The sequence below is a fragment of the Micromonospora sp. NBC_00821 genome (assembly GCF_036347035.1).
GTDB classification, from domain to species: domain Bacteria; phylum Actinomycetota; class Actinomycetes; order Mycobacteriales; family Micromonosporaceae; genus Micromonospora; species Micromonospora hortensis.
Genome location: NZ_CP108880.1, coordinates 5,200,018 through 5,256,988, shown reverse-complemented (window position 1 = coordinate 5,256,988; position 56,971 = coordinate 5,200,018). Strand labels below are relative to the sequence as shown.

Genomic DNA, 56,971 nt, shown 5'->3' with positions numbered 1-56,971 from the left:
TCGGTACCGGTGGCGGGGCGTCCGCGCCGGCGCGACGGTGGCGGGGCGGACCACCGTCGGCCGGCCCCGGGGTGCTCACCCGGCTGCCGGCCCGCTCCGGGCGCAAGGAGGCGCAGGGCCTGCTGCGTGCCGTCGCCGGCACCGCCATCCAGCCCGGCCGTGGTGATCTGGGCGCCCTGATCGAGATGCTCAACCGTCCGCCCCGTCGTCGTGGGGTGGCAGTGGTGGTCTCGGACTTCCTCGCGCCGGCCGAGCAGTGGGCGCGGCCGATGCGCAAGCTGCGCGTCCGCCACGACGTGCTGGCGATCGAGGTGGTCGATCCGCGTGAGCTGGAGCTGCCCGACGTGGGCGTGTTGCCGGTGGTCGACCCGGAGAGCGGTGAGCTGCACGAGGTGCAGACCGCCGACCCGCGGCTGCGGCAGCGCTACGCCGAGGCCGCCACCGCCCAACGGGCCGCTATCGCCGCCGCCCTGCGGGGCGCTGGCGCGGCCCACCTGCGTCTGCGTACCGACCGAGACTGGCTGCTGGACATGGTGCGATTCGTGGCCGCGCAGCGGCACGCGCGTACCAGGGGGACGACACGATGATCCGTTTTCTGCAACCGTGGTGGCTGCTGGCTGTGCTGCCGGTCTTCGCCCTCGCCGCGTTCTACGTCTGGCGGCAGTTGCACCGTCGGGCGTATGCGATGCGGTTCACCAATGTGGACCTGCTGCGTACTGTCGCGCCGAAGGGCCTGGGCTGGCGTCGGCACGTCCCGGCGACCGCGTTCCTGCTCTGCCTGCTGGTGCTGGCCACCGCGCTGGCCCGTCCCGCCGTGGACACCAAGGAGCCGCTGGAGCGGGCCACAGTGATGCTCGCCATCGACGTGTCGTTGTCGATGCAGGCCGACGATGTGGCGCCGAATCGGCTGGAGGCGGCCCAGGAGGCGGCCAAGCAGTTCGTCAGTGAGCTGCCGGAGAGCTACAACCTGGGTCTCGTGTCGTTCGCCAAGGCGGCCAACGTGCTGGTGCCGCCGGGCAAGGACCGGGACGCGGTGACCAGCGCCATCGACGGGCTGGTGCTGGCCGAGGCGACAGCGACCGGTGAGGCGGTGTTCACCTGCCTGGAGGCGATCCGGTCGGTGCCGACCGATGGCGCGGCGGGCATTCCGCCGGCACGGATCGTGCTGCTCTCCGACGGCTTCCGGACCTCCGGTCGGGCGGTGGAGGAGGCGGCGGCAGCCGCGCAGGCAGCGAACGTTCCGGTCTCCACCATCGCCTTTGGCACCGACACCGGCCAGGTCGACATCGGCGGGCAGTTGCAGCGGGTGCCGGTGGACCGGTTGGCCCTCGCCGAGCTGGCCGAGACCACCGAGGGTTACTTCTACGAGGCGGCCTCGGTGAGCGAGCTGAAGCAGGTCTACCAGGACATGGGCAGCTCGATCGGGTTCCGCACCGAGCCGCGGGAGGTGACCCAGTGGTACGCCGGGGTGGCGTTGCTGCTGGCGCTCTGCGCGGGCGCGTTCAGTCTGCTCTGGTCGTCCCGGATGTTGTGAACCGGTGCGCCGGCGGCGGGCGACGACCGCCGCCGGCACCAGCACGAGGCAGCGTCAGCCAGCGGTCGGCGACCGCGGACGGCCCGGAGCGGTCAGTGACCGCCACCGGCGAGCACGAAGACGATGGCCACCCAGACGGCGGCGAGGGTGAAGCCCAGCGGGGCGACGTAGCGGCTCATGACGGCTCCGGGTGGCGGCTGGACGGTCCGCGTGCGGGGGCGGACCGCAGGGGGTGGGGACGCGCACACGAAGTCGTGACCGGGCGGCTCCCGGCGACCGCCCGGGATCGGGCGGCGCGGCACACTCACCTCGGCAGGCGCCGAGGTGGTGGGGAGCGGAGCGGGGTCAGCTCACCAGACTGAGTCGTGGCTCAGCGGGACTGACCATCGGCCCGGCCACGACTGGGAGGATCGCTATCTCGCACAGCGATCACCTCCTGCAAGTCGGGCGGGCCGGAACGTCGATGATCGTACACCTGCGGTGCCGACGGAACGCACTCGGCCGACCGGCTGGCGACCCCTCCACCGCCCGGTTGGCGACGCCGCTCGCCACCAGCACGTACGCCTTCGGGTGACGAGCGCGGCTGCCCCACCCGCACCACACTGACCAGCACCACGGCGAGCAGCGGCAGCCAGCAGCAGCGCGCCAGCACCCACCCCGGGCCGTCCGGGGCGGTGTGCAGACCGGGCACTGCCAGCCCGCCGCGGGCGGTGAGCGCTGTCACCGCCACCAGTACCGGCTGGTGCCACAGGTAGATCCGGACGGCGGAGCGGTTCACATCGGTCACCGCCCGGCCCGGCAGCGGCCGGGTCAGCAGCCGGTGCAGTGCCGGCCGGGCGAGCAGTCCCAGCCCGACCTGGGTCACCGCCAGCGCCACGACCAGCAGCGACGGTGGATTCAGGTTGGACACCCCGGCCCCGGGCACGCCGACCGCGCTCACCGGGTAGCCCAGCGCCAGCAGCGCCGCCAGCGCGACCGCCCCACCGGCCGCCAACGTGCCGCCCGCCCGCCGGCCGTCCAGCCGCCCGTCGGCGTGCGCCACACCCAGCAGGTACGGCACCGACCAGGCCGCCAGTACGGTGACCGGGGGCAGGTCGGTGCCGGCCGGCAGCAGCCGGACGGCCAGGTCGACAGCGGCCACCACGACCACCGCCGGCGCCCCGCACCGCGCCACCCCCCACCGGCGTACGGCGACGCGCAGCGGGCCGGTCAGCGCGACCAGGACCACCAGCGGTAGCAGGAACCACAGCGGGCTGACCGCCAGCCGCAGCGCGACGGCGAGCGTGTCGTCCGAGGTGCCGACGACTGTGGCGGCGAGCAGCACCGCGGCACCGACACCGAGCAGCGCCACGGTGGGCAGCAGCAGCCGGCGCAGCCGCCCGGCCAGCCAACCGCCCGCGCCGCCGGGGTAGCGGGCCAGCGACCGGGTCGAGCCGAACCCGGCGGTGAAGAAGAACAACCCGAGCGTCTGCAACACCCAGGTCACCGGGGCCAGGTCGGGCAGAGCGGTCAGCGGACTCGCCTGGTGCAGCCCGCCGTCTCCGGCCAGCACCAACCCGGTGACCAGCCAGTGCCCCAGCACCACACCGCCGATGGCGTACGCCCGCAGCGCGTCGACGGCACGGTCCCGGCTCACCGGGCGTCCCCGATCCGGTCGGTGTCGACGCCGCCCAGCACGACCGCCGCCACCGCTACCAGCGCGGAGCTGCCCGGCGCGAGGTAGCCGTCGTGTCCCGCCACCCCACCCACCGGCAGCGCTCGGGCGCCGAACGCCGGATCGCCGGGTCGCCGGCCGAAACCCAGGCCGGGCAGCCGCACCGGCGGTACCCGACGGATCCAGTCGGTCGGCGCCTCGGCCGCCCAGAACCGGCGTCCGCCGGGCAGGTCGTCGGCGCGCTGCACCCCGGCGCCGACGCCGCCGAGGCTGACCACGTCGGTGACCTGGGTCGGGGCGTCCGCCGCCGCCAGCGACACCACCAGCGACCCGTAGCTGTGCCCGACCAGGGTGATCGTCGCCGCCGGACGCCGCCCGGCCAACTCCCTCAGCAGCGTGGCCAGCCCGGCCGCGCCACGCCGGGCGCTGACGCCGCCGGCGGCGGTGAACACCCCGTCGGGCGGGTCGTAGCCGAGCCAGGCCAGCACCGCGACCCGCGCCGCCGGGTCGGTCGCCAGCAGTTCCCGGTAGAGCTGCCCAGCCTGCACCGCCGGCGCCCGCCGGGCCACCCCGCCCAACCCCCTGTCGAAGTCGGCGAGGGTGCTGCCGACCCCCGGCACCAGCACCGCGATCCGGTCCGCGTCGGCGAGGTCGCCGAAAACCTCGACAGCGCGGCCGTCACCGCGCTCGTCGAACAGCAGGAACCGGCGTCCGTCGGCAGCCCAGTCCGCGTACGGGGGGCCGGCCGCGCGCATCGCCGCCGCCATCACCGGGTACGCCTCGACGAACCCGGCCGCCGTGGCCGGCTCGGGTCGGGTCGGCAGAACCAGGTTCACGCCGAGCAGCGCGGCCATCGCCACCCGGCTGGCACCTCGTCGTCGCATCACGGTCTCCCTCCGGAATGTCGTCCGGAGGGAGAGTGCGCCCAGGGGCGGGGCCCGGTCGTCAGCCCGCAGAGCCGTTGCCGGGCTGGCTCCACGGGGCTACTCGCCGGCGGCCACCAGACCCGTCTCGTACGCCAGCACCACTGCCTGGGCCCGGTCGCGCAGACTCAACTTGGCCAGGATCCGCCCGACGTGCGTCTTCACTGTCTGCTCGGCCACCACCAGGTCACCAGCGATCTCCGCGTTGTTGCGGCCCCGGGCGATCAACCGCAGCACCTCGGTCTCGCGCGGGGTGAGCCCGGCCAGGTCGGTGGGGCGCGGGCGGCGGCGGTCCGGACGGTTCGCGAACTCGGCGATCAGCCGGCGGGTGACCCCCGGGGCGAGCAGCGCGTCGCCGGCCGCCACCACCCGCACCGCCTGCACCAGGTCGGCCGCCGGGGCGTCCTTGAGCAGGAACCCGCTGGCCCCGGCGCGCAACGCCTCGTACACGTAGTCGTCCAGGTCGAAGGTGGTGAGGATGAGCACCCGGGGTCGCTGCGTCGACCGGTCACCGAGCAGCTTGCGGGTGGCCTCCAGCCCGTCCATGACCGGCATCCGCACGTCCATCAGCACCACGTCCGGGTCGAGGTGGCGGGCGGCGGCCACCGCCTGCGCGCCGTCGGCGGCGTCCCCCACCACCAGCAGATCCGGTTGGGCGGCGAGCAGCGCGCCGAAACCCTGCCGGACCATCGCCTGGTCGTCGGCGATCAGCACCCGGATCATCGGTCCCCGCCCTCCGCGTCGTACGGCAACTCGGCCGCCACCGCGTAACCCCCGTCGGGCAGCGGCCCGGCGGTGAACGTACCGCCCAGCGAGGTGGCCCGCTCCCGCATGCCGGTCAGCCCGTGCCCGGAGCCGCCGTCGGCGGTCGGTCGGACGTCGGCCGGGGAGTTTTCGACGCGTACCCCCAGACCGGACCGGCCGGCGCGGACGGTGACCCGCACCGCGGCGCCGGCCGCGTGGCGGGCCGCGTTGGCCAGGCCCTCCTGCACGATGCGGTACGCGGCCAGTCCGACCGGCGCGGGCACCCGGTCGTCGTCCACCGGCTCGGCGTCCACTGTGACCGGCAGCCCGGCCCGGCGTGCCGCGTCCACCATCGCGCCCAGGTCGGTCAGGTCCGGCTGCGGCGCGGTCTGCGGCCCGCTCGTCTCGCTGCGCAGCACCCCCAGTAGCCGCCGCATGTCGGTGAGCGCGTCGCGGGCCGACGCGGCGATGGCGACGAACTCCGCGGCTGCCGGGGCCGGCACGTCCGTCAGCCGGTACGGGGCGGTTTCCGCCTGCACCGCGATGAGCGACATGTGGTGGGCCACCACGTCGTGCAGCTCCCGGGCGATTCGGGTGCGTTCCTCCAGCACCGCGCGGCGCTCCTGCTCCCGTTCGCTCAGCTCGGCCTGCGCGTCGAGGGCGTGCCGGGACAGCCGGTTGCGCCGGATCAGGTCGCCGACGATCGCCAGCGCGCCGACCAGCAGCAGAACGGGGACCCGGTTGTCGGGGTGGACCAGGGTGAGCACCGGCACGGTGCTGATCGCCACCACCCAGACCAGCACCGGTCGATCGACCCGTGCGACGACCACCGCCAGCACCGCGACCGACCCGAGCGCCAGCGGCGGGGTCCACGGCCAGGCCTGGTCGTCCGGGGCGTTGAACGTGCAGACCAGCAGGGCCAGCACCGTCAGCCGCCAGGCCAGCAGTGGACGCCGGGGCAGCGCCAGCAGCGGCGCCACCGTCATCGCCGCGAACAGCAGCGCGATCGGTGGCGGCAGGCCCCAGTCGCTCTCCACCGTCAACGTGATCAGGAAGAGGCCGAGCGCGGCGAGCAGGCCGGCCGGCGCGGCGTAGCGGGCCGGCCCGGGCCAACGCGCCAGCAGCGGCCGTTCGGGCCGGACGTCGGGCCCGAGCACTGTCTGCCGCAGGGCCCGCACTGCCACCGCGATCGGATGCCGGTTCACCATCCGCAGGCTACGGGCCCACCCCGCCACGAGGCGTGCCACCAGGGGTTGATCCCGGTGTCGTACCCCAGTGTGACGCGACTCCCGTTAGCGCTTACCTGCCGGTAACGCCTAGGCTCCGACGCGTCCGTGCTGACCATTCGCAAGGGGGAACAGTGGCCCGTACCGTGCTGGTGACCGGGGGCAACCGGGGAATCGGCCTGGCCATCGCGCAGGCCTTCGCCAAGCAGGGCGACCGGGTGGCGGTCACCCACCGCAGCGGCGAGGCGCCCGACGGGCTGTTCGGCGTCCGCGCCGACGTCACCGACGCCGCCTCGATCGACGCCGCGTTCGCCGCCGTCGAGGCCGAGCTGGGTCCGGTCGAGGTGCTGGTCGCCAACGCCGGCATGACCGCCGACACGCTGCTGCTGCGCATGACCGAGGAGCAGTTCACCGACGTGGTGAACACCAACCTCACCGGCGCGTTCCGGGTCGCGAAGCGGGCGTCCGGCAAGATGCTCCGCGCCAAGTGGGGCCGGATGATCTTCATCTCCTCGGTGGTCGGCCTCGCCGGTGGCGCCGGGCAGGTCAACTACGCCGCCAGCAAGGCCGGCCTTGTCGGCGTCGCCCGCTCGATCACCCGGGAGCTGGGCAGCCGCAACATCACCGCGAACGTGGTGGCGCCCGGCTTCATCGACACCGACATGACCGCCGGCCTCACCGGCGACCGCAAGGCGGAGATCCTCAAGTCCATCCCGGCGGGCCGGATGGCCAGCCCGGACGAGGTCGCCGCCGTGGTCACCTGGCTGGCCTCGGACAGCGCCGGGTACGTCTCCGGCGCCGTCATCCCGGTCGACGGCGGCCTCGGCATGGGCCACTAACCCTTTTGACTACGGAGGAAATCAGCGATGTCCGGACTGCTCGCCGGTAAGCGACTGCTCGTCACCGGTGTCATCACCGACGCCTCGATCGCCTTCTCGGTGGCGAAGCTCGCTCAGGAAAATGGCGCGCAGGTCGTGCTCACCGGCTACGGCCGGCTCTCCCTGGTCGAGCGGATCGCCAAGCGGCTGCCCGAGCCGGCGCCGGTCATCGAGGTGGACGTCACCAACACCGAGCATCTGGCCGGCCTCGCCGACCGGGTACGCGAGCACGTCGACGGCCTCGACGGTGTCGTGCACTCGATCGGCTTCGCCCCGCAGAGCTGCCTCGGCGGCGGCTTCCTCGACGCGCCCTGGGAGGACGTGGCGACCGCCCTGCACGTCTCCACCTTCTCGTACAAGTCGCTGGCCATGGCGGCGCTGCCGCTGATGTCGCCCGGCGGCGCGGTGGTCGGCCTGACCTTCGACGGGACGAAGGCGTGGCCGGTCTACGACTGGATGGGCGTGGCCAAGGCCGGCCTGGAGTCCGCGTCCCGCTACCTCGCCATGCACCTGGGCAAGCAGGGCATCCGCAGCAACCTGGTCGCCGCCGGGCCGCTGCGCACCATCGCCGCGAAGTCGATCCCCGGCTTCGACCAGTTCGAGGAAGCCTGGGCCGAGCGTGCCCCGCTGGGCTGGAGCCTCACCGACCAGGAGCCCGCCGCGCGGGCCTGCCTGGCGCTGCTCTCCGACTGGTTCCCGGCCACCACCGGCGAGATCGTCCACGTCGACGGCGGCTACCACGCCATCGGCTCCTGACGCTGTGCCGTGACGCTCCCTGGTCACCGTCCGCGTGATCTACGCATCCGGACCAGGGGGCGTCGCCGGGACGTCCCGGCCGAGGGGCAAGAATGACCCCATGTCGTACGACGCGGTGGTGCTGGTGTCCTTCGGCGGTCCCGAGCGGCCCGAGGACGTGATGCCGTTTCTGCAGAACGTGACCCGGGGCCGGGGTGTGCCTCCCGAACGACTGGTCGAGGTCGCCGAGCACTACCAGCACTTCGGTGGGGTGTCCCCGATCAACCAGCAGTGCCGTGACCTGCTGGCCGCCGTCCGCGCCGACTTCGACGCGCACGGTGTCGACCTGCCCATCTACTGGGGCAACCGCAACTGGGACCCGATGCTCGCCGACACCGTGACCCAGATGCGCGACGACGGGATCACCCGGGCGTTGGCCTTCGTCACCAGCGCCTACGGCGGCTACTCGTCCTGCCGGCAGTACCAGGAGGACATCGCCGCAGCCCGTGCCGCGGTCGGCCCGGACGCCCCGGTGATCGAGAAGCTGCGTCAGTTCTGGGACCACCCCGGCTTCGTCGAGCCGCACGTCGACGCCGTCCGGGCGGCGCTGGGCCAGCTCGACCCGGCGAAGCGGGACACCACCAGGCTGGTCTTCACCGCCCACTCCATCCCCACCTCGATGGCGGCGAACGCCGGCCCGCACGGCGGCCGGTACGAGGCGCAGCTACACGAGACCGCCCGGCTCGTCGCCGCGGCCGCCGCACCCGACCTGGCGTACGACCTGGTCTGGCAGAGCCGCTCCGGCCCGCCGCAGGTGCCGTGGCTGGAACCGGACATCAACGACCACCTGACCGCCCTCGCGCAGGGCGGCACCACCGGTGTGGTGGTCAGCCCGATCGGGTTCGTCTCCGATCACCTGGAGGTCGTGTGGGACCTGGACACCGAAGCGCTGGAGACGGCGAAGCAGCTCGGCCTGGACTTCGTCCGGGCCGGCACGCCGGGCACCGACCCGCGCTTCGTGACCATGGTGCGTGAGCTGGTCACCGAGCGGACCGACCCGGACGGCGCGCAGCTGCGCCGCCGCCTGGGCGAGCTGCCCATGTGGGACACCTGCCCCACCGTCTGTTGCGTGCCGACCCGTCGCCCCTGACCTCTGAGGATCATCATGCATGACCGTAAGCCCGTACAGAGTTGGCTGACCGACATGGACGGCGTGCTGGTGCACGAGGGCCAGCCGGTGCCCGGCGCGCCGGAGTTCATCAACCGGATGCGCGCCTCCGGCAAGCCGTTCCTGGTGCTGACCAACAACTCGATCTACACACCTCGGGACCTGACGGCCCGGCTCAGCCGGATGGGGCTGGACGTGCCGGAGGAGTCGATCTGGTCCTCCGCCCTGGCCACCGGCCAGTTCCTCGCCGACCAGCGGCCGGGTGGCACCGCGTACGTCATCGGTGAGGCCGGGCTGACCACGGCGCTGCACGCCGTCGGTTACGTGCTGACCGACTTCGCCCCCGACTACGTGGTGCTCGGCGAGACCCGCACCTACAGCTTCGAGGCGATCACCAAGGCCGTCCGCCTGATCAACGACGGCGCCCGGTTCATCTGCACCAACCCCGACGTGACCGGCCCGTCCGTGGAGGGCGCGCTACCCGCCGCCGGCTCGGTAGCCGCCATGATCTCCAAGGCGACAGGGGTCGAACCGTACTTCGTCGGCAAGCCCAACCCGATGATGATGCGCTCGGCGCTGAACACCATCAACGCGCACTCGGAGAGCACCGCGATGATCGGTGACCGGATGGACACCGACATCCTGTGCGGCCTGGAGGCTGGGCTGGAGACGATCCTGGTGCTCACCGGGATCAGCAGCCGCACCGAGGCGGAGCGCTACCCGTACCGCCCGTCGCGGATCATCAACTCGGTGGCGGACCTGCTCGACGAGATCTGACCAGCCCCGGTCGCCCCTCGTCCCTCGGCCCGCCGCGCGGCCGTGTGGTGCCGGCGCTGGTCGGGGCGGCGCTGGTCGGGCGGCGCTTGCTTGATCGTGCCGCGCTGGCGCTGATGGTCGTGCCGCGCTGGCGATGATGATCGTGCTGTAACCAGGATGTAGTGGTCACCGTTCCGTAGGAGGCCACTACATCCTGGATCGAGCACGATCATGGGCGGCGGGGCGGTGCCGTGGCGCTCGTGGCGGTGCCGTGGCGCTTGTGGCGGTGCCGTGGCGCGGTCTGGTCAGGGGCGCAGGGGGGCGTTGCAGGCGGCCACCAGCGCCTGTCGGCAGGCTGCGGTGAGTGGCCGTAGTGCCGCGTCCCGTTGCTGCGCCTCGTAGTTGTTGATCGCGCCGCCCGGGGCGGCGTGCCCGGCCAACGCCAGCACCCGGTCGAGCACCGCGGCCCGGGCGAAGAGCCGGCGGGCCCGCGGGTCGAAGCCCGGTGGGAGGTCGGTGGTGCCGTCCGGGCGGCGGAGCGCGGCCAGCGCGCCGGCCAGCTCGGGCCGCCACTGGGCGACGTCGAGGCGGGTCAGCACGGCGGTCGTCTCGGCCAGCGCGGCGGCCAACTCGGCCTCCGCCTCGGCGGCGCCGGGCAACGAGAGTGACGCGGCGGCGGCGTTGGCCGGCAGCGGGTAGACCCGCCAGAGCACCGTCTCGAAACAGTCCCCGGAGCCGGAGGTGTGCAGCCGCACCTGGGGGATCAACCCGAGCCCGCCGGCGACCACCGCCTCGCCAGTGACCAGCGCCGCACCGGCGAAGTCGCCGGGGCCGGGCAAACCCCTCGGGTCGCCCGGCGCGGGCAGCACCAGGCGGATCTCGTCCGGGGAGAGTTTGGCCAGGGTGGGCAGCGCGGCGCCCAGCGGCACGTCGGTCCAGGTGCCCGGGGCGTCCGCAACGAGGTGTTCCTCGTCGCCGGCGATGGCGTCGGCGACCTCGTCGTAGGGCACCAACCCGGCGCGCCACGCGCGCACCCAGGCAACGAACCGGCTGGACCGGCGCGGCGCGAGTGTGGCCGCGCCCGTTGCGGGGGTGGACATGCCGAAAGGGTACGTGGTCACGACCGGCCCTGTCTCGGCTGCCGCTCCGGTCGCCCGGCCTGCCCCCAACTGCCCTGTTCGCCCCAATCCCCGCTCCCTGGCGCGGGTGTGTGGTCGGCGGTCGGAGGGCGGAGCGGTGTGTCGGGGGCCCGGGTGGGCGCGGGCTGGGTTTAGCGTGATCGACATGGCGGGGCGATACGGCGAGGACGTGTTGGCGGGCGACTGGCGACGGCGCAAGGTCACCCCCGAGGTGGACGCCGAACCGGATCTCGTGGTCGAGGACGCCGACTCCGGGTTCTGCGGAGCGGTGGTGGGCTTCGAGGCCGGCGCTGTGGTGTTGGAGGACCGGCAAGGTAGACGGCGCAACTTCCCGCTGCTGCCGGCGGCGTTCCTGCTCGACGGCAGCCCGGTGACGCTGCGCCGTCCGACCCGCGCCCCGGTGCCGGCGGCCCGTCGGCGGACCGCGTCCGGTTCGGTCGCCGTGGACAATGTCCGGGCCCAGGTGGCGAAGGCCAGCCGAATCTGGGTGGAGGGCATCCACGACGCCGCGCTGGTCGAGCGGATCTGGGGCGACGACCTACGGATCGAGGGCGTGGTGGTCGAGCCGTTGGACGGCATCGACGCCCTCGACGCCGAGGTACGCGACTTCGGCCCCGGCCCGACCCGACGACTCGGCGTGCTCGTCGACCACCTGGTGCCGGGCAGCAAGGAGAGCCGGATCGTCGCCCGGGTGAACTCGCCGCACGTGCTGGTGACCGGGCACCCCTACGTGGACGTGTGGCAGGCGGTCAAGCCGGCCGCGTTGGGCATCGCTGCCTGGCCGGTGGTGCCGCCGGGGCGGCCGTGGAAGGAGGGGGTCTGCGCGGCCCTCGGTGTGGCCGAGCCGGCCGACATGTGGCGGCACATCCTGTCCCGGGTGAACAGCTTCGCCGACGTGGAGACCCCGCTGATCAACGCGATGGAACGCCTCATCGACTTCGTCACCGAACCGGCCTGACCGCCTGCTCCTCCGGGCCGCCCTCCGTTGGTCAGGGAACCTCGTCGGGGCTGCGCGTGAAGACGAACGTGGCGATGTCGACCGCTCGCGCCCGTCCGTCGTCGTCGCGCAGCACCGACAGGATCTCGCCGTTCTCCGGGCCGGAGCGTCCCCGCCAGCGGTCCGTCCCCTCGGCGGTGAACCGACTCACCCGCTCACCGCGTACGTGGGCCACCAGGTCACCCGCGTCCCAGCTCAGGTCCAGCGACGTGCCCATCCACCACCAGCGGCCGGTCAGCTCGGCCAGTTCGGGATCAGGCGCGGCGGTGGTCGGCCGCCACGGCTGCGGGAACGCCGGCTCGGTGTCGAGCACTGTGGTCAGCAGTTGGCGGCCGAGCCCGGTGATCGGAAAGCCGTACGAGTTGGCGAAGCCGACCACCGCGGTGCGGGTGGGCCGGTGCACCATGAGGGCGGCCACGTACCCGGGCATCGAGCCGCCGTGCCCGACGTACACGCGCTCGCCGTCGCGGTAGAGCTCCAGCCCCAGGCCGTGTCCGCCGGTCCAGGAGTCGAGGTCGCTGATCACCACGGGGGCGCACATCTCGGTCAGCGTCTCGGCGGCCAGCACCGACGGGTCCGGGTCGGCCAGGAACGCGGCCCAGCGACCCAGGTCCTCGATCGTCGACCAGAGCTGGCCTGCGGGGGCCATGGCGCCGGTGTCGGTACGGGGTTCCTCACGCAACGTGCCGTGCCAGGGGTGGACGACGTAGCCGCGGGCGTACGGCTCGGTGGCCGCGTAGGTGGTGCGGCGCAGGCCCAGCGGGGTGAGGATCCGTTCGTCGAGCAGGTCGGCCCACCGTGTCCCGGTGAGCCGTTCGAGCAACCCGCCGAGCAGTCCGTACGCCAGGTTGGAGTAGTGGTACGCGCGGTGCGACGGGTAGGCGATCTTGTCGGCGTCGACAGCGGCGAGCAGGGTGTTGAGGTCGACGCCCGCCGCCCGCTCCCACCAGTCGCCATCGGGTTCGCGTTGGATGCCGCTGGCGTGGCCGAGCAGTTGACGTACTGTGAGCGCGCCCACACCGGTACCCGGCAGGTGTTGCTCCAGCCGGTCGTCCAGGGCCAGTCGTCCGGCGTCGCGCAACTGCATGATCAGGGTGGCGGTCATCGTCTTGCTGATCGAGCCCACCCGGTACTGCAGGTCGACATCTGGGCGAGGGTGTTCGCCGGCGACTGCCACGTGCGCCAGCGTGCCGTCGCGGACCACGCCCAGCACCAGCGACGGGGTGTGACCGTCGGCCTGTGCCTGGGCGGCCCGGGTGTCGATCTGTCGGGCGGTCTCGGGTAACAGGGTCAACGGGATCTCCTCGGGTCGGGCCGCCGATTCGTGGTGTTTTGACGGGCCGGAAAGGGTCCCGCAGAGCCTACTGATCTTCGTGGGGAGGCCGCGCGTGCATTTGCGTGTCACGATCGGGGGGTGGACGCCGTGGTGTGGATCGTTTTGGGTGTGCTGCTGGCCGTCGCCGAGATTTTCACGACGACGCTATTTCTGATCATGTTCGGGGCCGGTGCGTTCGCCGCCGCCGGTGCGGCCGCCCTGGGCGCGCCGGTCGCCGTGCAGGCGCTGGTCTTCGCCGTGGTGTCGGCGTTGAGCCTGGTGGTGGTCCGGCCGGTCATCCGGCGGCACCGCCGCTCCGCGTTGGAGAGCGGTGAGCAGCCGTTCGGCGTGGAGGCGATCGAGGGCTCCACGGCGCTGGTGCTGGAACGGGTGGACGCCGAGCACGGCCTCGTCAAGATCGACGGTGAGTTGTGGAGCGCCCGGTCGTACGACACGACGCAGGTCTACGACCCCGGTCAACGGGTTCGGGTGATAAAGGTCCGGGGCGCGACCGCCCTGGTGTGGCAGGACGATGTTTCTTCCTCCGGCGAGCTGCCGGAATCGAGAGGGTGAACGGGATGACCTTAATCGGGGTGGTGGTGATCGCGGTGGCGTTGATCGCCGTGATAACGCTGGCCAAGGCGGTGCGGATCGTTCCGCAGCAACGCCAGGACGTGGTGGAACGGCTCGGCAAGTACAAGCGCACCCTCAGCCCCGGCCTCAACCTGCTGGTGCCGTTCATCGACGCGGTCCGTACCAAGGTCGACATGCGGGAGCAGGTGGTCAGCTTCCCGCCGCAGCCGGTGATCACCTCGGACAACCTGGTGGTCTCGATCGACACGGTCCTCTACTTCAAGGTGGTCGACTCGGTCCGGGCGACCTACGAGATCTCCAGCTTCCTCCAGGCCATCGAGCAGCTGACCGTAACCACGTTGCGTAACGTGATCGGTTCGCTCGACCTGGAGCGGGCGCTGACCAGCCGGGACGAGATCAACAGGCACCTCTCGGGTGTGCTGGACGAGACCACCGGCCGCTGGGGCATCAAGGTGACCCGGGTCGAGATCAAGGCGATCGAGCCGCCGGCCAGCATCCGCGACTCGATGGAGAAGCAGATGCGCGCCGAGCGGGACCGCCGTGCGGCGATCCTGACCGCCGAGGGGCACAAGCAGTCGGTGATCCTCACCGCCGAGGGTGACAAGCAGTCGGCGGTGCTGCGCGCCGACGGTGACCGGCAGGCTCGGATCCTCCAGGCCGAGGGTCAGGCGAAGGCGATCCGTACGGTCTTCGACGCGATCCACCAGGCCAACCCGAGCCAGAAGGTGCTCGCCTACCAGTACCTGCAGGCTCTGCCGCAGATCGCCCAGGGCAGCGCCAACAAGGTCTGGATCGTTCCGGCCGAGCTGACCAAGGCCCTGGAGGGGATGGGCGGCGCGCTCGGTGGGTTGAGCCAGATGGTGGGGGACCTGCCCGCTCCGGAGGCGGCCGAACACGCGAGCCAGGTGGAGCGCGAGGCCGCGGAGGCGGCGCAGGCCGCGGCGGACGCCGCTCAGCAGATCCACGACGAGGTACGCGTCGCCGAGGCGCAGGCCACCGGCGGCAACAAGCCGCAGGGGCTGCCGGCACCGGAGCCGGTGTCTCCGGCCAGCCTGACCGAGGACCCGGCCGACCAGCGCGAGCGCGGCTGATCCGGTACGCGGGCCGCCCGGTCGGCTAAATACGAGAAAGACTCATGGGGCGCTCCGACGCCTGCCACGATCGGTCCTAGGACGGGTGGTGACCAGGCAATCGGGGCGCCCCGGCGCGTCGGTGCACCGCTCGACGACGAGCGAGGTGACGCATGAAGGATCCGGCGAATCGGATGTGGTCCTCGGCCCCGGTGCCCGGCGCGCACGACCCGGTCGCCCCGCTGGGCTCCCGCCGCAGCGGTGGCGGTTTCGGCGTACTGCCCTTCGTCGGCGAGCCGACCCCGGGCGCCCCCGCCACGAACGCCAGTTGGGCCTTCTCGGTACGTCGGTTCGCACGCGCGGCGGTCTGGCTGCTGCCCGCGTACGCCATCCTCTACGGCGCGGTGGCGATGGCCAGCGACGGAGGGGTGGGCAACGACCCCTACCCGGCCGACGGCCAGGCGGTGTACCTGATCGGCTGGGTGGCAGCGGTCTGGCTCGGCCTGCTCGCGCTGCTGGCCCTCACCGGGCTGCTGGCCGCGACCCGCAGCCGCCGGGTGGCCGCCGCCGGACTGCTGGTCAGCATCGCCGGCACCGTGCTGATGCTGCCGTTCGCCGGGTTCGAGGAGCAGACGCCGGTCTTCGGCGCCACCGCGCGGTCGCTGGTCCTGCTCGGCGCGACGTTCTACAGCGCGGGCTGGTTCCTCACCGGGTGGGCGGTGGCCCGCTCGGGCACCTTCAGCCTCGGCGACGGCGTCATGCTGATCATCGCCGCACCGCTGCTCGGTCTCGGCGGTGCCCTGATCGGCTCGTTGCAGACCTTCGGCGCGATCTTCGTGCTGATCGCCGGCATCGGCATCGGCTACCGCTCCGGCCGCCTGATGCCCCGCGAAACCGCCAGAGACGCCGCCACCGCCAGCCTAAGTACCCCCAACCCCTAACCCACCCACCTGCCTTAAGCCTCGCCTACTGGCCGGTGATCAAGAGGTTTGCGTCAGCCGAAGGCCCTTTCCTGACGCAAACCTCTTGATCACCCTGAGCAACTGGTGCAGGGCGCGGGGGTGGGAGTTGGCTGGTGGGTGGGCGTGAAGTTGCTGACAATCGCGGGGTGGGGGTGGTCGGTTGGCGGCTTTCATGGCAATCCTGGGGAGCATGGCCGCCCCCCGCTCGCCGCTGTCGCGGCTGTTCACAGTGCTGCTCGCCGGCGTGTTGGCCGGGCTTGTCCTGGCCGTCGCCGCGCTGCCGGGCAACCTGCTGCTCGGGCTCACCGCCCGCTCCGCGCTCGGGTCGTACGCCGCGTTGCCGGCCTCGCTGAAGACCCCCGCCACGCCGCAGCGTTCGTACCTCTACGCCAACGACGGCAAGACGCTGATCACCACGTTCTACGACGTGAACCGCACCGACGTCCCCCTCTCGGAGATCGCCCCGGTCATGCGGCAGGCGATCGTGGCGGCCGAGGACCGACGCTTCTACGACCACGGTGGCGCGGACCTTCGCGGTCTGGCCCGGGCGCTGGTGGCCAACGTCAAGGGCGGCGGCACCGAGCAGGGCGGCTCGACGCTGACCATGCAGTACGTCCGTAACGTGCTCAAGACCGACCCCACGCGCACCGCCGAGGAGCGCGCCGCCGCCACCGATCCCACGGTGGGCCGCAAGATCCAGGAGATCCGGTACGCGAGCGCGCTGGACAAGAGCCTCGGCAAGGACGAGATCCTCGACCGGTACCTGAACATCGCCTACTTCGGCTCCGGCGCGTACGGGATCGCGGCGGCCAGCCAGCGGTACTTCGGCAAGCCCCCGGCGCAGTTGACCCTCGCCGAGTCGGCCCTGTTGGCCGGTCTGGTGCAGTCCCCGGACGCCTACAGCCCGATCAGCGGCGACAAGGACGAGGCGCTGACCCGCCGGTCGTACGTGCTGGACTCGATGGTCGCCACCAACGCGATCACCGCCGCGCAGGCCGCCCAGGCCAAGGCGGAGCCGCTGGCCCTGCACGCCACCGCTCAGCCCAACGGCTGCACCGCTGTCTCCCAGGGCCACGACGACTGGGGCTTCTTCTGCGACTACCTGCGCCAGTGGTGGCTGACCCAGCCGGCCTTCGGGGCCACCGTCGCGGAGCGCGAGCAGGCACTGCGTTCGGGCGGCTACACGGTGGTCACCTCGCTGGACCCGAAGATCCAGGCCACCGCGCAGCAGCAGGCCACCAAGGTCTACTCCTACGACAACAAGCGCGCCCTGCCGATCGCGGCGGTCCAGCCGGGCACCGGGCGGGTGTTGGCGATGGCGGTCAACAGGCACTACAGCCTCGCCGACAACCCGGCCGGGCAGGGTAACTACCCGAACACCGTCAACCCGCTGATCTCCGGCGGTGCCAGCGTCGACGGGTACCAGGCGGGTTCCACGTTCAAGCTGTTCACGATGCTCGCCGCGCTGGAGTCGGGCCGTACCCTCTCCACCGGTTTCGACGCGCCCGCCAAGCTGCCCACCCGGTACGCCGCCGAGGGGCCGGGCAGTTGTGACGGCCGCTGGTGCCCGGCGAACGCCAACCCGGACTGGATGGACGGGTACCGGATGATGTGGGACGGCTTCGGCCGCTCGGTGAACACCTACTTCGTCTGGCTGGCCGAGCAGGTCGGCCAGGACAAGGTGGTCCAGATGGCGCAGCGGCTCGGCATCACGTTCCGCGCCGACTCGGACGCCGCCTTCGCCAAGAACAACGCCGCGAACTGGGGTTCGTTCACCCTGGGTGTGGCGGCGACCACCCCGCTGGACCTGGCCAACGCGTACGCCACGGTGGCCGCCGAGGGCACCTACTGCACGCCGGTGCCGGTGGTTTCCGTGACCGGCGCGGACGGCACGAAGGTGCCGGTGGGGCAGCCCTCCTGCGAGCGGGTGCTCGACGCCGACGTCGCCCGTGCCGCGACCGACGCGGCGCGCTGCCCGGTGGGTCAGCAGTCGGCGTTCGGGCAGTGCAACGGCGGCACCGCCACCGGTGTGAACGACATCCTCGACGGCCGACCGGTGGCTGGTAAGACGGGTAGCTCGGAGCAGAACTCCACCGAGACGTTCGTCGGCTTCACCCCGCAGGTCGCGGTTGCCGGTATCGCCGCCAACCCGGACGACCCGGCCGACTCGGTGGGCTCGGCGGTGCAGACGAAGGTGATCGACGCGGTCGCCCGGGTCATCGCCACGGCCGTGAAGGGTCAGCCGGAGAAGGCGTTCGCCGCCCCGAGCCACGAGCTGGCCGGCGACCCGCACCGCCCGGTGGAGCGCCCAAAGGTCCCGGAACGTCGGCAGGACCCCACCACCGACGACCCCCGCTCAGCCCTCCAGCGCTGGCTAGACCGCCGAGGCTAACCCCCCGCCCGCCCTCCCGCCCTCCCGCCCCTCCCGCCCTCACCCCCGCGATCTTGCACTTTCGGTCGTCGACAAGAACCCTTTTGCCCTCTTTTGTCGGTGCAGAAAGTGCAAGATCGCGGAGCCGGGGCCGGGGCCGGGGCCGGGGCCGGGGCCGGGGCCGGGGCCGGGGCCGGGGCCGGGGCCGGGGTTAGCGGTCGCGGCGGCGGGGGCGGTAGCTGGCCAGGGTGGCTGGCAGGCCGCGGCGGATGATTCCGGCCCAGTCGGTGTCGCCGCGCAGCACCGCCGCGGCGGTCTTGCGGGCCTGCTCGACGGTGAAGTGCGGTGGCAGCATCAGCTCCGCCGGGTCGACCAGGGCGTTGATCACCACCGGCCGGTCGGCGGTGAGCGCCCGGTCCCAGACGTCGCGTACCTGATCCGGTGAGTCGATCAACTCGCCGTGCAGCCCGAGCACTTCCGCCCACTGGTGGTAGGCGATGTCCGGCAACTGCTGGCTGTCCGGGAACATCGGCGTCCCCTCGGTGGAGCGCTGTTCCCAGCTGACGAACGCCAGATCCCGGTTGTTGAGAACCAGCACCACGAAGCGTGGGTCGGTCCAGCTGCGCCAGTACTTCGCCACGGTGATCAGCTCGTTGACGCCGTTCATCTGCATGGCGCCGTCGCCGATCAGCGCGACCAGCGGCCGGTCCGGGTGGGCGAACTTGGCGCTCAACGCGTACGGCATGGCGCCGCCCATGGACAGCAGCGTGCCGGAGAGGCTGGCCAGCATGCTGGGGCGTACCTGGATGTGTCGGGCGTACCAGGCGGTGGTGGTGCCGCAGTCGACAGTGAGCAGCACGTCGTCGGGCAGCCGTTCGTTCAGCGTGTGGAAGAGCAACTGCGGGTTGACCGGGTCGGCGGCCTGCTCGGCCAGGTCGTGTTGCACCCGACGCCACGCCGAGGTGGCCTCGGTGACCTCCGCCCGCCAGGCGGTCGGCCCGGGGCCGGGGCCCAGCTCGTTCAGCAACGCCCGCAGCGTGGGGCGGGCGTCGCCGGTCAGGTTCACCTCGGTTGGGTAGCGCAGCCCGAGTTGGGTGCCGTCCAGGTCGATCTGCACCGCGCGGGCCTGCCCGGGCTGCGGATAGAACTCCGAGTACGGCATGTTGCTGCCCACGATCAGCAGCCGGTCGCAGCCGCTCATCAGCTGCCAGCTCGGTCGGGTGCCGAGCAGCCCGATCGCGCCGGTCACCCAGGGTTCGCGGTGGTCGACGGCGGTGAAGCCGAGCAGCGCTGTGGCCACGCCGGCCCCGAGCCGATCAGCGATCTCGCGGACCTCGTCGCGCGCGCCGAGGGCACCCTGGCCGACCAGCATGGCCACCCGCTGCCCGCCGCGCAGCACCTCGGCCGCCCGGCGTACGTCCGCCTCGGGCGGCACCGTCGGCGTGCTGCTCGGCGCGTTGCTGGTCTGGTAGTAGCCGTGCGCGTGCGGCGGGTTCGGTACGGCCGGCTCGTCCTGGAGGTCCAGGGGCAGGATCAGGGCGGTGACGGTGCGCCGGGCCAGCGCCGTCCGGCACGCCCGGTCGACCAGGTGGCGTACCTGCGCCGGGTGGTCGAGCTGGGCCAGGAACGCCGCTGCCACGTCCTTGTAGAGGGCGAGCAGGTCGACCTCCTGGTAGTAGCCGCCGCCCTCGGCGGTGGTCGCGGTGTGCCCGACCAGGGCGATCACCGGCTGGTGGTCGAGCTTCGCGTCGTACAGGCCGTTGAGCAGGTGGATCGCGCCCGGTCCGCTGGTCACGAGCGCGCAGCCCAGCGGCCCGCCGCCGTACTTGACGTGCGCGGAGGCGGCGAAGCCGGCGGTCTCCTCGTGGCGGACCTGGATGAACTGGGCGCGGCCGTTGGTGCGTTGCAGCGCGGAGGTCATGCCGTTGATGCCGTCGCCGGGATAGCCGAAGTAACGGTGTACGCCCCAGCTGAACAGTCGCGACACGATGTGGTCGGCGACGGTCGGACGCCGGGGCAGAGTGCCCGCTTCGCCCGCCGTGGTGTCGTCTGCGCTCACCTGGCTGGTCCTTCCCGTTCCGTCCGATGCCCGCCGGTCATTCCCCTTCTTCTTCGGACAAAACACCCCGCCGGACGGGCGTCGAAGCGCACTGCTCCGCGTCCGGCAGAATCGTCGGGTGCCCGTCCACCAGATCACCGACCCCGACGACGACCGGATCGCCGACTACCGAGCGCTCACCGACGTCGAGCTGCGCACCCGCTGGGAACCACCGCACGGCCTGTTCATCGCCGAGGGGGAGCTGGTGCTGCGCCGGGCGCTGCGCGCGGGCTACCCGGCCCGGTCGTACCTGGTCGACGCCAAGCGCGTCGACCAGCTCGCCGACCTGGACACCGGCGACGCGCCGGTCTACGCCGCGACACAGGACGTGCTGCAACGGGCCACCGGCTTCCACGTACACCGGGGGGTGCTGGCGTCGTTCCACCGCCGGCCGCTGCCGACGGCGGCCGAGGTGCTCGCCGCCGCGCGCCGGGTCGTGCTCCTGGAGGACGTGAACAACCACACCAACCTCGGAGCGGTCTTCCGGGGCGCCGCCGCGCTCGGCATCGACGCGGTGCTGCTGTCGCCGTCCTGCGCCGACCCGCTGTACCGGCGCAGTGTCCGGGTCAGCATGGGTGAGGTCTTCGCGATGCCGTACGCGAAGCTCGACCGCTGGCCCGAGGGCCTGGACCAGGTACGGGAGGCCGGCTTCACGGTGCTCGCCATGACGCCCGCGCCGGACGCCGTACCGATCCAGCGGTTGACCCCGGCGCAGCGTGAGCGGGCGGCCCTGCTGCTCGGCGCCGAGGGGCCAGGGCTCACCGCGGCGGCCCAGGCCGCCAGCGACGTGCGGGTGGTCCTTCCGATGCGGCGTGGCGTGGATTCGTTGAACGTGGCCGCCGCGGCGGCGGTGGCGTTCTGGGAGCTGGGCCGCGAGGATCCGCCTTTCGGCGGCGAGTAGACCCCTTCGGCTTGCATGGCCATGCGTTCTATTGCATAATTTTCCCCGTGTCCAAGGTTCTCACCTCCCTGCCCACCGGCGAACGTGTCGGCATCGCCTTCTCCGGCGGCCTCGACACCTCGGTCGCGGTCGCGTGGATGCGCGACAAGGGCGCCATTCCCTGCGCCTACACCGCCGACATCGGCCAGTACGACGAGCCCGACATCGCCTCGGTGCCCGGCCGCGCGCTCAGCTACGGCGCCGAGGTCGCCCGCCTGGTCGACTGCCGCGCCGCCCTGGTCGAGGAGGGCCTGGCCGCGTTGACCTGCGGCGCCTTCCACATCCGCACCGGCGGGCGGGCGTACTTCAACACCACCCCGCTGGGCCGCGCCGTGACCGGCACCCTGCTGGTGCGGGCGATGGTCGCCGACGACGTCCAGATCTGGGGCGACGGCTCGACCTTCAAGGGCAACGACATCGAGCGGTTCTACCGGTACGGCCTGCTGGCCAACCCGATGCTGCGCATCTACAAGCCGTGGCTCGACACCGCCTTCGTCACCGAGCTGGGTGGGCGCAAGGAGATGTCCGAGTGGCTGCTCGAACGCGGCCTGCCCTACCGGGACAGCACCGAGAAGGCGTACTCGACAGACGCCAACATCTGGGGCGCCACGCACGAGGCGAAGACCCTGGAGCACCTCGACACCGGCATCGAGACTGTCAACCCGATCATGGGTGTGCGGTTCTGGGACCCGTCGGTGGAGATCCAGGCCGAGGACGTCACCGTCGGCTTCGACCAGGGTCGCCCGGTCACGATCAACGGCAAGGAGTTCGGCAGCGCCGTCGACCTGGTGCTGGAGGCCAACGCCATCGGCGGCCGGCACGGCCTGGGCATGTCGGACCAGATCGAGAACCGGATCATCGAGGCCAAGAGCCGGGGAATCTACGAGGCGCCCGGGATGGCGCTGCTGCACTACGCGTACGAGCGGCTGGTCAACGCCATCCACAACGAGGACACCCTGGCGAACTACCACAACGAGGGTCGCCGCCTCGGTCGGCTGATGTACGAGGGCCGCTGGCTGGACCCGCAGGCGCTGATGCTGCGCGAGTCGTTGCAGCGGTGGGTCGGCACGGCGGTCACCGGCGAGGTGACGTTGCGGCTGCGCCGGGGCGAGGACTACTCGATCCTGGACACCACCGGCCCGTCGTTCAGCTACCACCCGGACAAGCTGTCGATGGAGCGTACCGAGGACTCGGCGTTCGGCCCGTCGGACCGGATCGGTCAGCTCACCATGCGCAACCTGGACATCGCCGACTCGCGGTCGAAGCTGGAGCAGTACGCCTCCCTCGGCCTGGTCGGCGGCGGGAACCCGCAGCGGATGATCGGGGCCGCGCAGGCCGCCTCGACCGGGTTGATCGGCGCGATGCCCGAGGGTGGCGCGGAAGCCATCGCGTCCCGGGGCGTCGCCTCGGCGGAGGACGAGGCGCTCGACCGCGCCGCCATGGAGTTCGGCGTCGACTGACCCCTCGCGCCGGTGCCAAGTCGAGTTCCGGCGTAACGGACGGTAGCGTGGCGGCCGTGTTCCCTACCGTCCGTGAGGTCCTCGCCCTGGACCCGGTCCGCCACGGCGCGCCACGCGTCGTCGCCGGCGACGAAGGGCTGGACCGACCCGTCCGCTGGGTGCACGTCGCCGAGGTGCCGGACATCGCCACCCTGCTCGGCGGTGGCGAACTGGTGCTCACCACCGGCATCGGCCTGCCCGGGGACGACGCCGGGCTGCGCGCGTTCATCGGCGACCTCGCCGACGTCGGAGTCTCCGGGCTCGTCGTCGAGTTGGGCCGCCGGTACGTCAGCGGTGTGCCGCGGGTGATGGCCGCCGCCGCCGAACGGCGTGGGCTGCCCCTGGTGGAGCTGCGCCGGGCCACCCCGTTCGTCCGGATCACCGAGGCGGTGCACGCGCTCATCGTCGACGCGCAGCTCACCGAGCTGCGCGCCACCGAGGAGATCCACCAGCGGTTCAACGACCTGTCCGTCGAGGGCGCCGACGCCGCCGAGGTGATCCGCCAGGCCGCCGAGCTGTCCGGTTGCCCAGTGGTGCTGGAGAACCTGTCCCGGCAGGTGCTCGGGTACGACCCGGCGGGCGAGAGCGCTGAGCTGCTGCTGGACGGCTGGGAGCAGCACTCCCGGCGGATCCGCCCGGCCGGGCGGACCGCGTACGACGCGGACAGCGGCTGGCTGGTGACCACCGTCGGCGCTCGGGGGCAGGACTGGGGTCGGCTGCTGCTGCGCTGGCCGGCCAGCGGGGACGTGCCCAGCGCCCGGGCCGTCGAACCGGCAGCGGGCTCGCCGACCCGGCTCACCATCCTGATCGAGCGGGCCGCGTCCACCCTCGCGCTGGGCCGGCTGATCCGCCGCGACGCCGAGGGCCTGGAACGGCAGATCCACCGCACCCTGCTCACCGCGCTGCTGGACCACTCCCGTCCGGTGGACGAGGTGGGGCTGCGGGCCAAGGCGCTCGGCGTGGTGCTCGACCGACGGCACCTGGTCGGCGTGATGGTCCGGCACCGCGCCGACGACCCTGCGGGGGAGGTCGGCCCCGAGGCCGGTCAGGCCCGGCTACGTGATCTCTCCGAGGCGGTCGGCCAGGCCCTGCGGGAGGCGAAGCTGACCGCGCTGACCAGCGCCGTCGACGACCACTCGGTGGGCGCGCTGCTGGCCCTGCCGGACCCGGCCGCCGAGGATCGCGCGCTGTCCGCGTTCGCCAGCGCCCTTCGTCGGGTACGCCTCGACGCCGGCACCGGCCGACCGGCGCCCGGTGTCGAACCGGCGCGGGCCGCCTCCGGCGTCGACGTGTCCCGTCCCGCATCCGACGCTTCCCGTGCGGCGGTCGGCGCCGATCCGGCCCGTACGGGCTTCGGCGTAGATGCGTCCCGCGCGGCGTCCGGTGTCGAGGCCGCTCGGTCGGGGGTCGGTGTCGACCCGTTCCGGGGCGCTGGCCCGGGTGCCGTGATCGTGGCCGCCGGTTCCGGGGTGGGCACCCTGCGGGAGGCCCGCCGGTCGCTGGTCGAGGCGCGGCAGATCGCCGAGGCGGCCCGTCGGGACCGGCGTGACCTACCGACCTTCCGGCTGCCGCACGTCGGCCTGGCCGGGCTGCTGCACCTGCTGCGCGACGAGCCCCGCCTGCAGACGTTCGTGGAACGCGAACTCGGCGCGCTACTGGAGTACGACGCTCGGCACCCCCGGGAACAGTTGCTCGACACCTTGCGCGCGTACCTGGAGCAGGGCCGTAACAAGTCTGCCGGCGCCGCCGCCGCCCACCTGTCCCGGCCGGCCTTCTACGAACGCCTGGCCCGCATCGCCCGCATCCTCGACGTGGACCTGGATTCGGTGGAGGCCAGCCTCTCCCTACACGTAGCCCTACTTGCCCTGGAAGCAGTCCGCACCCCCTAACCCCACCCCACCCCACCCCACCCCACCCAAGCCCCGCCCGCGTCGATCAAGGAGTTGTGGTGGGCGGCAGAAGGCGCGAAAACGTCTATTGCGCCCACCAGAACGCCATGATCGACGGGGGCGGGGTCGGCCTGGCGTAGTGGTGGCATAGAGGGCCGGCACGCTATCGAGTTGATGTCGTGAACGAATCGCGCGGCCCGGCCCGGCCCGGCCCGGCCCGGCTCGGCTCGGCTCGGGTCGGGTCGGGTCGGCTCGGCTCGGCTCGGGTCGGCTCGGGTCGGCCCGGCCCGGCTCGGCTCAACCGCGCCCTGATTCGTTTACGACATCAGCTCCAAAGGAGCAGGGGCACACTCCCCAGGGGCGGGGCGGGGCGGGGCGGGGCGGGGCGGGGCGGGGCGGGGCGGGGCGGGGCCGACTGGGGAAAGTGGGCCCACTTCCGAGTCAGGTGAGGGAATTCAGGGCTTTGGCGTACGTGGGTGGGATGTGGTTGGGGCCGCCGGGGGTGAAGACGTCCGAGTGGGCCACCGCGGACCAGGCCGTCTCCGGGACGGCGTCGACCAGGGCCTGGATCACCGGGGCGTCGCGCCACTGGTCTTGCTCGGCGAGCAGGCCGAGGGCCACCACCGACTCCTCGACCTCGCCCACGCACTCGAACGGCTTGTGCCCGTCCACGCCCAGCAACTCGCGGTAGCCGGGGATCTGCGACTCGTCGGCCAGCAGGTCACCCCCGAAGATGCCCACCACCCGCTCGCGCGGCATGAACGGCGCCATGGCCAGGAAGACGAAGCGGCACTTCGGGCAGTCACGGCACCAGCGCTCACTCGCGTCGCGCAGCTTGAACGCCTGGTTGCAGCTGGTCACCACGTCGTCGTACCTGGTGAACTCGGCGAACAGCCGCGCGATGTGCAGCTCGGACAACGAACGCAGCAGGGAGAAGTACGGGTCGGTCAGGCCGGCGTGCTCGGCCAGCGACGCGCGCAGCAGCCCCTCCGCCTCGACGCCCTTGGACCACTGGTGGTTGATCTCGTGGCCGTTCCAGACCAGGTTCGGGTCGGACGCCGAACGCTCGTTGGACATCACCACCGGGCCCAGCCCGTGCAGGACGGCGGTGGCCACCGCGATCAGGGAGTTGATGGCGGTGACCGGAATGTGCCCGTTCAACGCGCCGGCCGCGTTCAGGTCGAACAGCACCGGGTCGATGCGCCGCCGGGCGGCCAGCGGGACCAGCCCGGACGCCTCGTTGACAGCGACGATCACGTGGTTCGGGTTGACCGAGAACGGCACCGGGTCCAGCTCGGCGCGGCGCAGCGCCTCCAGGCTGACGATCGAGTCCTTACCGCCGCCGACCGCCGAGAGCGGGCGACGGTCCGAGTCGTCGTACACCCGGGGCGACTCCGGGGTGCCGGCCGGAACCTCCGGGCGCAGCTCGAGCACGTGCGGCAGTTGGTTGCGGTACGCGTACTCAGCGAGGCCCTTGGTGTAGACGGTCGTGACGTAGTCGACGGTGGCCGCGCCCAGCGGCGCCGGCAGCACGAGTCGGGGCGGCGCGGCGGCCTTGTAGTAGCTGACCCCGGCGACGAGGTGCAGCACCTCCAACACCCGGTCGAGGGTCGCCACCGTCTCGTCGGAGGGCGGTTCCGCCGGCAGCGGGAGCGTGATCACCTCGGTGAACCGCTGCTCACCGGCCGGGCCGGTCAGGGCGTAGTCGAACAACACCTCGCCGGTGGCGAAGTCGATCGAGTAGGACGGGAAGGTGAAGGCGTCCATCCGCCGGAGCTGCTCGTTGGGCACACGCCATACTAGGCCCTGGTTCGTCCGGCCGTGTCCGGACCGGGCCCGCCCTGCCGCCGCCGTGACCCACGAGGAGAGCCCCGTGCGCCTTTCTGACCTGCGCGGACGTACCGTCGCCGTCTGGGGCACCGGTCGGGAGGGCCGGGCCGCTGTGACCGCCATCGCCGCGCACGGCCCGGCCGAGCTGGTCGCCGTGGACGACAGCGCGAACTTCCTGTCGCTGCCCTGGGACGGCCCCCTGGCCGAGGCGGCGCCGTTGGTCACCGGCGAGGCGGGCTTCGAACGGCTGGCCGCCGCCGACGTGGTGGTCCGCTCCCCGGGCGTGCCCCAGACCCACCCGTGGCTGATCGAGCTGCGTCGCCGCGGGATCCTGGTGACCCAGGGCACCGCGTTGTGGATGGCCGACCACGCCGCGCGCACCGTCGGGGTCACCGGCAGCAAGGGCAAGAGCACCACCTCCAGCCTGATCAGTCACCTGCTCACCGCGATGGGCAAACCGAACGTCTTCGGCGGCAACATCGGGGTGCCGACCCTGGACCTGCCGGACGCGGAGCTGTACGTGCTGGAGCTGTCCAGCTACCAGTGCAGCGACCTCACCGACTCGCCCCGGGTGGCGGTGGTCACCGCGCTCTTCCCCGAGCACCTGGACGCGCACGGTGGGGAACGGGAGTACTACCGGGACAAGCTCAACCTGCTCGCCCACGACCCGCAGACGATCGTGGTCAACGGCGGCGACCCCCGGCTCGCCGCGGAGCTGGGTGAGCTGTCGGCGATCCGGGCCGGTCGCCCCGACACCACCCACGTCGCCACCGGCGTCGACGGCACGCAGTGGTTCCACGTCGGTGACCAGCCGCTCTTCCCGCGTGCCGTGCTGCCGCTGGTCGGCCGGCACAACGAGGGCAACCTCTGTGTCGCGCTCGCCGTGCTCGACGCGCTCGGCGTGGACGTGGTAGCCGGCAAGGACCACCTGGCCGTCGCGGTCGCCGAGTTCCAGGGGCTGGCCCACCGGCTCACCGAGATCACCGACCCGTCCGGGCTGACGTTCGTCGACGACACACTGGCCACCAGCCCGTACGCGGCCATGCACGCCATCGACGCGTACGACGGGCGGCCGTTGACGGTGATCGTCGGAGGCAACGACAGAGGGCTGGACTACACGCCGTTGGCCGAGCACCTGGCCGAGCGGGAGCTGACAGTCATCGGGATTCCGGACAGCGGCACCCGGATCGTCGAGGTGCTCGCCGGCCTGCCGAAGGTGCGTACCGAACTGGTCGACGACCTGGTGGACGCGGTCCGGCTGTCCCGCGAGGTGACCCCGGCCGGCGGGGTGGTGCTGCTGTCCCCGGCCGCGCCCAGCTACGGCCGGTTCCGCAACTTCGAGCACCGCTCCGAGGTCTTCGCCCAGGCCGTCGCCGACACCGCCCGCTGAGCCCGGCTCAGCGGCGGGTCCAGGCCACCGAGGCCAACGGGTCCTCGACGGCGACGAGCCGGTCGACGTACGCCGTCAGGGTGCGCACCGTCTCGGATACGTTGGCGCAGCGCTGTCGCTCCTCGTGCAGCAGGTGGCGGCCCTCCGGCCAGCCGCTGTTCGACTCCGCGCCAGCGAAGAGCACCAACTCCACCCAGACCTCGAACCCGGTCGGGTCCGGCCGCACCCCGGCCTCGACGCGCAACTCGGAGAGGTCGTTGTCGGGATCGAGCGTGGCGACTCCACTGCTGCTGAAGAGCACAGTGCCGGTCTGGAAATCGGTCAGGTAGGGGTGGCCGCCCGGCTCCGCGTCACTTTCTCTGATGACGAGTTGGGTGACGGCGTACGCGACGAGCCGACGGTGGGCGTGCAGGAACGCCGTGAGGAGCCGGGTCAGGTCGGCATCGACAGCGGTCACCGTGTCACCACCAGGTGTACCCGCTCGAGGAACGTGACCGGGGACTCCAGTTCCTCCACCATAGCGACGAGAGCATCGATGGCCGCCGCGCTGTCCGGGTGGACCTGCCGGGCGTCGTGCAGCGAATGCTCCCCCAGGGGGTACGGCGACAGCGCAGCATCGCGCATGATCGCCGTGACCGTCACCGAGGCCGCGCACCCCGTCGGTTCGATCAGCACCGTCGCTGCGACGTTCAGCTCGCACACGTCGTCCCGCGTATCCAGATCCCACCCGTCCGGGTCGGGCGAGGCGCCGGCGACCCGGCAAACGTAGCGGCTGCCGACGCGAATGCCGGTCTCGGTCTCTTCGAGGCGGACGGATGGCCCCATGTCGGCGTGCTCGCCGGCTGTGCTGACGGCGTGTATATCGTCCATCGCCTTGTCGAGCCGGTCGTGGATCCGATGCAGCGCCGTCAGGAACTGATGGATCTCGGCGGTGGACACGCGAGCGACTGTAATCGGCGTGGTGACCCGGTGGGGGTCAGCCAGGCTGGCTGGCGGCGGTGTGCAGGGCACGCATCGAGCGGATCGCCGAGCGGATCTCCTGGAGGTAGCGCCCCGGCGTGAGCGTCTGCTCGGGCAGCACCGCCAGGTCGGCGAGCGTCGGGTCCACGCCGACCGTGTCGATGGCGCACCCGTACGGCACGGCCAGCGTGCGTAGCGCGTCGCAGTGCTGGAACGGCACGTAGATCGGCGCGGTGACCATCAGGACCTTGTCGCCCGGCGCGAGCCGGACGTGGCCGGCCCAGAACCGCTGGGTGTCGGCGGTGTGGGCCCGCCGCTGGTCGGGTTCGCTGGACGGCGCGGCCAGCACCCGGATCGGCGGCAGCCCGTCCGGTCGGTAGGTCCGCGACGACCAGGAGTGGTGTGGGTGGCCGGCGTCGACGCCGTCCTGCTCGGCCGGGGCGGCCACCTCGAACACCCGGCGGACGGCCGTGTCCAGCACGTCCACCTCGGTCTCGTCGGCCGGCAGGCCCGCCTCGGCGAGCGTGCGTCGTTCCCCGTTCGACAGCGGCCGGAAGCTGCCCAGGACGGCGACCTCGCCGCTCACCGGTAGGCCGGCGCGGAGCAGGTGCGCGGCGTAGCCGACGCGGCGTACGCAGGCGTGCGCCAGGCCGCCGAGCACCACCAGGTGGGCGTACGCCGACCGGGCCGGTGGCACCGGGTGGATCAGCCCGAGCGCGGCAGCCGCGTCGAGCACCAGTGCAGCGGTGGCCGGGTCGAGGTCGGGCTCCCGGGCGTCGGGCCGTTCCCGGCCGCCCCGGAAGTCCCAGTGGCGGGCGGAGAAGTCGTCGAGGAAGCGGAGCACGTCGGTGAGGTCACCGCCGGGCCAGCGGCCACCGAAGTGGGCGACGAGGCCGCGGAGCGGGGTGGAGCAGACCCAGGTCTGGATCTCCGCCGTGATCCGCTCGTCGTCCGTTCCGGTCGACGGCGCCGCGTCCGCTCTGTGCACAGCCGGATGTTACCGGCCCGCCGCGGTGGGGCGGGTGCTTGTGGTTGCTGTCTACGCTGGCGAGAGCGGCTGATTGGGGGATCTCGATGAACCGTGACGTGGCCCGTCAGCGGTTACGGGAGGGCGGCGGTTCCACCGCCGGCTTCGTCCGGCTGGTGGCGCACACCGACCCGGTGGCGTTGGTCGGCATCACGCTGTCGATCACCCTCAGCGTCGTGCTCGACCTCAGCAACGCCGCCTCCGGGGTGGAGTCGCTGCTGGCCGGTCTGATGGGCATCACCATCTCGCTGTTGGTCGACTCACTGGCCCGCGCGGAGCGTCGCTTCCATCTGCGCACGCTGCTGGACGGCCCGCCCTGGCTGGTCCGCACCACCACTGAGCTGGCCGGGGCGATGCGGGAGGCGGCCGAGCAGCACGCGGGCACCCGGGTCGCGGTGGAGGCGCAGCGGCGCTACGAGCAGTTCCGGTTGGAGGCCGAGCAGCTCGCTGACGGTCGGATCATCCGGCGCGGTGACGAGGACGAGGATCTGGTCGGCGCGACCCGCGCCTGCGTACGTCGGCTGGACGGGTTGACCAACGTGATGCCTCGGGTGAGCGGGGAGTTGAGCTGGTGGCGCAGTGAGATCGGCCGGCGCTACTGGGAGGCCAACGTGGAGGCCCTGCAACGGGGTGTCCAGATCACCCGGGTCTTCGTCTACGCCAGGTTGACCGACGATTTGTCCGCCCTGGTGGAGAAGCAGCGCGCGGCCGGGGCGCGGGTGGGTCTGCTGCCTATCGGGGTGGTGAGTCCGCACCTGCACGTGAACTTGACGCTCTGGGACGGGTCGAGCTGTTGGGAGGCCCACATGACCGCGCACGGCGAGATCGGCGAGAATCAGTTCTCGGTCAACCGGACGGACGTCGCTCGGCTCACCCGCGTGTTCGACCTTTGCGCGAACGCCGCGACCTTCCAGGACTGACGGCCCCACCGGGGCGGGAACGGGTGTGCCATGACGTGGAGCGCGGTCCTGCTGGTGACGGCCGTGGTGTGGGCGGTCAGCGTGATCCGCTCCGTCCGGCTCCGCGCGCTGGTCTACAGCCTGCCGCTGCCGATGACGCTCGCCCTGCTCACCACCGACTATCGGGTGGACGGCGCACAGGTGCTCGGTGTGCTCGGGCTCAACCTCTTCTTCGTCACAGTGGCGGTCACCCACCAGCGGTGGCGTTGGCCGATCCTGCTCGCCGACGTCGCGGGGATCGCCGTCTACGTGGCGCTGAGCGCCGGCCTGTTGGCCGTCCACATTCCGTTCGAGGTGGCCCTCGCCGGCACGCTCGTGCTCTGGCTGGCGGCCATCCTGTGGCTGCGCCGCCGTGCCCGCCGACGTGGTGCTCCCACTGAGGAGACGGTCGCCGTCGCGAAGACCCGCCCGGACGGGCTGCCGGCGTTGCTCAAGCTGGTGGTGATCTTCGTTGGGGCGGTCCTCACCCAACTGCTCGGCGCGGTGCTGCGCGGCATGGTGGTGACGTTCCCGTACTCGGGGGTGCTGGTCGCCGTCGAGGCCCGCCGGCAGTTGGCCGAGTTCAGTCGGCACTTCGCTCGCAACAGCCTCGCGCTGGTCGGCTTCCTCACCGCGTACCACTACCTCCAGGACGTCTCGTCGGCCGCGGCGCTGGGCGCCGGCTGGGCGGCCTTCGCTGTGGTCGCAGCCGCCCTGCACCTGCCGTTGCGCCCCCGACAGGTTGCGCACGCGCGAGCGGCGAGCCGCCCGCCGAGGTCACTGCGGCCGGCTACCGAGCCACAGACACCTACCGGGCTTCCCTGACCAGCTCGGCGATCCGGGTGAGCGGTTCGGCGTACGCGGGCCAGTCGAGGCCGTCGACGCTGAGCGTGGGGCGTCGGCGTACGCCGTCCACCGCGCCCGCGCGCACTGTCGCGGTCAGCAGGTCGTACGACCAGGCGGGCTCCAGCAGCGTCCGAAGCTGGGGCACATCCGGGCGGAGCAGTGACAGCGCGCCGACGAGGGCGGCTGCGGCCCAGTTGGACGTGCCGCCGACGAGCAGCGCGTCAGCGCCCACCACGCACCGGATCCGCTCGCCCGAGGCGACCACCCGTCCGATCAGGTCCGCCGGTAGCCGACCCATGCCGAGTTCGTTGCCGCCGTCGCCGATGCCGATCCGGTAGGCCGACCCGGAGGCGTAGAGCCGGTCCAGGGGTGCGGTGTGCGCGCCGATGTCCTCGCCGCGCATGTTGCGGGGCCGACCGTCCACCCCGGGCCCGACCCGTTCGCAGGCGATGAGGTGGGTCAGCCGGCCGTACTCGGGGAGCAGAGCGGCGGCCCACTCCTCGTACCCCCGCAGCGGCGCGACGTCGACCGGCAGGCCCGGCGCGGCGGCGGCGACGGCCGCCTCGACCACCGGGGCGCAGGGCTCGTCGGTGACGATCCGGCACCGGCCACCGAGCACGCGTAGCGCGGCGGCGATCTGCACCGCGCCGAGCGGGCCGTCGGTCTCCGCGGCGGGTGGCTCGGCGCCGGGGATGAAGAACCCGGTGAACACCGCGGCGTCGGGCACCCCGGCGGCGGCGAGCGACCGGGCGGCGGCCAGCAGCCCACCCGCTGCGGGCGCGGCCAGCGCCTCGCTGCCCCGGCCCACCTCGCGTGCGGCGACGCGCTCCAGCTCGGCGATCGTCTCTTCGATAGGCACCGTGTGCCTCCCCAGCGGCAGTGGACCAACCCGAGGGTAGCGGTAGGTGGCCAGGCTGCGGATCGAGTGGGTATCTCCCATGATTGCTGCGGAAATCATGGGTGAAGGCCAGCTCTTGCCGTGGAAACCGTTGACGTGCTGTCAGGTCGGGGCGGCCATGCGCTACAGGCTGACAGTTGTTCGCGTCGGCGGGTGGTGGGAGCGTGCGGTATCCACGAACGCCGCTGAAGGGTTGCCACGATGACCGACGACCTGCTGGCCCGGCATCGGGCCGTGCTCCCGTCCTGGATGCCGTTGTACTACGCCGAGCCGCTCGAGTTGGTCTCCGGCTCGGGCCGCCGGGTCACCGACGCGCAGGGGCGCAGCTACCTGGACTTCTTCGGCGGCGTACTGACCAACATGATCGGGTACGACATTCCGGAGATCCGGGAGGCCGTCGAGCGGCAGCTCGCCACCGGCATCGCGCACACCTCGACGCTCTACCTGATCCGCCAACAGGTGGAGCTGGCCGAGAAGATCGCCCAGCGCTCCGGCATCCCGGACGCCCGGGTGTTCTTCACCAACTCCGGCACGGAGGCGAACGAGGCGGCGCTGCTGGTCGCCACCAACCACCGCCGCTCGCACCAGATCCTGGCCGTGCGCAACAGTTACCACGGCCGGTCGTACGCGGCGATGGGCGTCACCGGCAACCGCAACTGGTCGGCCAGCGGCCTCAACCCGCTCCAGGTGGCCTGGCTGCACTCCGGTGACCGGGTGCGTGGTCTGCTGGCCCGGCTCAGCGCCGACGAGCAGGTCGACGCGGCGGTGGAGGACCTGCGCGAGGTCTTGGCCACCCAGACCGCCGGTGACGTGGCAGCGCTCATCGCCGAGCCGATCCAGGGCGTTGGCGGTTTCGTGCACCCGCCGGACGGGCTCTTCGCCGGCTGGAAGAAGGTCCTCGACGAGCACGGCATCCTGTTCATCGCCGACGAGGTGCAGACCGGCTGGGGGCGTACCGGGGAGCACTTCTGGGGTTACCAGGCGCACGGCGTCACCCCCGACCTGCTCACCTTCGCCAAGGGCATCGGCAACGGGTTCGCCCTGGCCGGGGTGGTCGGCCGGGCCGAGGTGCTGGAGTCGGTGCCGGCCATCAGCTTCTCCACCTTCGGCGGCAACCCGATCTCCACGGCGGCCGGCAACGCGGTGCTCGACTACCTGATCGCCCACGACCTCCAGGCGAACGCTGCCCGCGTCGGCGCGATCCTCGCCGACGGCCTGCGGTCCGCGGTGGGCGGGCTCGACTGCGTCGCCGAGGTACGCGGAAAGGGGCTGATGCTCGGCGTCGAGTTCGTCCGGCCGGGCGGCAGTGAGCCGGATCCGGCGCTGACCAACCGGGTCTTCGAAGCCGCCCGCGACGGTGGCCTGCTCACCGGCAAGGGCGGCCTCCACGGCAACGTGCTGCGGATGGGTCCACCGTTGACGCTGACCGAGGAGGAGGCCCGTGAGGGCCTGGCGATCCTCGTCGACGCGATCCGTTCGGCGGCGGGGGTGGCGGCATGAGCATCGGTCACTTCATCGACGGCAAGCGGGTCGACGGCACGTCGCGGCGGCGCGGTGACGTGTTCGACCCGGCGACAGGTCGGCGTACCGCCGAGGTCGAGCTGGCCTCGGCAGCGGACGTCGACGTGGCGGTGCGGGCCGCCGTCCGCGCGGCGCGGGCCTGGCGGGACGCGTCGCTGGCCCGGCGGTCCGCTGTGCTGTTCGCCTTCCGGGAGTTGGTGCACACCCGGCGGGACCGGCTCGCGGAGGTGATCACCGCCGAGCACGGCAAGGTGCTCGCCGACGCCGCCGGCGAGGTGCAGCGCGGCCTGGAGGTCATCGAGTACGCGTGCGGCCTGCCGTCGGCGCTGCGCGGCGCGTTCAGCGAGAACGTGTCCACCGAGGTCGACTCGTACACCATCCGGCAGCCGCTCGGGGTGGTCGCGGTGATCTCCCCGTTCAACTTCCCGGTGATGGTGCCGCTGTGGTTCGTGCCGGTGGCGGTGGCCTGCGGCAACGCGGTGGTGCTCAAGCCGAGCGAGAAGGACCCGAGCGCGGCGCTGCTGCTGGCCGAGTGGTTCGCCGAGGCGGGCCTGCCCGACGGGGTGCTCACCGTGGTCAACGGCGACTCCGAGGCGGTCGACGCGTTGCTGGATCACCCGGAGGTGCGGGCGGTGTCGTTCGTCGGCTCCACCCCGATCGCCAGGTACGTCTACCAACGCGGCACTGCCGCCGGCAAGCGGGTGCAGGCGCTCGGTGGGGCGAAGAACCACATGGTGGTGCTCCCGGACGCCGATCTGGACCTGGCCGCCGATGCGGCGGTCAACGCCGGGTTCGGCTCGGCGGGGGAGCGGTGCATGGCCATCTCGGTGCTGGTGGCTGTGGAGCCGGTGGCGGACGCGCTGGTCGAGCGGATCGCGGCGAGGGTGACCGGTCTGCGCATCGGCGACGGCCGACGGGGCTGCGACATGGGCCCGTTGGTGACCGCCGCGCACGCGGCGAAGGTGCGCTCCTACGTGGACGCTGGTGTCGCCGCCGGCGCGGTGCCGGTGGTGGACGGGCGGGACGTGACGCCCGACGGCGATCCGGACGGTTTCTGGCTCGGCCCGACGCTGTTCGACCGGGTGACCCCTGACATGTCGATCTACACCGACGAGATCTTCGGGCCGGTGCTGAGCGTGGTGCGGGTCGGCTCGTACGACGAGGCGGTTGACCTGGTCAACGCCAGCCCGTACGGCAACGGCACGGCGATCTTCACCAACGACGGTGGGGCGGCCCGGCGCTACCAGCACGAGGTGGAGGTGGGCATGGTCGGGATCAACGTGCCCATCCCGGTGCCGATGGCGTACCACTCGTTCGGCGGCTGGAAGTCGTCGCTCTTCGGCGACCTGCACGCGCACGGCGAGGACGGGGTGCGCTTCTTCACCCGGGGCAAGGTCGTCACCAGCCGCTGGTTGGATCCGCGCCACGGCGGGGTCAACCTCGGGTTCCCCACCCAGACCTGAGCAGTCGCAGCACGCCCGCCCCGGCCAGGTACGCCACCAGCGCCGGGACGGGCGTGCCGAGCGGCTCCGGGGCCTGCTGCGGCGTGGTGCTGTTGATCAGCAGCGCGGCCACCACGGCGGCGTAGCCGGCCACCGCCAATGCCGCCCGGGCCGGGGTGCCCCGAGGGGTCCCCCGTCCGGTGCGGTGGCGGCCGCTGCGCGCCTCCACCGGCCCGAAGATGGCGACCAGCACCGCCAGAACGGCGCTGAGCAGCAGCAACCAGGGCACCCGCCAGGCCCACCAGGCGGCCGTGTCGACCGCCGGGGTGGGCAGCGTCTCGACCGCGTCGAGCAACCCGATCAGCAGGATCGCGGCGGTCAGGTGCCAGAGGAAGACGGTCAGCACCACCAGGTTGATCCCGATCACCACCTGCCACGGCCCGCTGCGGCGCAGCAGTCGTTCGGCAGGGCCGCGCAGCAGCACGATCAGACCGAGCTGGCCGGCGGCGACGGCCAGCAACGCGAGGCTGGGTGGTGCGGCGTTGTCGAGCCGCTCGTCGGGCACCTTGAGCATGGCCACCGGCCAGGGGCCGAGGACGGTGAGCAGCAGCACCGCGCCCAGCCCGCCGCCCAGGAAGGCCAGACCGGCCCGGTGGGAGGTGGGCAGCCGCCGTCGGCGTACCCCCGGACGGTCGGGAGTCGGCGGCCCGGCAGCATCGGTCGCGGCAGGTGGTGGCGCGGTTGCGCCGGCCTTCGCGGGCGGTGGCGTCTTCGGGTCGGCAGGTGGTGGCGTGGCGCGGGCGTCGTGCCAGGCGAAGCCGAGCTGGTGGACGGCCAGCCAACCGAACAGGTAGTTGCCGTAACTCAGCTCCTCCGGCCCGCTCAGCCGGCCGAGGTCGCCGAGGCCGACCACCGCGACGAGCGCCAGCGGCACGGCCAGGCCGAGGCGGCGGTGCAGCGCGTACATCGGTGGGGTGAGCACGACCGCCGCCAGGTAGGCGACCAGGAACCAGAGCGGAATGGTGGCGAACCAGAACACCTCGCGAATCTGGGTCGGGTCGGCGCCGCGCAGCCAGGCGACCGCCGCGACCGCGGTGAGCACCAGCAGCAGCGTGCTGGTGGGGCGGACCAGGCGGGCACTGCGGTCGATCAGCCAGCCGGCGGAGTCGCCGCCGCGGGCTCGCAGCCGGGTCAGCGAGGCCGCGTTGGCGTACCCCCCGACCAGGAAGAAGACCGGCATCACCTGGGCCAGCCAGGTCAGCGGGTACGCCCAGCGCAGGTCGCCGAGCGCGGAGTGCCCGGTGGCCTGCCCGTCGGGGTCGCGCCCGATCACCGTGACGCTCCAGTGTCCGAGAATGACCATGGTGATGGCGAGCGCGCGGAGCAGGTCGACGTACCGTTCCCGCCCAGCCGGGGTGCGCTCGGCCAGCTGGCGCAGACGGCGCATCGCCTCAGGTTAGGCGACCCGGCGGCGGCTGGTGGTGATAACGGTTCGGCCCTCAGGACTTGAAGTCCGAGCCCGGCTGTCGTAGAAATTCTTCAGCAACAGAGCATGAACTGAAGAGAACTACCGTCCCTCGCGCGGCGGACGCCTCCCCCACAGACCGGCGATCCGCCCGACCCGACCCGAGGAGAACCCATGAACAGGCGTGACATCCTGCGGCGCAGCGCCGCCGCCGGCCTCCTGGCCACCCCCGCCGCCGGCCTGCTGTCCGGCTGCGCCACCAGCGGTGGCGGTGACAAGAAGGATGCCGAGACCTACCAGGGCACCAAGAGCGCCCAGAACCCGCTCGGCGTGAAGGAGGACGCCCCACTCGAGGTGGTGATCTTCGGCGGCGGGTTCGGTGAGGAGTACGCCAAGGCCCACGAGGCCATGTACACCGAGAAGTACCCGAAGGCGAAGATCAAGCACTCCTCCACCCAGGAGATCAGCAAGACCCTCCAGCCGCGCTTCGTCGACGGCACCCCGCCGGACGTGGTCAACAACTCCGGGTCCAGCCAGATCGACTTCAACGGCCTGGTCAGCCAGAACGCCCTCGCCGGCCTCGACGAACTGCTGGCCGCCCCGAGCCTCGACATCCCCGGCAAGACGGTCAAGGACACCCTGCTGCCCGGCGCGGTCGAGGTCGGCTCCTACGACGGCAAGTTCCTGGTGCTCAACTACACCTACACCGCCTACGGCATCTGGCACTCCGCCAAGCTCTTCGCCGACCGCGGCTGGTCGTACGCGAAGACCTGGGACGAGCACATCGCGCTCTGCAAGCAGATCAAGGCCGCCGGCATCGCCCCCTGGACGTACGCCGGCCTGCACCCGCGCTACATGAGCTGGCCGCTGATCTCCACGGCCATCAAGTTCGGCGGCCCGTCCGTGGCCACCGCCATCGACAACCTGGAACCGAACGCCTGGAAGTCCGACTCCATGCGTGCCGCCGCCGACGCCTGGCACCAGATCGTCAAGGACAAGTACATCCTGGACGGCTCGCCCGGCCTGGACCACAAGCAGTCGCAGACCGCCTGGTGTCAGGGCAAGGCCGCCTTCATCTCCTGCGGCTCCTGGCTGGAGAGCGAGCAGAAGGACGTCACTCCGGCCGGGTTCAACATGACCATCGCGCCGACGCCGAGCCTGGGCAGCGGCGACAAACTGCCGTTCGAGGCGATCCGGGGCACCGCCGGGGAGCCGTTCATGGTGCCCGCCAAGGCCCGCAACGTCGCCGGTGGCCTGGAGTACTTCCGGACCATGCTCTCCAAGAAGGGCGCCCAGGACTTCACGAAGAAGGTCGCCAGCCTCACCGTTGTCGCCGGCGCCACCGAGGGCGTCGAGCTGCCGTACGGGCTGAGCACAGTGGTCAAGGCCCTCGACGCATCCGGTGCCAACGGCTTCAACTGGGTCTACAACAACTTCTACCGCAAGCTGGAGCGCAACCTCGTCGACGCCGCGTGCGGCGAGTTCTTCAGCGGCCGGATCGGCCCCGCCGAGTTCCTCGACCAGTGCCAGAAGGGCGCCGACTCGATCGCCCAGGACAGCTCGATCAAGAAGTACAAGCGAGCGGCCTGACCCGCCCGGCCGGTGGGGGAGAGATCCGCCCCCACCGGCCGTACCCCAACGGAGAGGTCCCTCTCGTGAAACATGGCAAGTGGCCGCTGATCGTCACGTTCCTGGTGCCACCGGTGCTGCTGTACGTGTTCTTCGTCGTCTCGCCGTACCTCCAGGCGTTCCAGATCTCCACCACCGACTGGCTCGGCTACTCCGCCGACGCCAACTCCGTCGGCCTGGCCAACTTCAAGACCCTCTGGCACGACGACTACGTGTGGAACGCGCTGAAGAACAACGCGATCCTGCTGGGACTGGTCCCGGTGCTGACCATCGTGCTCGGGCTCTTCTTCGCCACCATGCTCGCCATGGGCGGGCGCAAGGGCAGCGCCGGCGTCACCGGCGTACGCGGCGGCGCGCTCTACCGCACCGTCTACTTCTTCCCGCAGGTGCTCTCCGTGGTGATCATCGCGTTGCTGTGGAAGGAGGTGTACCACCCCAACCAGGGGCTGCTCACCAGCGCCGCACACGCGGTCGGCCTGCCCGCGCCGACCTGGCTCGGCGACCCGGCGACCGCCTTCTGGTGCGTGCTGGCGGTGATGGTCTGGAGCAACGTCGGCTTCTACGTGGTGCTGTTCGGCGCGGCGATGTCGGCAGTGCCGAAGGAGATCTACGAGGCCGTGCTGCTCGACGGCGCGTCCCGGTTCACCACCCTGCGCCGGGTCACCCTGCCGCTGCTCTGGGACACCGTCCAGGTCGCCTGGGTCTACCTGGCCATCTTCGCCCTGGACGGGTTCATCCTCGTGCAGTTGATGACCAACGGCGGGCCGAACTTCTCCACCGACGTGATCGGCGTACGGATGTACGACACCGCCTTCGGCAGCGAGACCAAGTTCGGCTACGCCTCGGCGATCGGCGTGGTGATGTTCTTCCTGACCCTCTCGGTGGCGGTGCTGTCGCTGCGGGTCGGCCGGCGCGAACGGATCGAGTACTCGTGACCACTCTGGATCAGCCCACCGCGACCGCCCCCACCCCGGTCACCAGCGGGGACCGCCCGGTACGCCGGGAACTCGGCGTGGCCAACGCCCTCTCGCACGGCTTCCTGCTGCTCTGGGGCCTGCTCACCGTACTGCCGCTGTTGTGGATGTTCATCAGCTCGTTCAAGACCAACGGTGAGATCCTCGCCGACCCGTGGGGGCTCCCCGGCGCGCTGCACCTGGACAACTGGGCGCGGGCCTGGACCGGCGCGCACATCGGCCGGTACTTCATCAACAGCCTGGTGGTGGTGGCCGGCTCGGTCAGCCTCACCATGCTGATGGGCGCCACCGCCGCGTACGTCTTCGCCCGGTACGAGTTCCGCGGCCGCCAGGTCGTCTACTACCTGTTCGTCGGCGGCCTGATGTTCCCGGTGTTCCTCGCCCTGGTGCCGCTGTTCTTCGTGGTCCGCAACGCCGGTCTCTTCAACACCTGGCTCGGGCTGATCCTCGTGTACGCGGCCTACTCGCTGCCGTTCACCGTGTTCTTCCTGACCGCGTTCTTCCGGACCCTGCCGACCTCGGTGGCGGAGGCCGCACTGGTCGACGGCTGCGGTCACTTCCGGCTCTTCTTCCGGGTGATGCTGCCCATGGCGCGTCCGGGACTGATCAGCGTGGCGATCTTCAACTTCCTCAGCCACTGGAACCAGTTCCTGCTGCCGCAGGTGTTGTTGCAGGGCGACGAGTCCAAGTGGATGCTGGCGCAGGGGCTGTTCGCGCTGTCGGTCAGCCAGGGTTACGCCGGCGACTACGCTCGGCTCTTCGCCGGGTTGAGTATCGCTGTGCTGCCGGTGCTCGCTGTCTACGTGGCCTTCCAGCGGCAGGTGCAGTCCGGCCTCACCGCAGGTCAACTCAAGTAGGACTCACCCACCTCTGACCGATCCCGATCACCACCCAGGCGTGCCGACCAGCGCCTTGATCGCGCTCGATCCTGGATGTGGTTCCCTCCTCGCGGCGCGAGGCCACTCCATCCTGGGTCGAGCACGATCGTGGCCGGAAGCGTCGCCGCGTGGGCGGGGCGGGGCAACGCGTCCAGCGCCCAGGGCTTCAGGGGGTGGGGAAGAGGCGGGCGTGCAGGGCGGCCGGGTCGGTCACCTCGGGTAGGCCACGGGCGGCGAGCCAGGCTGCGGCGGCGGCCCCGTCTCCGGCGGTGCGCAGTGGCGCGTCCGGCCAGTGTCGCGCGATCTCGGACCGGACGGCGACCGCGAGCGGGGTGTCCGAGGTGAGCAGCCCGCCGCCGAGCACGATCGGCGTCACCGCCCCGGCGGGGCGGATGCGGCTCACGCTCTCGGTGAGGTGCCCGGCGGCTTCGGTGATCAGGGCGGTGGCGACCGGGTCGCCGTGGGTGGCGGCGTCGACGACCAGCGGCGCGAGCCGGGCCAGTTCGATGGGGGGTCGACGGGTCACCGTCTGGATGGTGGCGTCGACGGTGTCCCGGGGGCGGGTGGCGATGTCGGCGCTGCCCAGAATCTCGGTGAGCACGGTAGTGGTCAGCGCGCCCAGCCCACGGCCGGCGTCGAGGTCGGCGAGCAGCCGACGTACGGCTTCCCGACCGAGCCAGAAGCCCGAGCCGGCGTCGCCGAGGAGCCAGCCGTGGCCGTCGGCGATCCGGCCGAGCCGCAGTTCGTGGACCTGGGCGGTGATCGCGCCGGTGCCGGCGATGAGGATGGTTCCGTCGGTGGCGGCGGTGCCGGAGGCGTACGCGACCAGGGCGTCGCCGTGCACCTCGTACGGGCAGCGCAGTCCGGCGTCGTGCCAGGCGCTGTCGAAGGCGGCCCGCCCGGCGGGGTCGGCGAGCAGCCGGCCGGCTCCGGCGAGCCCGATGGTGCCCGCGGCCGCCCGCGTGGGGTCGACGTCGGCGAGCGCCTCCCGGAGCGCGGTCAGCAGTTCGGCGGCGGCGCGCTCAGCGCCGTGACTGGTGGGGTTGCCGCCGCCGGCGCGGCCGGTGCCGACGCGGTGCCCGGTGAGGGTGAGGACGGTCGCTCGGGTGGACGTACCGCCGATATCGAGACCCACCACGACGCTGTCGGACATCGGCACGGGTCTCCTTGGGCGAAACGGCGATCTGGCTTGTTCATGCTGGTCGGCGGGGTCGTGCGGGGCAAGTTGTGGGGGCCGTTGAGGGCAGTGCGCCAGGTAACAGTTTGAAAACTTCGCCCACAGTCTTGACACAGAGGGTCGTTCAGTAAGAACTTTTACCACTAACAGTTAACAGTCTTTTCGGAAAGCTGAGGCGTCTCATGGTTGATCACGAGGTGGACACCGCCGCGGGGACCGCGGTGGTCGACGCCGACGTGATCGAGCGACGGAGCTCGGCCTCCGACGGGGTGTTGGCCCGGGTTCGCAACGGGCTCGGCGAGCTGACCGGCGCCCTGCGCCGGGTCGCCGAGCACGTGCTCAGCGACCCGGAGGCCGCCGCCCGCTCGACCATCGTCGAGCTTGCCGAGCGCAGTGGCACGTCACCCGCGACCATCACCCGCTTCTGCCGGGCGATGGGCTTCGAGGGGTACGCCGACCTGCGACTGGGCATCGCCTCCGAGACCGGCCGGGCCCGCTCGGCGGGTTGGACCGTCGACATCGGACGGGAGATCCAACCGAGTGACCCGCTCGCCCGGGTGCTCGACCAGATCATGGCCGCCGACACCCGGGCCATGCACGACACCGCCACCCTGCTCGACCTCACCGAGGTGGAGCGGGCCGCGGTGGCGATCGCCGGGGCCAGCAGGGTGAACATCTTCGGTGCCAGCGGCAGCGCCCTGGTCGGTGAGGAGATGCAGTTCAGCCTGCACCGCATCGGTGTGGCGGCGTGGGCGTGGAACGACGTGCACGAGGGGCTGGCCAGCGCCGCGTTGCTGCGATCGGGGGACGTGGCGCTCGGCATCTCGCACACCGGGCAGACCCGGGAGACGATCGAGATGCTCGCCGAGGCGGGCAGCCGGGGCGCCACCACTCTCGCGCTCACCGGCTTCCCCCGCTCCCCGTTGGCCGAGCTGGCCGACATCGTGCTGCTCACGGCCAGCCAGGCGACCACCTTCCGGCCGGACGCGCTCTCCGCCCGGCACCCCCAACTGGTGGTGCTCGACCTGCTCTACATCGCCGTCGCCCAGCGCACGCACGACCGCGCGCACGCGGCCTTCCGGCGGACAGCGCAGGCCGTCGACGGGCACAAGGCAGCGAAGGGAGTCCACTCATGATCAGCGCCCAGGGGTACGCGGACGCCGTCCGCCCGGTGCTCGACCGGCTGCTCGACTCGGAGGCCGACGGGATCACCCGGGCCGCCGACCTGATCGCCGACAGCCTGCGCGACGGCGGCGTGCTCCAGGCGTTCGGCGCCGGGCACTCCGAGGCGTTCGCCGCCGAGCTGGTCGCCCGGGCCGGCGGGTTGGTCCCCACCAACCGGCTCTCGGTACGGGACCTGGTGATGCACGGTGACGCCCCGCGTGACGTGCTCGCCGACCCCAAGCTGGAACGTGATCCGTCCATCGCCCACCAGATCTACGCGCTCGCGGCGCCCCAGCCGCGCGACGTGTTCGTGGTGGCGTCCCAATCCGGCATCAACGGCTCGGTGGTCGAGCTGGCGGCGCTGGTCACCGAGCGCGGTCACCCGTTGATCGCGGTCACCTCGGTCGAGCACACCGCGCGGGTCGCCCCACGGCACCCGTCCGGGCACCGGCTCGCCGACCTCGCCGACGTCGTGCTGGACAACGGCGCGCCGTACGGCGATGCACTGCTGCCGCTCGAGGGCGGCGGCGCGGTCTGTGCGGTCTCCTCGGTCACCACGGCGCTGCTGGCGCAGTTGCTGACCGCGGAGGTCGTACGACGGTTCCACCAGGCCGGGGAGGTACCCCCTATCTACCTCTCCGCCAACGTCCCCGGCGGGGACGAGCACAACCTCGCCCTCGAGTCGCGGTACGCCGGACGTCTCCGGCGTACCGCATGACCCGAATTCCACAAGGAGAGACGACGATGTCGATTACCCCCGAACACCCGGCCGCACTCGACCGTCGCACGGTGCTGCGTCGCGCCGCCGCCGTGGGCATGCTCGCCACTCCGGCCATCGGCCTGCTCGGCGCCTGCGCCACCAGCGGCAGCGACGGTGACAACGAGCAGGTCGCCGGCGGCACCAAGAGCGAGAAGAACCCGCTGGGCGTCAAGGAGGACGCCGCGATCGAGGTGGTCATCTTCAACGGTGGCTACGGCGAGAAGTACGCCACCGACGTGCACGAGCCGCTGTACAAGAAGGCGTTCCCCAAGGCCGAGGTCAAGCACCAGGCCACCCAGGCCGTCTCCACTGTGCTCCAGCCGCGGTTCGCCTCCGGTAACCCGCCGGAGTTCGTGAACAACTCGGGCGAGAAGCTGATGGACTTCGGCGCGCTCGTGGCCGACGGTCAGCTCCAGGACCTCACCGAGCTGTGGGACGCGCCGTCGGTCGACGACCCGACGAAGAAGGTCCGCGACACGGTGGTGCCGGGGACCATCGAGGCCGGTTCGTTCAACGGCAAGCCGTTCGTCCTGTACTACGTCTCCACCGTCTTCGGCATCTGGTACTCGGGCAAGCTGTTCAAGGACAACGGGTGGGCGCCGGCGAAGAACTGGGACGAGTTCATCGCCCTGCTCACGAACATCAAGGCCAAGGGCATCACCCCGTACGGCTACGCCGGGGCGAACGCCGCCTACTACCAGTGGAACGTGATCCTCACCCACGCCGCCAAGATCGGCGGCACGGACGTGCTGAAGAACATCGACAACCTGGAGGACGGCGCCTGGAAGCAGGACGCCGTCAAGCAGGCTGCCGCGGCGTGGGCCGAGGTCGGCGCGAAGTTCAGCGACAAGAGCTTCGAGGGTCTCAAGCACACCGACGTGCAGCTGCGGCAGAACCAGTACAAGGTGGCCATGTACCCCAGCGGTGACTGGCTGGAGGGTGAGCAGAAGAAGGACACGCCGGCCGGCTTCGACTACCAGCTCATGCCGGTGCCGAGCCTGTCCGCCTCGGACAAGCTGCCGGCCACCGCGCTGCGCGCCACCGCCGGTGAGGGCTACTTTGTCTCGGCGAAGAGCAAGAACCCCAAGGGCGGGCTGGAGTACATGCGTCAGATGCTCTCGACGGCGGGCGCGAAGGGCTTCACCGAGGTGGTCAAGGCCCCGACCGTGGTCACCGCCGGCTCGGAGGGCTTCGCCTTCCCGCCCGGTGTGGCCAGCTCCCAGGCCGCGCTCAAGGCCGCCGGCCAGGACGTGTTCAACCTGTACTTCGACGGTTGGTACAAGGAGCTCGACACGGAGGCGCGTACCGCCACCAACGAGCTGATGTTCGGCCGGATCAACGCGGACGCCTTCGTGGAGCGGATCCAGAAGCGCGCCGACGCCATCAAGAAGGACAGCTCCGTCACCAAGTTCAAGCGCTGATCGATCGGAGCTAGGGTCATGCGGCACGGCAAGTATCCATTCGTGATCGGGTTCCTGTTCGCCCCGGTCGCGCTGTACGTGACATTCGTGATCTGGCCGTACGCGCAGGCGTTCCAGATCTCGATGACCAACTGGCGGGGGCTGTCGGCCCCGCAGTGGGTGGGCTTCGACAACTACCGGAGGTTGCTCGACGACGGGGCCTTCTGGAAAGCGGTCCAGCACCACGGCGTACTGCTGCTTGCCCTGCCGCTGATCACCATTGCCATCGCCCTGTTCTTCGCCTTCCTGCTCAACGTGGGTGGCAAGAGCAGCGGTGGTCAACGCCAGGGGGTCTGGGGGGCGAAGTTCTACCGGGTGGTGTTCTTCTTCCCCCAGGTCCTGGCGGTGGCCATTATCGCCGTGTTGTTCCAGATGGTGTACCGGCCGAACGAGTCCGGACTGATCAACGGCGTGTTGATGAAGTTCGGCATCGAGCCGATCCTCTTCCTGGTCAAGCCGAACCTGGCCCTCTGGTCGATCATCGCGGTGCTGGTCTGGCAGGCGGTCGGCTTCTACGTGGTGCTCTTCTCGGCCGGGATGGCCTCCATCCCCGGTGAGATCTACGAGGCCGCCGAGATGGACGGGGCGACGAAGGTGACCCTGTTCTTCCGGGTCACCCTGCCGCTGCTGTGGGACACCCTCCAGGTGGCCTGGGTGTACCTCGGGATCGCGGCGTTCGACGCGTTCGCCATCGTGGCGGTGCTCTCGGTGGACGGTGGCGGCCCGGACGGCGCCACCACGGTGCTCGCCATGGAGATCTACCGCAACGCGTTCGTCTACTCGAAGTACGGCTACGCCTCGGCGATGGGCGTGGCGCTGTTCTTCCTCACCCTCACGTTCGCGGCGCTGACGCTGCGGCTCACCAAGCGGGAAAGCGTGGAGTACTGATGAATCCGCAGTCGACGCTGCCGCCGACGCCGGCGGCGCTGCCGCCGAAGACCGGTGACCCGTCCGGCCCCGCCGGGTCGGGGAGCAAGGGCCCCCGCTCGGAGGTCAAGCTGTTCGCCGGCCTGGGGCACGTCGCGCTCGCCGTGTGGGCGGTGATCGTGATCGTGCCGATCCTCTGGACCTTCCTCGCCGCGTTCAAGAACACCAGCGAGATCTTCAGCAGCCCGTGGACGCTGCCGGCCGAGCTGCGCTGGGAGAACTTCGGGCGGGCCTGGACCAAGGCGCACGTCGGGCGGTACTTCCTCAACAGCGTGATCGTGGTGTCGTGCAGCACGTTCCTCACCATGCTGCTCGGCTCGATGGCCGCGTACGTGCTGGCCCGCTACAAGTTCTGGGGCAACCGGGCGGTCTACTTCCTCTTCGTCTCGGGGTTGGCCTTCCCGGTCTTCCTGGCGCTGGTGCCGCTCTTCTTCGTGGTGAAGAACCTCGGTCTGCTGGACACCCACACCGGCGTGGTGCTGGTCTACACCGCGTACTCGTTGCCGTTCACCGTGTTCTTCCTGGCCGCGTTCTTCAAGACGCTGCCGTCGTCGGTGGCCGAGGCGGGGATGATCGACGGCTGCGGGCACAGCCGGCTGTTCTTCCAGGTGATGATGCCGATGGCGAAGCCGGGTCTGATCAGCGTCGCGATCTTCAACATCATCGGCCAGTGGGCGCAGTACCAGCTCCCGCTGGTGCTGCTCTCCAACGCCAAGGACAAGTGGGTGCTCACCCAGGGCATCGCGGACATCTCCGTCAACGCCGGCTACGAGGCGGACTGGTCCGGGCTGTTCGCCGCGCTGACCATCGCCATCCTCCCGATGATCCTCGTGTACGCGGTGTTCCAGCGTCAGATCCAGGCCGGCCTCACCTCCGGAGCGGTGAAGTAGGGCGTCTCACCGCTCGTCGACGCGGGTGTGCCAGGAGCGCCACAGGGCCGCGTACGCCCCGCCGGCCGCCACCAGCTCGTCGTGGCTGCCGACCTCGGTGATCCGACCGTCGGCGAGCACGGCGACCCGGTCGGCGTCGTGGGCGGTGTTGAGCCGGTGCGCGATAGCGATGACGGTCCGCCCGACCAGTACGGCGGCCAGCGCGCGTTCGGTCCGGCGGGCGGTGGACGGGTCGAGCGCGGCGGTCGCCTCGTCCAGGATCAGCGTGTGCGGGTCGGCGAGCACCAACCGGGCCAGCGCGACCTGTTGGGCCTCGGCCGCACCGAGTTGACGGGCCCCGTCACCGAGCTGGGTGTCCAGGTCGTCGGGTAACTCGGCAAACCAATCGGCGCCCACTGTGAGCAGCGCGGCGCGCATCTGGTCGTCGGAGGCGTCGGGCGCGGCGAAGGAGAGGTTGTCGCGTACCGAGCCGATGAAGACGTGGTGCTCCTGGGTGACCAGGGCGATCCGGCGGCGTCGCTCGGCCGGGTCGAGGTCGGTGACCGGGCAGCCGCCGATGCTGACGACGCCCTGGCGCGGCGCGTCGATCCCGGCCAGCAGCCGAGCCAGGGTGGACTTGCCGGCGCCGGACGGGCCGACGACGGCCAGCCGCTCACCGGGCTGCACCTCCAGGTCGATGCCGTGCAGCACGTCCGGCCCGTCGGAGTAGGAGAACCGCGCGCCACTGACGACGAGCCGCTCGCCTCGCGACGAGGCGGTCGTGCCGGGTGCTTCGGGCGGGACCATGCCGACGCCGAGCAGCCGCGCGTACGACGCGAAGCCGCGTTGCGCCTGCTCGGTCCACTGCAACAGCCGGTCCAACGGGTCGATCGCCTGTTGCAGGTAGAGCGCGGCGGCGACCACCGCGCCGAGCGACACCATGTCGCGGGAGAGCAGGTAGCCCCCGACGAGCAGGACCATGGCGACCGGCAGCGGATAGCTGGCCTCGACGACCGAGAAGAACACGGTACGCAGCGCGAGGGTCGCCCGACGGGCCCGCCACACCAGCGTGACGCGGGTGGTGCCGTGCCGGATCCGGTCGTCGGCCAGCCGCAGCGCCTCCACGGTGCGCGCGCCCTCGGCGGTGGTGGTCAGCGTCTCGGTCAGCTCGGCCGCCGCTGCGCCCTCGGTGAGGTAGGCGGAGCTGGCCCGGCGCAGGTACCAGCGGGTCACCGCCACGATCGACGGGAGCCCGGCCAGCGCCGCCAGCCCGAGCAGCGGGTGCAGCAGGAAGACGGCGCCGAACAGCAACGTCAACTGCACCCCGGCGATGACGATGGTGGGCACCACGTCCCGGACGGTGGTGCCGACAGTCGACACGTCGACCGAGCTGCGGGTGGCCAGGTCCCCGGAGCCGGCACGCTCGACGACCGAGACGGGCAGCCCGAGAGTCCGGGAGACGAACTCCTCGCGCAGCTCGGCGACGGCCCGTTCGCCGAAGCGGTGGCCGGCGTACTGGGCGTACCGGGAGAGCAGGGCGCTGACCAGGACGCAGCCGGCGATGGCCAACGCCAGACGGTCCACAGTGGCCACGCTCGCGCCCGCCGTGACCCGGTCGACGATGGTGCCCAGCAGCCACGGCGGGGCGAGCCCGGCGACCGCGGCGGCGCTGTGCAGCGCCAGCACGACCCCGACGGCGCGTCGATGCCGGCTGATCATGTCCCGCAGGGCCCGGCGTACGGTGCCCCGGTCGGCGACGGGCAGCCGGCTCACCGGTACGCCTCCTCGCTGCCGCGGGCAACCAGGTGCCGGTAGGCCGGGTCGTCGTCGAGCAGGTCGGCGTGGCTGCCGGTGGCGGTGATCCGGCCGGCGCTCAGGAGCGCGACCACGTCGGCCCGGCCGAGCAGCAGCGGTGACGTGGCGATCACCACTGTGGTCCGCCCGGCCCGCGCTGCCCGCAGCCGCTCGGCGATCCGCGCCTCGGTGTGCGCGTCCACCGCCGACGTCGGGTCGACGAGGATCAGCACCTCCGGTTCGCTGCTCAGCGCCCGGGCCAGGCGCAGCCGTTGGCGCTGACCGCCGGAGAGCGTCCGGGCTCGGGCGTCGATCGGGGTGTCCAGCCCGGCGGGCAGGGCGTCGACGACGTCTTGCGCCGAGGCGGTCCGCAGGGCCGCGCCGATCCGTTGGTCGTCGCCGTCGGCCCCGGCGCGCAGGATGTCGCGCAGCGTGCCGGCGAAGAGGTAGGAGTCGTGGTCGGCGACGAGGATCCGCGCGCGGACCTCGTCCAGGGCGACCTCGCGCAGCGGCACGCCGCCCCAGGTGACGTCGCTGGCGACGTATCGGCCGAGCCGGTCGGCCAACGCCACGGCCGCCGCCGGGTCGTCTGCCGCCACAGCGGTCAGCTGGCCGGCGCGCACTGTCAGGCCGGTCACCGGGTCGTGCAGGTCGGCCGGGTCTTCCGGCCCGGCCGGGTCGTCCGGCCGGCGTGTCTCGGGTACGGCGCCCGGCCACCGGCGGCCCGGGCCACCGACGTCGTCCGGTGTCACGTTGAGCAGGTCCGTGATCCGTCGGGCGGCGACCCGACCGCGGATGAGCTGGTAACTGCCCTCCAGCAGAAACCAGACCGGCACGATCAGGGTCGCCACGTAGCCGTAGACGGCGACCAACTCGCCGATCGTGACGTCACCGGTCACCGCCATCCGGGCGGTCAGCCACACCACCGCCGCCAGGAACAACCCGGGGATGGCGACCGTCGCCGCGTCGATCCAGCTGTTGACGGCGCCGACCCGGTAGCCCTCGGCGCGTAGCTCCTGGGACCGGGCCGCGTACCGCCGGGCGAACAGGTCCCGGCCGCCCACCCCGGCGAGCACCCGCAGCCCGGCCACGATGTCACCGGATCGGGCGGTGAGCGCGCCCTGTTGCCGGCGGTAGACCGATTCGACCTGCTCCAGGCGGCGCAGCAGCGGCCCCACGATCAGACCGACGACAGGCACCCCCACCAGCACGCAGAGCGCGAGCATTGGGGAGATCGACCAGAGCACCACGGCGATCACCCCGTACGCGATGACCGCGCCGACGCCCGGCCCGGTCAGCGTCAGCACCTGCGCCGTCCAGTCGATGTCGGAGCCGCCGATGGTGGACACCTCGCCCGCCCCGACCCGACGGGGTAGGACCGCGCCGATGCGGGACAGGTGACGCAGCAGAACCTCCGCCGAGCGGGCCTTGGCGTCCTCCCGGAGGAAGGTCATCGTGCGGTGCCGCATGATGCCGAGGTAGGACAGGGCCACGCCGGCGACGACGATGGCCGCGACCCAGAGCGCCAGGGCCTGGGTGTCGCGTGCGCGCAGCCCGTCGTCGACGGCGCGGGCGATCAGGTAGGGCCGCACCGAGAGCCCGATCATCCAGGCCGTGCCGATCAGGCTGCCGCGCAGCACCCGCCAGGGTTGGCAGCGGACCAGCCACCAGAGGTAGCGCATCGGACCGCGGGCGTCGGGGGTGCCAGGATCGGGATGCGGGATCTGCGGAGGCACCCGGTCACGCTACCGACCGGCCCTGACACCCCACCGGCCCGATCATGGTGAGGTGCGCCTCCGTTTCTGTCGGACGGGAGAGGCAGAATCACGTTCGTGCTGGTGGCGGTGGTGTCCGACGAGCGGGGTGGGGGAGTGCTGTGCCCGCTGGACGCCACCGGCCGGCCGACCGGCCCGCCCGAGGTCGTCACCGATCTGGTCGCCGCGGTCGCCGCCCGCGAGGCCGCCGAGCACCCGCGCTGGGTCTGGTCGACCGCCACGGCGATCTACCCGACGCTGCTGCGCGCCGGCGTCCGGGTCGATCGGTGTCACGACGTGGAGTTGACCGAGGCGTTGCTGCTCGGGCACGTCGGCCGTTGGGGTGAGCCCCGCTCGCTGGCCGCCGCCTGGGCCCGGCTGACCGGCGCGGCGGTGCCGCCCGACCCGCCGCCGCGCGCCGCCGCGCCGCCCGGGCACGGGCAGGGGGCGCTCTTCGACACACTGCCCGGTCCGTCGGGCCCGGGCATCGAGGCACTGACCCAGGTGTACGCCGACCAGCTCACCCGCGTCGCCGCGACCGAGCACCCCGGCCGGTTCCGGTTGCTGGTGGCCGCCGAGTCGGCCGGCGCGCTGATCGCGGCGGAGATGGGCGCCGCCGGGCTGCCCTGGCGTGCCGACGTGCACAACGAGATCCTGCACGAGCTGCTCGGCGAGGCGTCCCCGGTCGGTGGTCCGCCACGCCGACTCGCCGAGCTGGCCGCCCGGATCGCCGACGCGCTCGGCGTACGCGGCCTGCACACCGACTCCCCGGCGGAGCTGCTGAAGGCGTTCGCCCGGGTCGGGGTGGAGCTGCCCAACACCCGGGCCTGGGTGCTGCGCGGGGTGGACCATCCGGCGGTGCCGCTGGTGCTGGAATACAAGGAGCTCTACCGGATCTGGACGGCGCACGGCTGGTCCTGGCTCGATCAGTGGGCGCGGGGCGGCCGGTTCCAACCGGAGTACGTGCCGGCCGGTGTCGTCTCCGGCCGGTGGGCCACCCGGGGTGGTGGAGCGTTGCAGATCCCCAAGGTGATCCGGCGGGCGGTGGTGGCCGATCCGGGCTGGCGGCTGGTGGTCGCCGATGCCGGCCAGTTGGAGCCCCGGGTGCTGGCCGCGGTCTCCGGCGACGCGCGGTTGGCGGCGGCGGGTGGTGCCGGTGACCTCTACGCGGCCCTGGCCCGGGACTCGTTCGGCGGCGACCGGGCCAAGGCCAAGGTGGCGTTGCTCGGCGCGATGTACGGGCAGACCGGCGGGGCCGCGGTGCCCGCGTTGGCGGTGCTCAAGCGCAGCTACCCGACGGCGTTCGGTTACGTGGAGGCGGCGGCGCGTACCGGTGAGAACGGCGGGCTGGTGCGGTCGTGGCTGGGGCGGACGTGTCCGCCCGGCTCGGCCGGGTTCGGTGATCTCGACGACGAGCCCTCCGATCCGGAGGGGGCGGGTGACCCGCACAGTCCGCGGGCGCGTGCCGCCCGGTCCCGGGGGCGCTTCACCCGCAACTTCGTCATTCAGGCCACGGCGGCGGAGTGGGCCTCCACGTTGCTGGCCACGCTGCGCACGGAGCTGTCCGGCACCGACGCCGAGCTGGTCTTCTTCCAGCACGACGAGGTGGTCGTGCACGCGCCCGCCGATCAGGCCGATGCGGTCGCCGAGGCTGTCAATCGGTCGGGCGAGCGCGCCTCCGCGTTGCTCTTCGGTGCGACGCCGGTCCGCTTTCCACTGGACCTGTCCATCGTCGACTGCTACGCCGACGCGGCCTGACCTGCGCAGTGTCCGTGGCGGCGGATGCCGGTCGTGTAACGGTTGTGCTATTTCTCCTTTTCGCCCCGCCACCCCCGGCTGGCCGTCCTCGTTGCAGTGTCCGTAGGAGGGGACGGAACGGTCACGGTCCGTCCCGTGCTGGAGGGGGCGCAGCTGAACCGGATCGCAGGAATGATCATCGCCGCAGGCGGGGGACGACGGATCGGTGGTCCCGAGGCGCTGCTGCACCAGGGTGACAAGCCCCTGGTGAATCAGATGATCGACACGATGACCGAGGCGGGCTGCGAGCAGATCGTGGTCGTCCTGGGCGCTGCCGCCGAGCAGGTCCAGGAAACCGCCGACCTGGGCAAGGCGACCGTTGTGATCAACAAGGCGTGGGGCACCGGAGTCGGCTCGTCCATCCGGGCCGGCCTGGCCGCCATGGACGACGAGGGGATCGAGGCGGTGGTGGTGGTCCCTGTCGACATGCCGGGCCTGACCGCCGAGGCGGTCAGCCGGGTGGCCGCGCTGCCGTACCCGGACGTGCTGGTCTGCGCCACCTACGACGGGTTGCGCGGCTACCCGATGCTGTTCGGCCGCCGGCACTGGCCCGGCATCGCCACCCTGGCCAGCGCCGACGTGGGCGCCCGGCCGTACCTGTTGGCGCACAAGGACCAGATCGTCGACATCGCCTGCGACTCGGTGGCCGACGGCAGCCGGGTCGACACTCCGGAGCTGATGGAGATGTACGGGCTCACCGTCCCGCCGCAACGCGTCGGGGTCTGAGGACGCGTCCTGCCGGGCTCCCCGAAGTGCGTGATGTCTGTGAGTCATCACGATGACTCACAGACATCACGCTCCTCAGTTAGTCCTGTGCCTGGTCCAGCTCACCGCTGGCGGCGAGGCGCTGGTACCAGTGGGCGCTGTCCTTCCAGGTGCGTACCTGGGTGTCGTAGTCGACCCGGATGATGCCGAAGCGACGGTCGTAGCCGTAGCCCCACTCGAAGTTGTCCAGCAACGACCAGACGAAGTAGCCGCGCACATCCGCGCCCTTCGCGCGGGCGTCGGCCATCGCGCCGATGTGCCGACGCAGGTAGTCGATCCGCCGCTCGTCGTGGATGCGGCCGTCGGCCGACACCACATCGTCGAACGCCGCGCCGTTCTCGGTGATCATCATGGGCTGGTGGGGGTATTCACGCTGGAGGCGCAGCAGCAGCTCGGTCAGCGCCGGCGGGTCGATGTTCCACCCCATCGCCGTGTACGGGCCGGGCTGCGGCAGGAAGTCGACGTTCTCCGCGGCGACCCACGGCGTCGAGGTCGACGCGCCGTGCCCGTCGGCGTCCGAGCGGGCCGACACCCCGTCCCAGGCCCGGACCAGGGTGCTGGAGTAGTAGTTGACCCCGAGCACGTCCAGCGGCACCGCGATCAGCTTCTCGTCGCCCTCGCGGACGAACGACCAGTCGGTGACGGAGGCGGTGTCGGCCAGCAGGTCGGCCGGGTACTCCCCGTCCAGCATCGGGCCGAGGAACGCCCGGTTGGCCAGGGCGTCGATCCGCCGGACCGCGTCCTGGTCGGCGGCCGAGTCGGACGCGCCCCGGATGACGTGCAGGTTCAGCGTCACCGACAGCTCCGCGGACGGGGCCAGCTCCCGGACCACCCGACCGGCCAGGCCGTGCGCGAGGTTGAGGTGGTGCACCGCGGCCAGCGCCGCCGCCGGTTCGGTCCGACCCGGCGCGTGCACGCCGGAGGCGTAGCCCAGGTACGCGGAGCACCACGGCTCGTTGAGCGTCGTCCAGGTGTGCACCCGGTCGCCCAGCGCGCCGACGATGCCCGCCGCGTACTCCTGGAAGCGCAACGCGGTCTCCCGCGCCGCCCACCCGCCGGCGTCCTCCAACTCCTGCGGCAGGTCCCAGTGGTACATGGTGGCCACCGGGCGGACGCCCCGCTCCAGCAGCCCGTCCACCAGCCGCGAGTAGAAGTCGATGCCGGCCTGGTTGAACCGGCCCGAGCCGCCCGGCTGCACCCGGGGCCAGGAGATGGAGAACCGGTACGCGCCGAGCCCCAGGTCGGCGATGTGCCCGAGGTCGTCGGCCCACCGGTGGTAGTGGTCGGCGGCCACGTCACCGGTGTCACCGTTGAGGGTCCGACCCGGTGTGTGGCTGTAGGTGTCCCAGATGGACGGCCCGCGCCCGTCCTCGGTCGCCGCGCCCTCGATCTGGTACGCGGCGGTAGCCGAGCCCCAGACGAAGCTCTCCGGGAAGTGGTGTTGCGTCATCGTTCCGTCCCCTGGATCTCGCAGATGTAACCCGTCGAGGTGCCGGCTACCAGCTCGGCGCTGGCCGTCCCACCCTCGTAGCGCACGTCGAACTCGGCGCCCGGCCCGTTGCCGGGTGACGGTACCCGTACCCGGGTCCGCTGCCCCTCGGTCGGTGCGTACACCCGCAGCCGCACATCGTCGGCCCACTCGTAGTCCGGTCGGTCGGTGCGTGAGCCGAACGGGATGACAGCGCCCGGTCGGGCCAGCACCGGCAGGCTGTCGAAGCCGTGCTTCTCGGTCAACCAGGCCGGACCGGTGACCTGCGCGCCGGTGACCAGGTGCGTCCAGGTGCCGGCGGGAACGTAGTACGTGACGTCGCCGTCGGCGCTGAGCACCGGGGCGACCAGCACGTCCGGGCCGAGCATGTACTGCCGGTCCAGGTGCGCCGTCGCCGGGTCGTCCGGGAACTCCAGGAACATCGGCCGCATCACCGGAGTCCCGTCGCGGTGTGCCTCCTGGGCGGCGGCCGCCAGGTACGGCATCAGGCCGAGCTTGAGGTGGGTGAAGTGCCGCAGCACGTCCACCGCCTCCTCGTCGTAGGCCCACGGCACCCGGTACGAGCCGGACCCGTGCAGCCGGGAGTGCGAGGAGAGCAGCCCGAAGGCGACCCACCGCTTGAACACCGCCGGGTCGGGAGTGCCCTCGAAGCCGCCGATGTCGTGGCTCCAGTAGCCAAAGCCGGACGCCGCCAGGGACAACCCGCCGCGCAGCGACTCGGCCATCGCGACGAACGTCGACTCGCAGTCGCCGCCCCAGTGCACCGGGAACTGCTGCCCGCCGGCGGTGGCCGAGCGGGCGAACAGCACCGCCTCGCCCTCGCCGCGCTCGGTCTCCAGCAGCTCGAAGACCGCCTTGTTGTAGAGGTACGAGTAGTAGTTGTGCATCCGCTGCGGGTCCGAGCCGTCGTGCCACACCACGTCGGTCGGGATGCGCTCGCCGAAGTCGGTCTTGAAGCAGTCGACGCCCATGTCCAGCAGGGCCTTGAGCTTGCCGGTGAACCAGCGGACCGCGTCCGGGTTGGTGAAGTCGACAAGCGCCATGCCGGCCTGCCACTTGTCCCACTGCCAGACCGAACCGTCCGGGTTGCGCACCAGGTAACCAGCCTCGCGGCCCTCCTCGAAGAGGTACGAGCGCTGCGCGATGTACGGGTTGATCCAGACGCACACCTTCAGGTCGCGCTCGCGCAGCCGGCGCAGCATCCCCTCCGGGTCGGGGAAGGTCGCCGGGTCCCAGATGAAGTCGACCCAGTGGAACTGACGCATCCAGAAACAGTCGAAGTGGAACACCGACAGCGGCAGCCCGCGCTCGGCCATCCCGTCGACGAACTCGGTCACCGTCTTCTCGTCGTACGAGGTGGTGAACGAGGTGGACAACCACAGGCCGTACGACCAGGCGGGAATTCGGGCCGGACGGCCGGTGAGCGCGGTGTACCGGCGCAGCACGTCCTTCGGTTGGGGCCCGTCGACGACGTAGTAGGTGAGCGACTGGCCCTCGACGCTGAACTGGGTCTGCGTGACGACCTCGGAGCCGACCTCGAACGACACGTGCTCCGGGTGGTCCACGAAGACCCCGTAGCCGGCGCTGCTCAGGTAGAACGGCACGTTCTTGTACGCCTGCTCGCTGGCGGTGCCGCCATCGGCGTTCCAGATGTCGACGGTCTGCCCGTTCTTGACGAACGGGCCGAAACGCTCGCCCAACCCGTACACCGTCTCACCGACACCGAGGGCGAGCCGTTCGTGTACGTGCCGGCGGCCCTCGGCGTCGGTGACGACGCCGATGCTGCGGGCGGTGGACGCGGTGAGCAGCCGGTCGCCGTGCAGGAAGTCGACCCGCCACCCGTCGATGAGCGCGACCCGCGCGGTCAGCTCGCCGGTGGTCAGGGTCGCGCTGAGCCCGGTGACGTCGACGGTGACCGGGTGCGTCTCGTCGGTGCTCAGCCCGAAGTGCGGCTCGCGGGGCAGCCCTCCGGTGTGGTGGGCGACGGTCACCCCGATGACGCCGGGGGCGGGGGAGAAGAACCGGACGGTGACCAGGGGGCGGTTGAGGGTGTCGCCGCGGCCGGTGATCTGACCGGTCGGTGCGAAGACGGTGAAGCCGCGCTCGTCCGGCTCGACCGACTCCACGGTGCCGGGCCGCAGGACGCTGACGCCGGGGCGCAGCTGCCAGTACCCGTCGGTGAACTTCACTTCTCGGCTCCTGCCGTGATGCCGCGCGCCAGAGTGCGCTGGAAGATGAGGAAGAAGAGGATGGCCGGCACCAGGCTGATCAGCGCGCCGGCGTTTGTGGTCGGAGCGTCCATCAGCCGGTCGCCCTGCAACGACGCGAGCGCAACCGGAATGGTCTGCGTCTGGTTGTCGATCAGCATGACCAGCGGGATGAGGAACTCGTTCCACGTCCAGATGAAGAAGAAGATGAGCAGCACCGCGAGGGTGGGTCGCAGGTTGGGGAAGACCACCCGCCACAGCACCGTCCACTTGCCGGCGCCGTCCAGCGCGGCGGCCTCCAGCAGCGAGCGCGGGAACGTGCCCATCACCGAGGCGAGCAGGTACGTGCCGAAGGCGCTCTGGATCACGGTGAAAATGATGATCACCGAGAGCTGGGTGTTGTAGAGGCCGACCTGCTTCGCCGCGTAGTACAGCGGGTAGATCAGCGCCTCCTGCGGCAGCATGTTGGCCAGCAGGAACAGACCGACGATCCACAGCCGGCCCCGGACCCGGCCGAT

The 56,971-nt window shown here is 71.8% G+C and carries 49 protein-coding genes (2 of these 49 running past the window's edge); 29 read left to right on the top strand and 20 right to left on the bottom strand.

The window, feature by feature from the left end:
* Together OHB44_RS23855 and OHB44_RS23850 are read left to right on the top strand one after the other, a co-directional pair.
* On the top strand, positions 1-587 hold the 3' portion of the coding sequence (locus tag OHB44_RS23855; RefSeq protein ID WP_266305306.1) for a DUF58 domain-containing protein. Its footprint begins 415 nt before the window's first position; the window shows 587 of its 1,002 coding nt (coding positions 416-1,002); its start codon lies off the left edge, out of view; it ends in the stop codon at positions 585-587.
* Entirely contained in the window at positions 584-1,534 is a 951-nt protein-coding gene (locus tag OHB44_RS23850; RefSeq protein WP_091403838.1) for a VWA domain-containing protein, read from the top strand. Before OHB44_RS23855 ends, OHB44_RS23850 begins: the two co-directional genes overlap by 4 nt.
* 92 nt (positions 1,535-1,626) lie before the next feature.
* On the opposite strand, the gene OHB44_RS23845 is transcribed toward OHB44_RS23850, so the two are convergent.
* The 5 genes from OHB44_RS23845 to OHB44_RS23825 all read right to left on the bottom strand — a co-directional run bounded on the left by OHB44_RS23845 (position 1,627) and on the right by OHB44_RS23825 (position 6,060).
* Complete coding sequence (locus OHB44_RS23845) at positions 1,627-1,842, bottom strand: hypothetical protein (protein WP_196925116.1); 216 nt, start codon at positions 1,840-1,842, stop codon at positions 1,627-1,629.
* Positions 1,843-1,904: 62 nt separating this feature from the next.
* Positions 1,905-3,170: an acyltransferase family protein gene (locus OHB44_RS23840; protein ID WP_266304989.1), complete on the bottom strand. Its 1,266-nt coding sequence runs from the start codon at positions 3,168-3,170 to the stop codon at positions 1,905-1,907.
* Positions 3,167-4,072, bottom strand: a complete 906-nt coding sequence (locus OHB44_RS23835; protein ID WP_330438346.1) for an alpha/beta hydrolase — start codon at positions 4,070-4,072, stop codon at positions 3,167-3,169. The genes OHB44_RS23840 and OHB44_RS23835 overlap by 4 nt, the downstream gene beginning before the upstream one ends.
* Positions 4,073-4,171: 99 nt before the next feature.
* Positions 4,172-4,834, bottom strand: coding sequence for a response regulator transcription factor (locus tag OHB44_RS23830; RefSeq protein ID WP_330438345.1), 663 nt, complete (start codon positions 4,832-4,834; stop codon positions 4,172-4,174).
* A complete protein-coding gene (locus OHB44_RS23825) occupies positions 4,831-6,060 on the bottom strand; it encodes a sensor histidine kinase (protein ID WP_266304991.1) in 1,230 nt (409 codons plus the stop codon). The genes OHB44_RS23830 and OHB44_RS23825 overlap by 4 nt, the downstream gene beginning before the upstream one ends.
* Positions 6,061-6,215: 155 nt before the next feature.
* On the opposite strand from OHB44_RS23825, the gene fabG reads away from it, so the two are divergent.
* The 4 genes from fabG (at position 6,216) to OHB44_RS23805 (ending at position 9,639) form a co-directional block, all read left to right on the top strand.
* Positions 6,216-6,920, top strand: coding sequence for a 3-oxoacyl-ACP reductase FabG (gene fabG / locus OHB44_RS23820; RefSeq protein WP_238682624.1), 705 nt, complete (start codon positions 6,216-6,218; stop codon positions 6,918-6,920).
* A gap of 27 nt (positions 6,921-6,947) precedes the next feature.
* Entirely contained in the window at positions 6,948-7,715 is a 768-nt protein-coding gene (gene fabI / locus OHB44_RS23815) for an enoyl-ACP reductase FabI (protein ID WP_330438344.1), read from the top strand.
* Between the two features lie 100 nt (positions 7,716-7,815).
* Positions 7,816-8,844, top strand: coding sequence for a ferrochelatase (locus OHB44_RS23810; RefSeq protein WP_330438343.1), 1,029 nt, complete (start codon positions 7,816-7,818; stop codon positions 8,842-8,844).
* Between the two features lie 15 nt (positions 8,845-8,859).
* Positions 8,860-9,639 carry an HAD-IIA family hydrolase gene (locus tag OHB44_RS23805; RefSeq protein ID WP_091403868.1) on the top strand — a complete coding sequence of 260 codons (780 nt, stop codon included), beginning with the start codon at positions 8,860-8,862 and terminating at the stop codon, positions 9,637-9,639.
* 284 nt (positions 9,640-9,923) lie between these two features.
* Here the strand turns inward: OHB44_RS23805 and OHB44_RS23800 are convergent, their stop codons facing one another.
* Positions 9,924-10,718, bottom strand: a complete 795-nt coding sequence (locus OHB44_RS23800) for a hypothetical protein (protein ID WP_091403871.1) — start codon at positions 10,716-10,718, stop codon at positions 9,924-9,926.
* Positions 10,719-10,902: 184 nt separating this feature from the next.
* Here OHB44_RS23800 and OHB44_RS23795 point away from each other — a divergent pair, with 184 nt between their 5' ends.
* Entirely contained in the window at positions 10,903-11,715 is an 813-nt protein-coding gene (locus OHB44_RS23795) for a DUF3097 domain-containing protein (RefSeq protein ID WP_330438342.1), read from the top strand.
* 31 nt (positions 11,716-11,746) lie between these two features.
* On the opposite strand, the gene OHB44_RS23790 is transcribed toward OHB44_RS23795, so the two are convergent.
* Entirely contained in the window at positions 11,747-13,048 is a 1,302-nt protein-coding gene (locus OHB44_RS23790; RefSeq protein WP_330438341.1) for a serine hydrolase domain-containing protein, read from the bottom strand.
* Between the two features lie 120 nt (positions 13,049-13,168).
* Here OHB44_RS23790 and OHB44_RS23785 point away from each other — a divergent pair, with 120 nt between their 5' ends.
* The 4 genes from OHB44_RS23785 to OHB44_RS23770 all read left to right on the top strand — a co-directional run bounded on the left by OHB44_RS23785 (position 13,169) and on the right by OHB44_RS23770 (position 18,087).
* Entirely contained in the window at positions 13,169-13,642 is a 474-nt protein-coding gene (locus tag OHB44_RS23785; RefSeq protein WP_238682620.1) for an NfeD family protein, read from the top strand.
* Positions 13,643-13,647: 5 nt separating this feature from the next.
* The gene (locus tag OHB44_RS23780) at positions 13,648-14,754 is read left to right on the top strand and encodes an SPFH domain-containing protein (RefSeq protein ID WP_238682619.1); all 1,107 of its coding nucleotides are present in this window, start codon (positions 13,648-13,650) and stop codon (positions 14,752-14,754) included.
* Positions 14,755-14,906: 152 nt separating this feature from the next.
* Entirely contained in the window at positions 14,907-15,674 is a 768-nt protein-coding gene (locus OHB44_RS23775; RefSeq protein ID WP_330438340.1) for a hypothetical protein, read from the top strand.
* Between the two features lie 211 nt (positions 15,675-15,885).
* Positions 15,886-18,087 (top strand): transglycosylase domain-containing protein, encoded by a 2,202-nt coding sequence (locus tag OHB44_RS23770; protein ID WP_330438339.1) that lies wholly within the window; start codon positions 15,886-15,888, stop codon positions 18,085-18,087.
* Between the two features lie 190 nt (positions 18,088-18,277).
* Here OHB44_RS23770 and OHB44_RS23765 read toward each other — a convergent pair whose 3' ends face one another.
* A complete protein-coding gene (locus OHB44_RS23765) occupies positions 18,278-20,125 on the bottom strand; it encodes a thiamine pyrophosphate-requiring protein (RefSeq protein WP_330438338.1) in 1,848 nt (615 codons plus the stop codon).
* Positions 20,126-20,216: 91 nt separating this feature from the next.
* On the opposite strand from OHB44_RS23765, the gene OHB44_RS23760 reads away from it, so the two are divergent.
* Genes OHB44_RS23760 through OHB44_RS23750 form a run of 3 tightly spaced genes read left to right on the top strand, consistent with a single transcriptional unit; the run spans position 20,217 to position 24,492 of the window.
* A complete protein-coding gene (locus tag OHB44_RS23760; protein ID WP_238682682.1) occupies positions 20,217-21,065 on the top strand; it encodes a TrmH family RNA methyltransferase in 849 nt (282 codons plus the stop codon).
* A 47-nt stretch (positions 21,066-21,112) separates the two neighbouring features.
* Positions 21,113-22,564: an argininosuccinate synthase gene (gene argG, locus OHB44_RS23755; protein ID WP_238682615.1), complete on the top strand. Its 1,452-nt coding sequence runs from the start codon at positions 21,113-21,115 to the stop codon at positions 22,562-22,564.
* 56 nt (positions 22,565-22,620) lie between these two features.
* Entirely contained in the window at positions 22,621-24,492 is a 1,872-nt protein-coding gene (locus OHB44_RS23750) for a PucR family transcriptional regulator (protein WP_442932622.1), read from the top strand.
* 441 nt (positions 24,493-24,933) lie between these two features.
* On the opposite strand, the gene OHB44_RS23745 is transcribed toward OHB44_RS23750, so the two are convergent.
* Complete coding sequence (locus OHB44_RS23745) at positions 24,934-26,283, bottom strand: hypothetical protein (RefSeq protein WP_238687064.1); 1,350 nt, start codon at positions 26,281-26,283, stop codon at positions 24,934-24,936.
* Positions 26,284-26,365: 82 nt separating this feature from the next.
* Here OHB44_RS23745 and murD point away from each other — a divergent pair, with 82 nt between their 5' ends.
* A complete protein-coding gene (murD, locus tag OHB44_RS23740; RefSeq protein ID WP_266304998.1) occupies positions 26,366-27,712 on the top strand; it encodes a UDP-N-acetylmuramoyl-L-alanine--D-glutamate ligase in 1,347 nt (448 codons plus the stop codon).
* A gap of 7 nt (positions 27,713-27,719) precedes the next feature.
* Here murD and OHB44_RS23735 read toward each other — a convergent pair whose 3' ends face one another.
* The 3 genes from OHB44_RS23735 to OHB44_RS23725 are packed head-to-tail and all read right to left on the bottom strand — an operon-like array spanning position 27,720 to position 29,660.
* The gene (locus OHB44_RS23735) at positions 27,720-28,169 is read right to left on the bottom strand and encodes a hypothetical protein (protein WP_330438337.1); all 450 of its coding nucleotides are present in this window, start codon (positions 28,167-28,169) and stop codon (positions 27,720-27,722) included.
* Positions 28,166-28,651, bottom strand: coding sequence for a hypothetical protein (locus OHB44_RS23730; RefSeq protein WP_330438336.1), 486 nt, complete (start codon positions 28,649-28,651; stop codon positions 28,166-28,168). The genes OHB44_RS23735 and OHB44_RS23730 overlap by 4 nt, the downstream gene beginning before the upstream one ends.
* A gap of 37 nt (positions 28,652-28,688) precedes the next feature.
* Positions 28,689-29,660 (bottom strand): hypothetical protein, encoded by a 972-nt coding sequence (locus OHB44_RS23725; protein WP_330438335.1) that lies wholly within the window; start codon positions 29,658-29,660, stop codon positions 28,689-28,691.
* 86 nt (positions 29,661-29,746) lie between these two features.
* On the opposite strand from OHB44_RS23725, the gene OHB44_RS23720 reads away from it, so the two are divergent.
* Positions 29,747-30,619: a hypothetical protein gene (locus OHB44_RS23720; RefSeq protein ID WP_330438334.1), complete on the top strand. Its 873-nt coding sequence runs from the start codon at positions 29,747-29,749 to the stop codon at positions 30,617-30,619.
* A gap of 30 nt (positions 30,620-30,649) precedes the next feature.
* Complete coding sequence (locus OHB44_RS23715; protein ID WP_330438333.1) at positions 30,650-31,462, top strand: hypothetical protein; 813 nt, start codon at positions 30,650-30,652, stop codon at positions 31,460-31,462.
* Here OHB44_RS23715 and OHB44_RS23710 read toward each other — a convergent pair.
* The gene (locus OHB44_RS23710) at positions 31,446-32,342 is read right to left on the bottom strand and encodes a glutamate cyclase domain-containing protein (RefSeq protein ID WP_330438332.1); all 897 of its coding nucleotides are present in this window, start codon (positions 32,340-32,342) and stop codon (positions 31,446-31,448) included. The two genes, OHB44_RS23715 and OHB44_RS23710, sit on opposite strands and share 17 nt — an antisense overlap.
* A 240-nt stretch (positions 32,343-32,582) precedes the next feature.
* On the opposite strand from OHB44_RS23710, the gene OHB44_RS23705 reads away from it, so the two are divergent.
* Positions 32,583-33,881: an aspartate aminotransferase family protein gene (locus OHB44_RS23705; protein WP_210781994.1), complete on the top strand. Its 1,299-nt coding sequence runs from the start codon at positions 32,583-32,585 to the stop codon at positions 33,879-33,881.
* Positions 33,878-35,365 (top strand): CoA-acylating methylmalonate-semialdehyde dehydrogenase, encoded by a 1,488-nt coding sequence (locus OHB44_RS23700; protein ID WP_330438331.1) that lies wholly within the window; start codon positions 33,878-33,880, stop codon positions 35,363-35,365. The genes OHB44_RS23705 and OHB44_RS23700 overlap by 4 nt, the downstream gene beginning before the upstream one ends.
* On the opposite strand, the gene OHB44_RS23695 is transcribed toward OHB44_RS23700, so the two are convergent.
* Complete coding sequence (locus OHB44_RS23695) at positions 35,337-36,791, bottom strand: acyltransferase family protein (RefSeq protein ID WP_330438330.1); 1,455 nt, start codon at positions 36,789-36,791, stop codon at positions 35,337-35,339. The genes OHB44_RS23700 and OHB44_RS23695 overlap by 29 nt on opposite strands.
* Positions 36,792-36,983: 192 nt before the next feature.
* Here OHB44_RS23695 and ngcE (OHB44_RS23690) point away from each other — a divergent pair, with 192 nt between their 5' ends.
* The 3 genes from ngcE (OHB44_RS23690) (at position 36,984) to OHB44_RS23680 (ending at position 40,269) form a co-directional block, all read left to right on the top strand.
* The gene (gene ngcE, locus OHB44_RS23690) at positions 36,984-38,399 is read left to right on the top strand and encodes an N-acetylglucosamine/diacetylchitobiose ABC transporter substrate-binding protein (protein ID WP_266305005.1); all 1,416 of its coding nucleotides are present in this window, start codon (positions 36,984-36,986) and stop codon (positions 38,397-38,399) included.
* Between the two features lie 65 nt (positions 38,400-38,464).
* Positions 38,465-39,373: a carbohydrate ABC transporter permease gene (locus OHB44_RS23685; RefSeq protein ID WP_238687073.1), complete on the top strand. Its 909-nt coding sequence runs from the start codon at positions 38,465-38,467 to the stop codon at positions 39,371-39,373.
* Positions 39,370-40,269: a carbohydrate ABC transporter permease gene (locus tag OHB44_RS23680; protein ID WP_238687074.1), complete on the top strand. Its 900-nt coding sequence runs from the start codon at positions 39,370-39,372 to the stop codon at positions 40,267-40,269. The genes OHB44_RS23685 and OHB44_RS23680 overlap by 4 nt, the downstream gene beginning before the upstream one ends.
* Before the next feature lie 187 nt (positions 40,270-40,456).
* Here the strand turns inward: OHB44_RS23680 and OHB44_RS23675 are convergent, their stop codons facing one another.
* Positions 40,457-41,443 carry an N-acetylglucosamine kinase gene (locus OHB44_RS23675; protein WP_330438329.1) on the bottom strand — a complete coding sequence of 329 codons (987 nt, stop codon included), beginning with the start codon at positions 41,441-41,443 and terminating at the stop codon, positions 40,457-40,459.
* A gap of 206 nt (positions 41,444-41,649) precedes the next feature.
* On the opposite strand from OHB44_RS23675, the gene OHB44_RS23670 reads away from it, so the two are divergent.
* From OHB44_RS23670 to OHB44_RS23650, 5 genes are read left to right on the top strand one after another with little or no spacing between them, the layout of a single operon-like run.
* Entirely contained in the window at positions 41,650-42,603 is a 954-nt protein-coding gene (locus OHB44_RS23670) for a MurR/RpiR family transcriptional regulator (protein WP_238687076.1), read from the top strand.
* Positions 42,600-43,349 carry a sugar isomerase domain-containing protein gene (locus OHB44_RS23665; RefSeq protein WP_091403970.1) on the top strand — a complete coding sequence of 250 codons (750 nt, stop codon included), beginning with the start codon at positions 42,600-42,602 and terminating at the stop codon, positions 43,347-43,349. The genes OHB44_RS23670 and OHB44_RS23665 overlap by 4 nt, the downstream gene beginning before the upstream one ends.
* Positions 43,350-43,375: 26 nt before the next feature.
* Entirely contained in the window at positions 43,376-44,812 is a 1,437-nt protein-coding gene (gene ngcE / locus OHB44_RS23660) for an N-acetylglucosamine/diacetylchitobiose ABC transporter substrate-binding protein (RefSeq protein WP_238687077.1), read from the top strand.
* A gap of 18 nt (positions 44,813-44,830) precedes the next feature.
* Positions 44,831-45,739, top strand: coding sequence for a carbohydrate ABC transporter permease (locus tag OHB44_RS23655; protein ID WP_091403976.1), 909 nt, complete (start codon positions 44,831-44,833; stop codon positions 45,737-45,739).
* Positions 45,739-46,668 carry a carbohydrate ABC transporter permease gene (locus tag OHB44_RS23650; RefSeq protein WP_266305009.1) on the top strand — a complete coding sequence of 310 codons (930 nt, stop codon included), beginning with the start codon at positions 45,739-45,741 and terminating at the stop codon, positions 46,666-46,668. Before OHB44_RS23655 ends, OHB44_RS23650 begins: the two co-directional genes overlap by 1 nt.
* A 6-nt stretch (positions 46,669-46,674) precedes the next feature.
* Here the strand turns inward: OHB44_RS23650 and OHB44_RS23645 are convergent, their stop codons facing one another.
* Together OHB44_RS23645 and OHB44_RS23640 are read right to left on the bottom strand one after the other, a co-directional pair.
* Complete coding sequence (locus OHB44_RS23645; RefSeq protein WP_238687084.1) at positions 46,675-48,366, bottom strand: ABC transporter ATP-binding protein; 1,692 nt, start codon at positions 48,364-48,366, stop codon at positions 46,675-46,677.
* A 50-nt stretch (positions 48,367-48,416) separates the two neighbouring features.
* The gene (locus OHB44_RS23640) at positions 48,417-50,123 is read right to left on the bottom strand and encodes an ABC transporter ATP-binding protein (RefSeq protein WP_266305307.1); all 1,707 of its coding nucleotides are present in this window, start codon (positions 50,121-50,123) and stop codon (positions 48,417-48,419) included.
* 150 nt (positions 50,124-50,273) lie between these two features.
* Between OHB44_RS23640 and OHB44_RS23635 the strand changes: the two genes are divergently transcribed.
* Both OHB44_RS23635 and OHB44_RS23630 read left to right on the top strand, forming a co-directional pair.
* Entirely contained in the window at positions 50,274-51,953 is a 1,680-nt protein-coding gene (locus OHB44_RS23635; protein WP_442932621.1) for a bifunctional 3'-5' exonuclease/DNA polymerase, read from the top strand.
* 171 nt (positions 51,954-52,124) lie between these two features.
* Entirely contained in the window at positions 52,125-52,718 is a 594-nt protein-coding gene (locus tag OHB44_RS23630) for a nucleotidyltransferase family protein (protein WP_238687087.1), read from the top strand.
* A 79-nt stretch (positions 52,719-52,797) separates the two neighbouring features.
* Here OHB44_RS23630 and OHB44_RS23625 read toward each other — a convergent pair whose 3' ends face one another.
* The 3 genes in view from OHB44_RS23625 to OHB44_RS23615 are tightly spaced (each overlapping or abutting the next) and all read right to left on the bottom strand, a layout consistent with a single transcriptional unit that may run on beyond the window.
* Positions 52,798-54,207 (bottom strand): GH1 family beta-glucosidase, encoded by a 1,410-nt coding sequence (locus OHB44_RS23625; RefSeq protein WP_330438328.1) that lies wholly within the window; start codon positions 54,205-54,207, stop codon positions 52,798-52,800.
* Positions 54,204-56,435: an alpha-xylosidase gene (gene yicI, locus OHB44_RS23620; RefSeq protein ID WP_330438327.1), complete on the bottom strand. Its 2,232-nt coding sequence runs from the start codon at positions 56,433-56,435 to the stop codon at positions 54,204-54,206. The genes OHB44_RS23625 and yicI overlap by 4 nt, the downstream gene beginning before the upstream one ends.
* A protein-coding gene (locus tag OHB44_RS23615) for a carbohydrate ABC transporter permease (protein WP_238687081.1) crosses the window boundary here: on the bottom strand, positions 56,432-56,971 show its 3' portion. 348 nt of this gene lie beyond the right edge of the window; only the last 540 of its 888 coding nucleotides appear in the window; its start codon lies off the right edge, out of view; it ends in the stop codon at positions 56,432-56,434. The genes yicI and OHB44_RS23615 overlap by 4 nt, the downstream gene beginning before the upstream one ends.

Bases quoted from the DNA above. Each gene is read 5' to 3' on its own strand.
- OHB44_RS23695 (WP_330438330.1), bottom strand. From the start codon at position 36,791: ATGCGCCGTCTGCGCCAGCTGGCCGAGCGCACCCCGGCTGGGCGGGAA.
- OHB44_RS23835 (WP_330438346.1), bottom strand. From the start codon at position 4,072: ATGCGACGACGAGGTGCCAGCCGGGTGGCGATGGCCGCGCTGCTCGGC.
- OHB44_RS23645 (WP_238687084.1), bottom strand. From the start codon at position 48,366: ATGATCAGCCGGCATCGACGCGCCGTCGGGGTCGTGCTGGCGCTGCAC.
- OHB44_RS23700 (WP_330438331.1), top strand. From the start codon at position 33,878: ATGAGCATCGGTCACTTCATCGACGGCAAGCGGGTCGACGGCACGTCG.
- OHB44_RS23720 (WP_330438334.1), top strand. From the start codon at position 29,747: ATGAACCGTGACGTGGCCCGTCAGCGGTTACGGGAGGGCGGCGGTTCC.
- ngcE (WP_266305005.1), top strand. From the start codon at position 36,984: ATGAACAGGCGTGACATCCTGCGGCGCAGCGCCGCCGCCGGCCTCCTG.
- OHB44_RS23850 (WP_091403838.1), top strand. From the start codon at position 584: ATGATCCGTTTTCTGCAACCGTGGTGGCTGCTGGCTGTGCTGCCGGTC.
- OHB44_RS23770 (WP_330438339.1), top strand. From the start codon at position 15,886: ATGGCCGCCCCCCGCTCGCCGCTGTCGCGGCTGTTCACAGTGCTGCTC.
- OHB44_RS23705 (WP_210781994.1), top strand. From the start codon at position 32,583: ATGACCGACGACCTGCTGGCCCGGCATCGGGCCGTGCTCCCGTCCTGG.
- OHB44_RS23670 (WP_238687076.1), top strand. From the start codon at position 41,650: ATGGTTGATCACGAGGTGGACACCGCCGCGGGGACCGCGGTGGTCGAC.
- OHB44_RS23625 (WP_330438328.1), bottom strand. From the start codon at position 54,207: ATGACGCAACACCACTTCCCGGAGAGCTTCGTCTGGGGCTCGGCTACC.
- OHB44_RS23795 (WP_330438342.1), top strand. From the start codon at position 10,903: ATGGCGGGGCGATACGGCGAGGACGTGTTGGCGGGCGACTGGCGACGG.
- OHB44_RS23800 (WP_091403871.1), bottom strand. From the start codon at position 10,718: ATGTCCACCCCCGCAACGGGCGCGGCCACACTCGCGCCGCGCCGGTCC.
- OHB44_RS23675 (WP_330438329.1), bottom strand. From the start codon at position 41,443: ATGTCCGACAGCGTCGTGGTGGGTCTCGATATCGGCGGTACGTCCACC.
- OHB44_RS23665 (WP_091403970.1), top strand. From the start codon at position 42,600: ATGATCAGCGCCCAGGGGTACGCGGACGCCGTCCGCCCGGTGCTCGAC.
- fabI (WP_330438344.1), top strand. From the start codon at position 6,948: ATGTCCGGACTGCTCGCCGGTAAGCGACTGCTCGTCACCGGTGTCATC.
- ngcE (WP_238687077.1), top strand. From the start codon at position 43,376: ATGTCGATTACCCCCGAACACCCGGCCGCACTCGACCGTCGCACGGTG.
- OHB44_RS23655 (WP_091403976.1), top strand. From the start codon at position 44,831: ATGCGGCACGGCAAGTATCCATTCGTGATCGGGTTCCTGTTCGCCCCG.
- OHB44_RS23805 (WP_091403868.1), top strand. From the start codon at position 8,860: ATGCATGACCGTAAGCCCGTACAGAGTTGGCTGACCGACATGGACGGC.
- OHB44_RS23715 (WP_330438333.1), top strand. From the start codon at position 30,650: ATGACGTGGAGCGCGGTCCTGCTGGTGACGGCCGTGGTGTGGGCGGTC.
- OHB44_RS23640 (WP_266305307.1), bottom strand. From the start codon at position 50,123: ATGCGCTACCTCTGGTGGCTGGTCCGCTGCCAACCCTGGCGGGTGCTG.
- OHB44_RS23775 (WP_330438340.1), top strand. From the start codon at position 14,907: ATGAAGGATCCGGCGAATCGGATGTGGTCCTCGGCCCCGGTGCCCGGC.
- OHB44_RS23780 (WP_238682619.1), top strand. From the start codon at position 13,648: ATGACCTTAATCGGGGTGGTGGTGATCGCGGTGGCGTTGATCGCCGTG.
- OHB44_RS23630 (WP_238687087.1), top strand. From the start codon at position 52,125: ATGATCATCGCCGCAGGCGGGGGACGACGGATCGGTGGTCCCGAGGCG.
- OHB44_RS23810 (WP_330438343.1), top strand. From the start codon at position 7,816: ATGTCGTACGACGCGGTGGTGCTGGTGTCCTTCGGCGGTCCCGAGCGG.
- OHB44_RS23830 (WP_330438345.1), bottom strand. From the start codon at position 4,834: ATGATCCGGGTGCTGATCGCCGACGACCAGGCGATGGTCCGGCAGGGT.
- OHB44_RS23650 (WP_266305009.1), top strand. From the start codon at position 45,739: ATGAATCCGCAGTCGACGCTGCCGCCGACGCCGGCGGCGCTGCCGCCG.